This window comes from Pseudomonas amygdali (assembly GCF_002699855.1).
GTDB classification, from domain to species: domain Bacteria; phylum Pseudomonadota; class Gammaproteobacteria; order Pseudomonadales; family Pseudomonadaceae; genus Aquipseudomonas; species Aquipseudomonas amygdali.
Map to the genome: position 1 here is coordinate 1 of NZ_LKBW01000321.1, position 57,671 is coordinate 57,671.

General features: G+C 58.1%; 51 protein-coding genes and 2 pseudogenes (1 of these 53 running past the window's edge). 10 read left to right on the top strand and 43 right to left on the bottom strand.

Annotated elements, in window-relative coordinates; translation table 11 throughout:
* Positions 1–94 (top strand): annotated as a pseudogene (locus AO277_RS26485) (IS5/IS1182 family transposase); the annotation flags it as partial.
* Here the strand turns inward: AO277_RS26485 and AO277_RS26490 are convergent.
* The 26 genes and pseudogenes from AO277_RS26490 to AO277_RS26615 form a co-directional block, all read right to left on the bottom strand.
* Positions 89–1,476: pseudogene (locus AO277_RS26490) on the bottom strand (SpoIIE family protein phosphatase); the annotation flags it as partial. The pseudogenes AO277_RS26485 and AO277_RS26490 overlap by 6 nt on opposite strands.
* Positions 1,433–1,783, bottom strand: coding sequence for an STAS domain-containing protein (locus AO277_RS26495; protein ID WP_044317747.1), 351 nt, complete (start codon positions 1,781–1,783; stop codon positions 1,433–1,435). The gene AO277_RS26495 and the pseudogene AO277_RS26490, both read right to left, overlap by 44 nt.
* An 85-nt stretch (positions 1,784–1,868) precedes the next feature.
* Complete coding sequence (gene fliJ / locus AO277_RS26500; protein ID WP_044317748.1) at positions 1,869–2,318, bottom strand: flagellar export protein FliJ; 450 nt, start codon at positions 2,316–2,318, stop codon at positions 1,869–1,871.
* A gap of 6 nt (positions 2,319–2,324) precedes the next feature.
* Positions 2,325–3,683 (bottom strand): flagellar protein export ATPase FliI, encoded by a 1,359-nt coding sequence (gene fliI, locus AO277_RS26505; protein WP_031597204.1) that lies wholly within the window; start codon positions 3,681–3,683, stop codon positions 2,325–2,327.
* Entirely contained in the window at positions 3,673–4,491 is an 819-nt protein-coding gene (gene fliH, locus AO277_RS26510; RefSeq protein ID WP_002554290.1) for a flagellar assembly protein FliH, read from the bottom strand. The genes fliI and fliH overlap by 11 nt, the downstream gene beginning before the upstream one ends.
* Before the next feature lie 15 nt (positions 4,492–4,506).
* Positions 4,507–5,523 carry a flagellar motor switch protein FliG gene (gene fliG, locus AO277_RS26515; RefSeq protein WP_002554291.1) on the bottom strand — a complete coding sequence of 339 codons (1,017 nt, stop codon included), beginning with the start codon at positions 5,521–5,523 and terminating at the stop codon, positions 4,507–4,509.
* Complete coding sequence (fliF, locus tag AO277_RS26520) at positions 5,516–7,300, bottom strand: flagellar basal-body MS-ring/collar protein FliF (RefSeq protein ID WP_044317749.1); 1,785 nt, start codon at positions 7,298–7,300, stop codon at positions 5,516–5,518. Before fliF ends, fliG begins: the two co-directional genes overlap by 8 nt.
* Positions 7,301–7,315: 15 nt before the next feature.
* Positions 7,316–7,645: a flagellar hook-basal body complex protein FliE gene (fliE, locus tag AO277_RS26525; RefSeq protein ID WP_002554293.1), complete on the bottom strand. Its 330-nt coding sequence runs from the start codon at positions 7,643–7,645 to the stop codon at positions 7,316–7,318.
* Positions 7,646–7,887: 242 nt separating this feature from the next.
* Entirely contained in the window at positions 7,888–9,303 is a 1,416-nt protein-coding gene (locus tag AO277_RS26530; RefSeq protein ID WP_044317750.1) for a sigma-54-dependent transcriptional regulator, read from the bottom strand.
* Positions 9,303–10,517 carry a sensor histidine kinase gene (locus tag AO277_RS26535; protein ID WP_044317751.1) on the bottom strand — a complete coding sequence of 405 codons (1,215 nt, stop codon included), beginning with the start codon at positions 10,515–10,517 and terminating at the stop codon, positions 9,303–9,305. The genes AO277_RS26530 and AO277_RS26535 overlap by 1 nt, the downstream gene beginning before the upstream one ends.
* A 122-nt stretch (positions 10,518–10,639) precedes the next feature.
* Positions 10,640–12,115, bottom strand: a complete 1,476-nt coding sequence (gene fleQ, locus AO277_RS26540; protein ID WP_044317752.1) for a transcriptional regulator FleQ — start codon at positions 12,113–12,115, stop codon at positions 10,640–10,642.
* 177 nt (positions 12,116–12,292) lie between these two features.
* The gene (gene fliT, locus AO277_RS26545) at positions 12,293–12,589 is read right to left on the bottom strand and encodes a flagellar protein FliT (protein ID WP_002554297.1); all 297 of its coding nucleotides are present in this window, start codon (positions 12,587–12,589) and stop codon (positions 12,293–12,295) included.
* Positions 12,590–12,615: 26 nt separating this feature from the next.
* Positions 12,616–13,014, bottom strand: coding sequence for a flagellar export chaperone FliS (fliS, locus tag AO277_RS26550; protein ID WP_002554298.1), 399 nt, complete (start codon positions 13,012–13,014; stop codon positions 12,616–12,618).
* Positions 13,015–13,139: 125 nt separating this feature from the next.
* Positions 13,140–14,618 (bottom strand): flagellar filament capping protein FliD, encoded by a 1,479-nt coding sequence (gene fliD, locus AO277_RS26555; RefSeq protein WP_002554299.1) that lies wholly within the window; start codon positions 14,616–14,618, stop codon positions 13,140–13,142.
* 83 nt (positions 14,619–14,701) lie between these two features.
* Entirely contained in the window at positions 14,702–15,094 is a 393-nt protein-coding gene (locus tag AO277_RS26560; RefSeq protein WP_044317753.1) for a flagellar protein FlaG, read from the bottom strand.
* A 72-nt stretch (positions 15,095–15,166) separates the two neighbouring features.
* Positions 15,167–16,015 carry a flagellin domain-containing protein gene (locus AO277_RS26565; protein ID WP_002554301.1) on the bottom strand — a complete coding sequence of 283 codons (849 nt, stop codon included), beginning with the start codon at positions 16,013–16,015 and terminating at the stop codon, positions 15,167–15,169.
* Between the two features lie 327 nt (positions 16,016–16,342).
* On the bottom strand, positions 16,343–17,269 hold the full coding sequence (locus tag AO277_RS26570) for a ketoacyl-ACP synthase III (protein ID WP_002554302.1): 927 nt from the start codon (positions 17,267–17,269) through the stop codon (positions 16,343–16,345).
* Between the two features lie 285 nt (positions 17,270–17,554).
* Positions 17,555–20,461, bottom strand: coding sequence for a glycosyltransferase (locus tag AO277_RS26575; RefSeq protein ID WP_044317754.1), 2,907 nt, complete (start codon positions 20,459–20,461; stop codon positions 17,555–17,557).
* Between the two features lie 141 nt (positions 20,462–20,602).
* Complete coding sequence (locus tag AO277_RS26580) at positions 20,603–24,178, bottom strand: glycosyltransferase (RefSeq protein ID WP_044317755.1); 3,576 nt, start codon at positions 24,176–24,178, stop codon at positions 20,603–20,605.
* Between the two features lie 88 nt (positions 24,179–24,266).
* Entirely contained in the window at positions 24,267–25,859 is a 1,593-nt protein-coding gene (locus tag AO277_RS26585; protein ID WP_044317756.1) for a flagellar hook-associated protein 3, read from the bottom strand.
* 13 nt (positions 25,860–25,872) lie between these two features.
* Positions 25,873–27,933 carry a flagellar hook-associated protein FlgK gene (gene flgK / locus AO277_RS26590; protein WP_044317757.1) on the bottom strand — a complete coding sequence of 687 codons (2,061 nt, stop codon included), beginning with the start codon at positions 27,931–27,933 and terminating at the stop codon, positions 25,873–25,875.
* Between the two features lie 11 nt (positions 27,934–27,944).
* Positions 27,945–29,189: a flagellar assembly peptidoglycan hydrolase FlgJ gene (gene flgJ / locus AO277_RS26595; RefSeq protein ID WP_044317758.1), complete on the bottom strand. Its 1,245-nt coding sequence runs from the start codon at positions 29,187–29,189 to the stop codon at positions 27,945–27,947.
* A 10-nt stretch (positions 29,190–29,199) separates the two neighbouring features.
* Positions 29,200–30,309, bottom strand: coding sequence for a flagellar basal body P-ring protein FlgI (locus AO277_RS26600; protein WP_044317759.1), 1,110 nt, complete (start codon positions 30,307–30,309; stop codon positions 29,200–29,202).
* Positions 30,310–30,322: 13 nt separating this feature from the next.
* The gene (gene flgH, locus AO277_RS26605; protein WP_002554309.1) at positions 30,323–31,036 is read right to left on the bottom strand and encodes a flagellar basal body L-ring protein FlgH; all 714 of its coding nucleotides are present in this window, start codon (positions 31,034–31,036) and stop codon (positions 30,323–30,325) included.
* Between the two features lie 84 nt (positions 31,037–31,120).
* Positions 31,121–31,909, bottom strand: a complete 789-nt coding sequence (flgG, locus tag AO277_RS26610) for a flagellar basal-body rod protein FlgG (protein ID WP_002554310.1) — start codon at positions 31,907–31,909, stop codon at positions 31,121–31,123.
* Between the two features lie 46 nt (positions 31,910–31,955).
* Positions 31,956–32,696 (bottom strand): flagellar basal body rod protein FlgF, encoded by a 741-nt coding sequence (locus tag AO277_RS26615; protein WP_004658719.1) that lies wholly within the window; start codon positions 32,694–32,696, stop codon positions 31,956–31,958.
* Between the two features lie 283 nt (positions 32,697–32,979).
* Between AO277_RS26615 and AO277_RS28675 the strand changes: the two genes are divergently transcribed.
* Positions 32,980–33,171, top strand: a complete 192-nt coding sequence (locus AO277_RS28675) for a hypothetical protein (RefSeq protein ID WP_005754776.1) — start codon at positions 32,980–32,982, stop codon at positions 33,169–33,171.
* On the opposite strand, the gene AO277_RS26625 is transcribed toward AO277_RS28675, so the two are convergent.
* The 7 genes from AO277_RS26625 to cynS form a co-directional block, all read right to left on the bottom strand.
* On the bottom strand, positions 33,172–34,932 hold the full coding sequence (locus AO277_RS26625) for a flagellar hook protein FlgE (RefSeq protein WP_044317760.1): 1,761 nt from the start codon (positions 34,930–34,932) through the stop codon (positions 33,172–33,174).
* 190 nt (positions 34,933–35,122) lie between these two features.
* The gene (flgE, locus tag AO277_RS26630; RefSeq protein ID WP_002554314.1) at positions 35,123–36,448 is read right to left on the bottom strand and encodes a flagellar hook protein FlgE; all 1,326 of its coding nucleotides are present in this window, start codon (positions 36,446–36,448) and stop codon (positions 35,123–35,125) included.
* 25 nt (positions 36,449–36,473) lie between these two features.
* The gene (locus AO277_RS26635; protein ID WP_044317761.1) at positions 36,474–37,160 is read right to left on the bottom strand and encodes a flagellar hook assembly protein FlgD; all 687 of its coding nucleotides are present in this window, start codon (positions 37,158–37,160) and stop codon (positions 36,474–36,476) included.
* Between the two features lie 15 nt (positions 37,161–37,175).
* A complete protein-coding gene (flgC, locus tag AO277_RS26640; RefSeq protein ID WP_002554316.1) occupies positions 37,176–37,616 on the bottom strand; it encodes a flagellar basal body rod protein FlgC in 441 nt (146 codons plus the stop codon).
* 3 nt (positions 37,617–37,619) lie between these two features.
* On the bottom strand, positions 37,620–38,027 hold the full coding sequence (gene flgB / locus AO277_RS26645) for a flagellar basal body rod protein FlgB (RefSeq protein ID WP_002554317.1): 408 nt from the start codon (positions 38,025–38,027) through the stop codon (positions 37,620–37,622).
* A gap of 279 nt (positions 38,028–38,306) precedes the next feature.
* Entirely contained in the window at positions 38,307–38,780 is a 474-nt protein-coding gene (locus AO277_RS26650; protein WP_003370064.1) for a nuclear transport factor 2 family protein, read from the bottom strand.
* A 10-nt stretch (positions 38,781–38,790) separates the two neighbouring features.
* Positions 38,791–39,258, bottom strand: coding sequence for a cyanase (gene cynS, locus AO277_RS26655; protein WP_004658714.1), 468 nt, complete (start codon positions 39,256–39,258; stop codon positions 38,791–38,793).
* A gap of 73 nt (positions 39,259–39,331) precedes the next feature.
* On the opposite strand from cynS, the gene cynR reads away from it, so the two are divergent.
* Positions 39,332–40,243: a transcriptional regulator CynR gene (gene cynR / locus AO277_RS26660; RefSeq protein ID WP_044317762.1), complete on the top strand. Its 912-nt coding sequence runs from the start codon at positions 39,332–39,334 to the stop codon at positions 40,241–40,243.
* 92 nt (positions 40,244–40,335) lie between these two features.
* On the opposite strand, the gene cheR is transcribed toward cynR, so the two are convergent.
* Together cheR and AO277_RS26670 are read right to left on the bottom strand one after the other, a co-directional pair.
* Positions 40,336–41,163 carry a protein-glutamate O-methyltransferase CheR gene (cheR, locus tag AO277_RS26665; RefSeq protein WP_005744560.1) on the bottom strand — a complete coding sequence of 276 codons (828 nt, stop codon included), beginning with the start codon at positions 41,161–41,163 and terminating at the stop codon, positions 40,336–40,338.
* A gap of 51 nt (positions 41,164–41,214) precedes the next feature.
* The gene (locus tag AO277_RS26670) at positions 41,215–42,141 is read right to left on the bottom strand and encodes a chemotaxis protein CheV (protein WP_002554322.1); all 927 of its coding nucleotides are present in this window, start codon (positions 42,139–42,141) and stop codon (positions 41,215–41,217) included.
* A 78-nt stretch (positions 42,142–42,219) separates the two neighbouring features.
* Here AO277_RS26670 and flgA point away from each other — a divergent pair, with 78 nt between their 5' ends.
* The 4 genes from flgA to AO277_RS26690 all read left to right on the top strand — a co-directional run bounded on the left by flgA (position 42,220) and on the right by AO277_RS26690 (position 44,800).
* Complete coding sequence (gene flgA / locus AO277_RS26675) at positions 42,220–42,978, top strand: flagellar basal body P-ring formation chaperone FlgA (RefSeq protein ID WP_044317763.1); 759 nt, start codon at positions 42,220–42,222, stop codon at positions 42,976–42,978.
* A gap of 161 nt (positions 42,979–43,139) precedes the next feature.
* On the top strand, positions 43,140–43,454 hold the full coding sequence (gene flgM, locus AO277_RS26680) for a flagellar biosynthesis anti-sigma factor FlgM (RefSeq protein ID WP_002554324.1): 315 nt from the start codon (positions 43,140–43,142) through the stop codon (positions 43,452–43,454).
* Positions 43,455–43,503: 49 nt separating this feature from the next.
* Positions 43,504–43,971 carry a flagella synthesis protein FlgN gene (locus AO277_RS26685; RefSeq protein ID WP_002554325.1) on the top strand — a complete coding sequence of 156 codons (468 nt, stop codon included), beginning with the start codon at positions 43,504–43,506 and terminating at the stop codon, positions 43,969–43,971.
* Between the two features lie 82 nt (positions 43,972–44,053).
* Positions 44,054–44,800 (top strand): flagellar brake protein, encoded by a 747-nt coding sequence (locus AO277_RS26690; RefSeq protein WP_044317764.1) that lies wholly within the window; start codon positions 44,054–44,056, stop codon positions 44,798–44,800.
* Between the two features lie 78 nt (positions 44,801–44,878).
* On the opposite strand, the gene AO277_RS26695 is transcribed toward AO277_RS26690, so the two are convergent.
* Both AO277_RS26695 and AO277_RS26700 read right to left on the bottom strand, forming a co-directional pair.
* Positions 44,879–46,288: an MFS transporter gene (locus tag AO277_RS26695; RefSeq protein WP_044317765.1), complete on the bottom strand. Its 1,410-nt coding sequence runs from the start codon at positions 46,286–46,288 to the stop codon at positions 44,879–44,881.
* A gap of 54 nt (positions 46,289–46,342) precedes the next feature.
* Entirely contained in the window at positions 46,343–47,584 is a 1,242-nt protein-coding gene (locus AO277_RS26700) for a glutamine synthetase family protein (RefSeq protein ID WP_161795776.1), read from the bottom strand.
* Between the two features lie 384 nt (positions 47,585–47,968).
* On the opposite strand from AO277_RS26700, the gene vioA reads away from it, so the two are divergent.
* The 3 genes from vioA to AO277_RS26715 all read left to right on the top strand — a co-directional run bounded on the left by vioA (position 47,969) and on the right by AO277_RS26715 (position 53,408).
* Complete coding sequence (gene vioA, locus AO277_RS26705; RefSeq protein WP_002554329.1) at positions 47,969–49,087, top strand: dTDP-4-amino-4,6-dideoxy-D-glucose aminotransferase VioA; 1,119 nt, start codon at positions 47,969–47,971, stop codon at positions 49,085–49,087.
* Positions 49,087–49,812 (top strand): methyltransferase domain-containing protein, encoded by a 726-nt coding sequence (locus AO277_RS26710; protein ID WP_044317767.1) that lies wholly within the window; start codon positions 49,087–49,089, stop codon positions 49,810–49,812. The genes vioA and AO277_RS26710 overlap by 1 nt, the downstream gene beginning before the upstream one ends.
* A 74-nt stretch (positions 49,813–49,886) precedes the next feature.
* Positions 49,887–53,408 carry a glycosyltransferase gene (locus tag AO277_RS26715; RefSeq protein WP_044317768.1) on the top strand — a complete coding sequence of 1,174 codons (3,522 nt, stop codon included), beginning with the start codon at positions 49,887–49,889 and terminating at the stop codon, positions 53,406–53,408.
* Positions 53,409–53,470: 62 nt separating this feature from the next.
* Here AO277_RS26715 and AO277_RS26720 read toward each other — a convergent pair whose 3' ends face one another.
* The 6 genes from AO277_RS26720 to AO277_RS26745 all read right to left on the bottom strand — a co-directional run.
* Positions 53,471–54,487: a ketoacyl-ACP synthase III gene (locus AO277_RS26720; RefSeq protein WP_002554332.1), complete on the bottom strand. Its 1,017-nt coding sequence runs from the start codon at positions 54,485–54,487 to the stop codon at positions 53,471–53,473.
* Positions 54,488–54,492: 5 nt separating this feature from the next.
* Positions 54,493–55,134, bottom strand: coding sequence for a dTDP-4-amino-4,6-dideoxy-D-glucose acetyltransferase VioB (gene vioB, locus AO277_RS26725; RefSeq protein ID WP_044317769.1), 642 nt, complete (start codon positions 55,132–55,134; stop codon positions 54,493–54,495).
* Positions 55,131–55,892 carry an SDR family NAD(P)-dependent oxidoreductase gene (locus AO277_RS26730; protein WP_044317783.1) on the bottom strand — a complete coding sequence of 254 codons (762 nt, stop codon included), beginning with the start codon at positions 55,890–55,892 and terminating at the stop codon, positions 55,131–55,133. Before AO277_RS26730 ends, vioB begins: the two co-directional genes overlap by 4 nt.
* 52 nt (positions 55,893–55,944) lie before the next feature.
* Complete coding sequence (locus AO277_RS26735) at positions 55,945–56,154, bottom strand: hypothetical protein (protein ID WP_002554335.1); 210 nt, start codon at positions 56,152–56,154, stop codon at positions 55,945–55,947.
* Positions 56,155–56,429: 275 nt separating this feature from the next.
* Positions 56,430–57,125 (bottom strand): sensor histidine kinase, encoded by a 696-nt coding sequence (locus AO277_RS26740; protein WP_044317770.1) that lies wholly within the window; start codon positions 57,123–57,125, stop codon positions 56,430–56,432.
* Positions 57,122–57,671, bottom strand: the final stretch of a protein-coding gene (locus AO277_RS26745) for a tetratricopeptide repeat-containing response regulator (RefSeq protein ID WP_044317771.1). Its footprint extends 1,052 nt past the window's final position; the window shows 550 of its 1,602 coding nt (coding positions 1,053–1,602); its start codon lies off the right edge, out of view; it ends in the stop codon at positions 57,122–57,124. Before AO277_RS26745 ends, AO277_RS26740 begins: the two co-directional genes overlap by 4 nt.

Sequence of the window (57,671 nt, forward strand, 5' to 3'; positions counted from 1 at the left end):
GCGTTACGACAAGCTGGCAAGTAGCTTTAAAGCGATGGTCACACTGGCTTGCATCGAAAGATGCTTGCGGGCTGACTTTTCAGACAAACCCTAGTACACCATGTTCCAGTGCATTGCTATAAAGCTCGCCGAGCACCATGTGCAATGCAGCACCCTGATTGCGCAGGCCATGAACTTCAAGCAGCAACTGCAAGACGTACGGCAACGGGTTGAAGCGCCTCAGGGTCGAAGCGCGAAACTCGAAGCTGGCCGACCAGTCCAGTGGGCTGGAGGCACCGCTGTCCGAATAGGTCAGGGCAGGCAGACTCTGCAATGGCTCATCGACGGCGCTGATTTCCAGCAGACTGACATCGTCACGTGCCTTGCCACCAAAATCGTTGAGCGCTACGAGAATTTGCTCGATCAGCAAATGCGGCTCGCGGTTGGTAGAAAGCACCTGGCGCAAACGCTGCGCACCGAACAGTTCGTCATTGTTGTTGCTGGTGTCGAGCACCCCGTCGGACAGCAGGAAGATGCGATCGCCCGGCGCCAACGGATAGACCTCGGTGCGTGCATCGAAAGCATCGACACTCAGCACGCCCAATGGCAGGTGACTGGAAGCCAGCGGCACATGCTCACCCTGCGCGCCACGCAACAGGTAGCCGTCCGGCAAGCCCCCGCTCCAGACCTCGACCTGCCGTTGTGCAAGGTTGATACAAAGCAGCGTTGCACAACAGAACATGTCGACGGGGAGGATGCGTTTGAGCTTGGCGTTCATTTCACGAAGGATTTCAACCAGGCCGTAGCCCTTGGCGGTCATGCCGTAGAACACACCTCGGCAAGCGGCATCGCCCCGACGGCAGCCGGCAAGCCGTGCCCGGTGAAATCCCCAAGCAGGACCTGCATGTGCCCGGCCGGCGTGTAGGCGGCCAGCATCAGGTCGCCGTTGAACAAGGCATAAGGAGACTGCAAATAGCGGATATTGCCGGCCCCAAGGCAACCGGCGTGGGCAATCTGATCGAACACCGCCTTGGCGACACGCTGCTCGTTGAGCAGGTACTCGTGGTGCTTGCTGATCTGGTCACGTTGTTGACGGACGGTTTCGTGCAACACCCGCAAGCGGTTCATGGCATTGAGTTTGGCGGCCAGCACCAGCGGGTTGTAAGGCTTGGACATGAAGTCGTCGCCACCGGCATCCAGACAGCGTGCAAGCGCTTCGCCTTCACTCAGCGAGGTGAGGAAGATGATCGGCACCAGCGACTTACCACTCATCGCCTTGATCCGTCGCGCCGCTTCAAAACCATCCATGACCGGCATCATGGCGTCCATCAGGATCAAATGCGGGCTTTCGGCCTTGAAGATGGCCACGGCCTCGACACCATTGCCAGCACTGAGAACCCTGTGACCCTGCCGCGCAACGATGGTTGAAAGCAGCAACCGGTCACTGGCACTGTCATCGGCGATCAGAATGCACAGTTTTTTCGGGGATGACTGCACTGGGTATGCTCAGTTCGAACAACTTCGAGAAATTGGAAATAGCCAGAATCTTCAGTACATCAGGCGTGCAATTGACAAGGTGCACCACCGCTTTATCGCCACCGGCATGGTCGCGTAACAGCAACAGCATCCCCAACGCAGAACTGTCCAGGTAATGCGTGCCCCGCAGGTCGACCACATAGTTCAGCGTCAGCGGGTAATCCTCGTAGGCTGCGCGAAACGCCTGATGGGATTGAAAATCAAAGCGCCCCTCGATGTAAAGGGTCAGCGTCTGGCCATCGGCAGAGCGTTCGGAAGTGACTGTCATGAGGAACCTCGAGGTGTTTCATCACCGAGACATTGATAGCGTAGACCAGCCAGAGAAATCACCGCGGGTCTGATTGAGTCAAACGTCAGAATTGTTCGTGACGAGGCAGACGCTGCGACAACTCGTCGAGCAATTTCTGCTCCCGCTTGTCCTCCAGTCTGCGTGCTTCATCCATATAACGCTGCACCAGCTTGCGCAAGCCTTCAACCCGCACATAACAATCCTGCCAGGCGCTACGCGCCCTATCGAGATTGGCCTTGTGCCACTCAAGACTTTTGTATTGCTGGGCAACGGCGACATCGAGCTGACTGAGAAAACGCTGATAACCCAGCAACCACTGCCCGGAAACCCCGGCGCTGCCGCGTTGCAACCATTGCTGCTGATAATCCTGACGAAACTGGTCAAGTTCCTGCAGCTTGTTGTTGGCCAGATTGACCTGCCCCTGAAAATGCCCAAGCCGCTGAGCCGCCGTTCGCTCGGCGGCTTCCGCCATCTCGACCACTGGCGCCAGACGCGCCGCTCGACTCTGAGCCATAGGCTATCAGCCGCCAGGTGCCGGTGCGAATATAGACGCCAGCGCCTCGCCACTGCCTTGCATGCTTTCGTTGTCTCGCAGGCCCTGGCGCTGATAGCGCACCAACACCGGGTGCAACGCAATCGCCATGTCGGTCTCGCGATCGCCACCCGCGACATAGGCGCCCACGCTGATAAGGTCGCGAGTCTGCTGGTAACGCGACCACAACTGTTTGAAATGCTGCGCACGCGCCATGTGCTCGGGGCTGACCACCGCAGGCATGACCCGACTGATGGAAGCTTCGATATCGATGGCCGGGTAATGACCTTCTTCAGCCAAACGCCGGGACAGCACGATGTGACCGTCGAGCACACCCCGCGCGGAGTCGGCAATCGGGTCCTGCTGGTCATCGCCTTCCGACAGCACCGTGTAAAAGGCCGTGATGGAACCACCACCCGCCTCGGCATTGCCAGCGCGCTCCACCAGCTTGGGCAGCCGGGCGAACACAGAGGGCGGGTAGCCTTTGGTGGCTGGCGGCTCGCCGATGGCCAGGGCGATTTCCCGCTGAGCCTGAGCAAAACGGGTCAACGAGTCCATCAGCAGCAGGACATTCTTGCCCTTGTCACGAAAGTATTCGGCGATCCGCGTGCAATACATGGCAGCGCGCAGCCGCATCAGCGGCGCATCATCGGCTGGCGATGCAACCACCACCGAGCGCTTCAGACCCTCTTCGCCAAGAATATGCTCAATGAACTCCTTGACCTCACGACCCCGCTCACCGATCAGGCCGACGACGATGATGTCCGCCTCGGTGAAGCGCGTCATCATGCCCAGCAGCACACTCTTGCCCACACCAGTACCGGCAAACAACCCAAGACGCTGGCCGCGGCCAACCGTCAATAAACCGTTGATGCAGCGAATGCCGACATCCAGCGGCTGGCTGATGGGGTCACGCTTGAGCGGGTTGATGGTCGGGCCATCCATCGGCACCCAGTCTTCAGCCTTAATCGGCGAGCGGCCGTCCAGCGGCCGGCCCGCGCCGTCAAGCACGCGGCCCAGCATGCTCATGCCCATCGGCAGGCGACCGGTATCGGCCAGCGGCACCACCCGCGCGCCGGGCGCAATGCCCGCCACGCTGCCGACCGGCATCAGAAACACCTTGCTGCCAGAAAACCCCATCACTTCAGCCTCGACTTCGACCGGGTGATGACTGTCATCGTTGATGACCACGCAACGGCTACCCATCGCCGCACGCAGGCCCTCGGCCTCAAGCGTCAGGCCAACCATACGCAGCAGGCGACCCTCTACTACCGGCTGGGCAGGCAGACTGATCGACTCGGCATAGGAACCGAGGCGTTTGCCGAAACTGGTGCGATCAAGGCGCATCGAGCGTGTCCGCGTCAGATTCGGCTGCACTGGAAGCCTTGCCGGGCGCAGCCTCCAGCTCGACGCTGAGGTCCGCCGCAGCCGGATGCGTCACCTGCTCATGCAACTGGTCATGCATTTTGGAAATAGCCAGGGCGATTCGCGTTTCGACACTGGCATCAATACGACTGTGCTCAGTTTCGATACGGCAACCACCCGGCAGCAAGTCTTCGTCTTCGACTATTTTCCACGACTCTTCATGACGCTCGCGCATGGCCTTGACCAGCAGGAAGTCCTGAGGATTGATGAAAATTCGCAGGTTCTGCGCACCCATCGGCAATAGCTTGAGGGCATCGCGCAACACGCTGGCGATCTGCCCGGAATCAGTGACCAGTTCGCGCTGAATGACCTGCCGCGCGATGTGCTCGACCAGATGAATGACGGCCTTTTCGATCTGTGTGTCCTGCTCGGCGATAGGTGCCAACAGGTGGCCCATCAGTTGTTCCAGGCTGGCGACCTTGGCCGCAAGAACGACTTCCGCTTCCTGGCGCACTTTTAGCTGGGTGCTGTGAAAGCCTTCCTTTTCACCGGTGGCGAAGCCTTCGTTCCACGCCTCCTGGCGGATGCTTTCCAGCTCCTCCAGGGTCAACGGCTGAACTTCGTCCAGCGGTACTTCTTCCATCTCGGCCGGTTCATCGACCGGTTCCGGTTCGGGCTCAGGCTCGGGTTCCACATGTGGATCGAAGCTGGGCAACGACCAGATATCGAGTAACCCGGCGTCCTTGGCGCGAATGAGGTCGCTGGCCGATTCTTTATTGGAACTGGACATGAGTCGGCTGAATCCTTAGATCATTTCCTCGCCACCCTTGCCACCGAGTACGATCTCGCCGGCCTCGGCCATACGACGCGCAATAGTGAGGATTTCTTTCTGGGCGGTTTCCACATCGCTGACACGCACCGGACCTTTTGCTTCCAGGTCGTCGCGCAACAGTTCGGCGGCACGCTTGGACATGTTCTTGAAGATTTTTTCCTTGATCGCCTCGTCCGAGCCCTTGAGCGCCAGTACCAGCACGTCCGAGGATACTTCGCGCAACAGCGCCTGAATACCGCGGTCGTCCACGTCGGAGAGGTTGTTGAAGACAAACATGAGGTCTTCGATCTGTACCGAAAGGTCTTCGTCGACCTCGCGGATCGAATCCATGAGTGCGCCTTCGATAGAGCTGTCGAGGAAGTTCATGATGTCGGCTGCACGCTTGATACCACCCAGGGTAGTACGCGACGTGTTGGCGTTACCGGAGAACTGCTTCTCGAGAATCTGGTTAAGCTCTTTGAGCGCTGCTGGCTGCACCGTATTGAGCGAAGAAACGCGCAGGATGATATCCAGACGGACCTTGTGGTCGAAATGCCCAAGCACCTCGCCCGCCTGGTCGGCGTCAAGATAAGCCACCACGATGGCCTGAATCTGCGGGTGCTCGAAACGGATCACGTCGGCTACGGCACGCGGCTCCATCCACTTAAGGCTGTCCAGACCGCTGGTGTTGCCACCCAGCAGGATCCGGTCGATCAGGCCGTTGGCCTTGTCTTCACCGAGTGCCTGGGTCAGCATCTTGCGGATATAGCCATCGGAACCGACACCAAGGCTGGTCTGATCGCCGACGATGTCGACGAACTCGCTCATGACCTCTTCGACCTGCTCGCGATGCACGTTGCGCATCTGAGCCATCGCTACGCCCACTTTCTGGACTTCCTTGGGACCCATGTGCCGGAGCACCTGAGCCGCGTCGGTTTCGCCAAGGGAAAGCAGCAGCACTGCGGCTTTCTCGACTTTGGAGAGTTTGGCTACCATGGCTCGATCATTCATCAGTGTTAATCCACTCTTTCACGACCTGGGCCACACGACCCGGGTCTTCGGCCACCAAGCTCTTGATTGCGTTCAGCTGTGCGTCATAACCCTCGGTCGGGCTAGGCAGCAGAATACTTTGCGGGCCACCCAGGCTGACGCGGTCGTTGGACAACTCGCCATCCAGGCCGCCCATGCCACCCAGCTCGGCGTCGCCACCGAAACCGGCCAGTTCCTTGCTCTTGCCGGTGGTGATGTTGGTCAACACCGGACGCAACACGCCGAACACCAGGATCAGGATGAAGATCACACCCACCGCCTGTTTGACGATGTCCCAGAACCACGGCTGCGAGTAGAACGACGCCTCTGGCAACACTTCAGCGCGCTCGCTGGAGAATGGCACGTTGATCACGCTGACGCTGTCGCCGCGGCTGGCGTCGAAACCGACGGCATCCTGCACCAGACGGGTAAAGCGAGCCAGGTCCGCCGCGCTCCACGGAGCACGAGTGACTTCGCCGTTGGCGGCGTTGGTCTTGACCATGTCGTCGACTACCACCGCAACTGACAGACGAGTCAGACGGCCCTGCTGCTGCTTGGTGTGACTGATCGAACGGTCCAGCTCGAAATTCTTGGTCGACTGCACGCGTTTGTCGGCAGGGTAAGGAGCCAACGCCGGCTGACCGGTCGCCGGGTCCATGATCTGTTGACCATTGGCATCCAGCAGCGGTTGGCCTGGAGCGATAGGGCCGGCAGCATCGGCAGCACCGGCAGTTGCATTCTGCGGAGCCGTAGCAGGACCTGGCGGCTGGTTGCTCAACGCGCCCGGAACGCCGCCCGTGCTTGAACTGCTGGAGCGCTGTTCGTTGACCGACTGCTCGCTGCGCAAGGCAGGCTGGTCAGGGTTGAAGCTTTCGGCGGTCGATTCGACGGCGCTGAAATCGACCACTGCCGAGACCTCAGCCTTGTAGCGATCATTGCCCAGAATCGGCTGCAGAATGTTCTGCACGCGCTGGGTCAGCATGCCTTCCATGCGACGGCTGTAGTCGAACTGCTTGCCGGCCATGGTCAGTTCGGAGTTTTCCGCCTGATCGGACAGCAAAGCGCCCTTCTGGTCGACAACGGTGATCTGCGACTTGCTCAGCTCGGGAACACTGGTGGCCACCAGGTTGATAATGGCCATAACCTGGCTGGGCTCCAGCGAGCGGCCAGCATACAGCTCGACCAGTACCGAAGCGCTTGGCTTGCGGTCGTCACGGACAAACACCGAACTCTTCGGAATCGCCAGGTGCACACGGGCACCCTTGACGTTGTTCAGGGCGGAGATGGTACGTGCCAGTTCGCCTTCCAGACCACGACGATAACGCGTGGCTTCCATGAACTGACTGGTCCCCAGGCCCTGATCCTTGTCGAGGATTTCGAAACCGATGTTGGCGTCGTTCTGCACCACGCCTGCCTGCGCCAGCTGGATACGCGCACGCTGCACATCATCGGACTTGACCAGCAGCGCGCCGGAATTGGGTTCGACGGTGTAGTTGATATTCGCCGCAGTCAGGGTGTCCATGATCTGCTTGCTGTCCATGCCCGCCAGGCTGCCATAAAGCGGACGATAGTCAGGCTGCTGGGACCAGAGCACCACGGCAAAGCCGATGGCCACGCTGGCGGCAAGACCGACCATGAGGCCGATCTGACGCAGCATGGTCATTTCAGAAAGGTTTTCCAGAAAAGACAAACCGAACAACGGTTTCTTATCGGAAGCGCCCGCTCTTGCTGGAACGGGATCGGCAGTTGCTTCGGCCATGACTCAGTACGTCCCTTAAACCGGCATCTGCATGATGTCTTGATAAGCTTGAACCAGCTTGTTACGCACCTGGGTCAACGCCTGAAAAGACACGCTGGCTTTCTGCGACGAAATCATGACGTCGGTCAGATCCACGCCGCTCTTGCCGATTTCAAATGCATTGGCCAACTGGCTGGAGGCCTGCTGGGTCTGCGCGACCTTGTTGACGGCCTGGCCAAGCATGTCGGCAAAGCTGCTGGCGCCGGCTTCCTGCGCGCCGGACACGGGCTTGGGTGCAGACATCGCATCCATCTGCATGGCCCGCATATCCAACATCAAGCGATTAAATTCAACACCTTGGCTCATGGACGTTTCTCTCGTAAGGCCCGCAATTTTTTGACACTGATTCAGCGGGTACAGAAGACATAGCAACAACGGTGCCAGCTAGATGGCGGCTATTTGCCACACCAAATGGGAATGCCATGTTGCACGACATCAAATCACTCCAGACCTCCCGTATTCATGGGGGTATCCGGATATTTCCGGCTTGCGCCGTTTATACGATATTCACTGACCGGCGATCACAACCACCGATCAGCGCCACTAGCTCAGGTAGCGAACAGATAGGCTTCCACATCCATCCCGGCATCGCGCATCTGCGCCAGCTTGTAACGCAAGGTACGCGGGCTGATGCCCAGGCGCTCGGCAGCCTCTTTACGACGACCGCGCTCCGCACGCAGCGTGTCAATAATCATCTGAAACTCGCGACGCCTGAGGTCATCACCCAGTGCACCGACAGATTCCGCATTGGTACCGGCACCTGCATTATCAGGCGAGGATGTGACAGGCAAAGACGGCACCGCCTCCACCACCGCAGCGGCTGGAAGACTTGTCACCGGCCCGGACAGACAGAAATCCTGCGCCTGTATCACCCCGCCCTGCTGCAGAATCAAGGCCCGCTGCACGGCGTTGTCCAGCTCACGCACATTGCCAGGCCAAGGGTAGCTGACCAGACACTGCTGCGCCTCGGCAGAAAGACGAACCGGCGCGTGCTTCATTTTATTGACGTGCTTGGCCAAAAGCCGCTCGGCCAATGGCAGAATATCGGCAGTCCTTTGACGCAGCGCCTGCCAGGCCAGTGGAAACACCGACAGGCGATAAAACAGATCTTCACGAAAGCGCCCCGCCGCCACTTCACCCGCAAGATCGCGGTTGGTGGTGGCCACGACGCGAATATCCAGAATGATCGGCTTGCGCGCACCCACGCGCTCGACTTCCCGCTCCTGCAACACACGCAACAGTTTGGCCTGCAGCCCCAGTGGCATTTCGGAAATCTCGTCAAGCAGGATTGTCCCGCCGTCAGCCTGCTCGAACTTGCCGGCCTGCGCGGCAATGGCACCGGTAAACGAGCCCTTTTCATGACCGAACAGCGTCGCTTCCAGCATATTGTCCGGAATCGCAGCGCAGTTGATCGCAATAAAAGGCTTATCGGCACGCAGAGAATTTTGATGAATGAAACGCGCCAGCACTTCCTTGCCTGTGCCGGACTCACCGGAGATGAGCACAGTGGAGTCGCTCTTCGCCACACGGCTGGCCAGGTTCAATAACTGGATACTGGCGGGTTCAACAGCAATCGGCCCGTCGCGCTCGGCAGGCTCCAGACGACCCAGTGCATGTCTTGCAACCAATGCAATCAGGGCCTTGGGCTCGAAAGGCTTGACCAGATAATCGGCCGCGCCCTGACGCATGGCATCGACCGCGCGATCAACGGCACCGTGAGCAGTCATCAGCAATACCGGCAGTTGCGGATGCCGACTGCGCAACAGGCTCAGCAACTGATGACCGTCCATGCCCGGCATGTTGACGTCGCTGATCACCAGACTGAACGGTTGCGCCTCGGCTGCGACCAACGCCTCTTCAGCAGAGCCGACCGCCTGGTATCCATAGCCAGCCAATTCCAGGGTTTCCCCAAGTGCCTCGCGCAGCGAACGGTCGTCCTCGACCAACAGCACGTTGATCGACATCAGTTGTTACCCATCGAGCCGGAAGCCGGAATCAATGGCAGGCTGACAATTGCACAGGTGCCACGACCGACCCGCGACAGATAATGCACGCCGCCCTGATGCGCACGCGACACCGCCGTCACCACAGCCAGACCAAGCCCGGTGCCGGTGGTCTTGGTGGTGAAAAACGGTTCGCCGATACGCGCCAGCGCAGCCTTGTCCATGCCGCTGCCGTTATCGCTGAAACATACGCGCAGCACATTGCCGCGGCTGTACACATGAACTTTCAGCAGTGTCCGGCCAGCGCTGGCCTGGACGGCGTTTTCAATCAGGTTGAGCAACGAACCGACCAATGTGTCGCGATTGCACAGCAACTCGCCTTCAATACTGTCGCACTGCCAACGCACCGGTACGCCCTGCACATGGGTGGCCGCAGCGTTTTGCAAAGCCTGAAACAAGGCAACGGGCGTCAGGCGATCCGTCAGCGGCAACTCGCCACGGGCAAACACCAGCATGTCGCGAACCTGATGCTCGAGCTCATGCAGACGATCCTTGAGCCGTGCGGCAAAGCGCTGCTGGGTTTCCACCGGCAATTCCTGCTCGGTCAGATGACTGGCATAGATCATGGCGGCCGACAACGGCGTACGAATCTGATGCGCCAGAGAAGCGACCATCCGACCCAGCGATGACAGCCGCTCGTGACGCGCCAGCTGTTCCTGGAGACGGCGGGTTTCGGTCAGATCATTAAGCAGCACCAACTGCCCGGGTTCAGCGTCCAGCGAGCGGGTTGCAATGGAAAGCCTGCGGCCGTCCTTGAGCGAGACTTCGTGGCCATCGTCTTCACGCGGGGCAAAACACCGACTGATGACGTGACGCCAGAGCATGCCCAGCAAGGGCTGGCCCAGCAGATCGATTGCCGCAGGATTGGCTTCGCGCACCACGCCCATGCCATCAATAACGATTACGCCACCGGGAAGCAGATCAAGCAGGTTTTGCAGGCGGTTGGCCAGCCGCTCCTTTTCCGCCAGCTCTTGTAGACGCTGAGCACCGGCGTGGGCCAGTTCGCCCTTGAGTTCAGTGACACGCGCTTCGAGCAGACCATAGGAGTCGGTCAATTGCGCCGACATTTGATTGAACAGCGAGAACGCCTGCTCAAGCCCCTGACGACTTTCCAGCTCCGGGGAGTATCGAGCCTGAGCAGATAGGGCGGAAGTCAGTTGGGCGGCCTGGGACATAGTTCATCTCTCTCGTGGCGAACCGTCAGTAAACGGTGTGTTGAGAGGGACTTTGCAATCCTCGTGCCGAAAAAAAACCCCTGAAAATTCAGGGGCTTGATTTTTGGCGCCACAGACAGGCGTCAATCATCTGCCTGTTCATCACCTTCGCGACGGCTCATACCGTACTTGCGCATCTTCTCGACCAGCGTGGTGCGACGAATCCGTAAACGCTCTGCAGCACGGGCAACAATACCGTTGGCGTCGTCGAGCGCCTGCTGAATCAGACCCTGCTCCAGACCACCCAGATAGTCTTTCAGGTCCAGACCTTCAGGCGGCAGCATTGCGCCCGACGCGAAATTCGGCGTGTTGCTGTTGATGGCGACGCGCTCTTCGATATCGCTGCGCATGCTGTCGACCATATGCTCGTCTTCGTCGTCGACATAGCGGAATTTCTTCGGCAGCTCGGCCACGCCGATCACGCCGTACGGGTGCATGATCGCCATGCGCTCGACCAGGTTGGCCAGCTCGCGAACGTTGCCCGGCCAGGCATGACGACACAGCGACATGATGGCGGCGGAGTTGAAACGAATCGAGCCGCGCTTTTCGTGCTCCATGCGCGAAATCAGTTCGTTCATCAACAGCGGAATGTCTTCGACACGCTCGCGCAACGGTGCCATCTCGATGGGGAACACATTGAGACGGTAATAAAGGTCTTCGCGGAAGCTGCCAAGCTCGATCATGTTTTCGAGATTCTTGTGCGTCGCGGCAATGATGCGCACGTCGATGCTCTGCGTCTTGTTGCTGCCCACGCGCTCGAAAGTGCGCTCCTGCAACACGCGCAGCAACTTGACCTGCATGGGCAGCGGCATGTCACCAATTTCATCGAGGAACAGCGTACCGCCGTTGGCAAGCTCGAAACGGCCGGCACGACTGGTGATTGCCCCGGTAAACGCGCCCTTCTCATGCCCGAACAACTCGCTTTCGAGCAGCTCGGCCGGAATGGCACCGCAGTTGACCGGCACAAACGGCGCATCGCGGCGCTTGGAGTGATAGTGCAGGTTGCGCGCTACCACTTCCTTGCCAGTCCCCGACTCACCGAGAATCAAAACGCTGGCGTCAGTGTCAGCGACCTGCTGCATCATCTGCCGCACATGCTGAATCGCGCGACAGGTCCCCACCAGGCTGCGGAACAGGTTCGGCTCACGATGACGCCCACGCTCACGAGCCTGGTCGTACATCTCGCGATAGACCTGGGCACGGTGCAAGGAATCGAGCAGCTTGCTGTAGCTGGGCGGCATTTCAAGCGCGGAAAGAACCCGCCTGCGCAGATCCTCCGGCAGCTCGACAGAAGAATTTTCGCTCATAAGCAGCACAGGGAGGAACTCATCCCATGCTGCGATGGTCTTAAGAAGCCCTTTAAGGCTGCCCGGAGCACTTACGCTACCGACCAGCACACAAAGGACTTCTCGCGGAGATGCCAGAGAGCCGACCACCTGCTGCCAGTCCTGGCTTGAACAGGAGAGGTTTTCTTCGCCAAGAAAATTCAGGATAACCGCCAGATCCCGGCGGCGCTGGCTATCGTCATCGATTAGCAGAATCTTGATTTCACGCCACATGCAATAGCAACTTCCCTAGTCAACTCAATGCCCATGATTGGGGGGCAGCTTGGCATCTCAGCCGTATAAACCTTGAGACGCCAGAAAATAGTAAACATCACTAGTTAAGTCAAAAAAACGAACACAGTCAAATTTATGGCGAAATTCTTGTCGAACAATAAAAATGACAATTAAACATTAACCGAACAGATGGTATACCTTCGTCGCGTTCTTCGCATTCTGGATTTGAGTCATTTCATCGACGACTGCTTGACGCTCCCCGGTTGCAACATCAATCAGTTGCCTGTAGACCCCCAACAACTCCTCGAGATTGCTGCGCAGAGCCGGCTCGTCAGCAGGTGCTTCGCTGACCACCGCATCGACACATTCGCGACACGCCAGGTCAAGTTTGACGATAGCCTCCCAGTCGCGTTCGGCAAGCGCCCCCACCAGGGCTTCCCGGGTTTCCTCGATACGCTTGAGCGCAGCACTCATCTTGTTGTTCTCCTCAGGGCAGCAACTTATTGTTGTGCTTGTGCGGTACCGATAGCGTCCCAGCCTTCCTTGACTGTAATCAGCAGCCCGGCAACCTCGTCGAGCATCTTCTGATCGTTGCGTGCGTTGGCTTCGGCCAGACGCGTCATCATGTAGTGATAAAGGCTGTCCTGCCTGACCAGCGCTTCGCTGGGGGCGTTGTCCAGGTCAAGCCCTTCACGCAGACCACCTACAATACCGATAGCCTTGCTGATGAACACGCCTTTGCTGGCGACGTCCTTGCGTGCCATGGCACCCTTGGCTTGAGCGATACGGTCGAGGCCACCCTCCATCAACATTTGAACCAGACGGTGAGGACTGGCTTCCGAGGTCTGAGCCTGGGAGCCGATCTTCTGATACTGCCGCAACGCTAACATCGGATTCATAAAGGGGACCTCGTCGCAAATCCATAATACTGATACTCAAGCTATCGACGCATGGCGCAGAAACTTTAGCCCAAAAGCAGAAACCCGACACGGAGTCGGGTTCTTGATACGTCTGTAAAACGAATTTACGAAGCGTTTTTCTGCGCGTTCATCGCTTCGAAGATCGAAGTAATACTGGTAGCGGTCGCCTTGAGCTGCCCGACCACCAGGTCCATGGCGTTGTATTTACTGGTCAGACTGGTCGTCAAGCTGGCAATACGACGATCAAGTGCGTCCTGATCGCTGGCAATACGGGTCTGTATTTTATTGAGACTGCTCGTTTTACTGGCCAGAACACCGTCAGACTTTGTGTAGGGCAGAAGCGCTTTGGTCATACGCGAGACGAGGCCACCATCAACCGTACCGTCGGCATTTGTTGCCCCCGTACCGGTGAACATCGTCTGAATCTGACTGCCCAGTTTTTTATCGTTCAGCGCTGCTGTGAATGTAGCAGTGTCCAGTGACAGCGTACCGTTGGACTGCTCGGTCTTGATGCCCAACTGCGAAAGAGCACTGAGGCCGGCACTTGAAGAGGCACTCGCCAGCTGATCACGGATAGTCGCCAACAGCGCGCGCGGCGTAGCATCACCAGTAAGGGCAGCCGCCGTGTAAACACCCTTGTCGCTGATCGAGCCCTTGGTCAGGGAAGTCACCAGGGTGGCCAGCGTGTTGTAGGAGTCCACAAAGGACTGCAGCGACGCCTTCAACCCATCGGTATTGGTCGCCACCGTGACGGTAGTGGTTGCTCCAGCAGCACTTGGCGCGACCAGATCGAACGTCAGCCCGGAAATCGCGGTACTGATTGTATTCGTCTTACTGGTCAGGCTCAGGCCGTCAACAGTGAAAGCAGCGTCCTTGGCGGTCGCAGTAATCGCGCCAGCACCGGGAATCGCCTTGCCGTTGGCATCGGTCCCCGTACTGGTATCGCTCATCAGCTTGGTGCCATCGATATTCAGCGCTTCCTGACCGGAAGCACCCACGACCGAAATGTCACTGCCCTTGCCGGTGGTGGTAGAACTGAAAACGAGACGGGCACCATTGTCATCGTTGATGATGTTGGCAGTAATGCCTTTACCCTGCAGCGACGAGTTGATCTTGTCGCGCACTTCCTGCAACGTCGAAGTACTGTCAATCTTGACATCGTAGTCAGTGCCATTCTGAGTGATTTTCAGGGTACCACTCGGAATAGCACTCGCCTGCGTGGAATTCAGCGCGGCTGTGGCCACCTTTGAAGGCGTTGCCAGCTGGGTGACACCGATCGCGTAAGTACCGTTGACGGCCGTATTGCCAGCAGTTGCCTTTACCACTGCTTCGTTGGCAGATGTCGCAGCAAAGCCCTGAAACGCAGGCGTCGTGGAACTGCCCAGAGTATCAAGAGTTTTCTGGAACGCAGCCAGTGCCGACGTCAGCTGACTCACACCCGACAGCGATGCGGTTGTCGCGGCGGTCTGCTTGTCGATCTGGTTTTGCTTGGGCGCTTTCTCTGCGCCCACCAGACCTTCGACAATGGACGTGATTGCCAGACCCGAACCCAGGCCTGTTGTAGATGTAATTGGACTAGCCATTTTGCTTCTCCCTTCAAGAATGTCACCGGTTTTACCGCCTTTTCACAGGTCTCGCAAAACGGCAACAAATACCGTACTGACAATCAGGCCTTGGCGCGGAACAACAAACTGTTCGCATCACTCAGGCTATCGGCCAGCTTCAGGATTTCTGCATTGGGAATTTGTCTTACCACTTCACCCGAGTCACTGGCAATGACCTTGACGATCACTTTGCCAGAAGCTTCATCGATCGAAAACTCGAGATTGCGCTTCACCGAATGAAAAAATTTCTGGATGTCTTCTGCCGCGGCTTTGACTTTCGCCTCGTCGTGGGAGTCATCCTTGTGCAGATCTGAGCCTTTACTTTCCGCTGTGGCGGCAACACGCTCGACTGACGGCGTATCGGCAGGCTTGTCAAAAGACTTGTCCGGCACTGGAGCCTGACTCGCCGGTTGGGCGGCCGGATAAGAAACGTTCAGCTTTACACTCATATCCATAACCATCACCTCCGAAAGTAAAAAAGCGAGAGAGCGCTATTACGCACTCCCCCGCTAAAACTCATGTCGCTATTACTGAAGCAGTTTCAGTACAGCGGATGGCAGCTGGTTAGCCTGAGCCAGAACAGAGGTGGAAGCCTGTTGCAGGGTCTGTTGCTTGGTCAGCTGTGCAGTTTCAGCAGCGAAGTCGGTATCTTGTACGCGACCCAGTGCAGCACTGGCGTTTTCGTTGATGTTCTGCAGGTTGGAGATGGTGCTGGTCAGACGGTTTTGTGCAGCACCGAGGTCAGCACGGGTGGAGTTGATGGTCTGCAGAGCCGAGTCGATGGCGGCGATAGCGGCAGAGAAGTTGGTCTCTGCAGTGGTGCTATCGGAACCAGCGATGGTCACAGCTGAACCGACACCCAGGGTGTTGGCGTCGAAGCTTGCGCTCAGAGTCAGAGTGATCTGGTTCGAAGCGCCAGAGTTGGAACCGACCTGGAAAGTCATGGTGCTGGCGGAACCGTCGAGCAGGTTCTTGCCGTTCAGGTTGGTACTTTGAGCGATACGGGTCAGCTCGGAACTCATCGCGGTGAATTCTTTGTTCAGCGCGTCACGGTCAGTGGAGCTGTTGCTGTCGTTTCGCGACTGAACAGCCAGTTCACGCATACGCTGCAGAATGTTGGTCGACTCTTGCAGAGCGCCTTCAGCGGTCTGCGCCAGGGACATACCGTCGTTGGCGTTTTTGATCGCCATAGTCTGGCCGCGGATCTGCGAAGTGATCTTGGTAGCGATTTGCAGGCCGGCAGCGTCATCTTTGGCGCTGTTGATTTTCAGACCGGAAGACAGACGAGTCATCGAGGTCGAAAGTGCGTCGGAAGCGCGACCCAGGTTCTTCTGGACGTTCAACGATGCTACGTTGGTGTTTACTGTTAAAGCCATGATGAATTCCTCGTTGGTTTGGTACTACGTGGCTTCCGGCCCCTGCAAGCGCCGGGTGTGCCTAGAGAACCTTCGTAATAGTTATCGTCGCGATGGCAGGTTGCTTGAGTGTTTTTTTTGAATATTTTGCCATCATGCCTGTACCCCTTATAAAACAAGGGTTTGAGACGAAACCAAACCAACATGACGCGAGAAAACCCGTTGTCTGAACTTCACGTTCCAGAAGGAGCAGGCCACTGTAGAAGTTCAAAAATGTGACCAGAATCGATTATTCAAAAAAAGCGCCCGGTGAACTAGTCACGGGCGCTGTTTTTAGCCTGCGGCGATTCAGGCTTTATAGATAATCGCAGAACCCCAGGAAAGCCCCACGCCAAAACCGCTCAGTGCTACTCGATGCCACGAAGAGTTGAGTACGTGCTTTTCAATCAGCAATGGAATGCTCGACGACACGGTGTTACCCGTTTCAACCATGTCCTTGAGAAATTTCTCGGGTTTGTCTTCAAAGCGGCGTGCCACGGCATCGACAATAGCAGCGCTGCCCTGATGAATGCAGAATGCATCGATATCGTCAGGCGTCAGGTCTGACTCTCCCAACAGTTCGTGCAGGTGCGCCGGTACTTTCAGCAGCGCAAAATTGAACACCTGACGACCGTTCATGAAAAACACGCCGTTGCTGACCTTCAAGTGCGGCGCACCCGAACCATCGGTGCCGAATTTTGCCTTGCCCAGTTGCCAGGCAGCGTCCTCGCCCATCCAGGTTGCTGTGGCTGCATCGCCAAACAACATGGTGGTGTTGCGGTCCTGCGGGTCGACGATTTTCGAATACGGGTCAGCGGTTATAAGCAGGCCGTTTTTGAGCCCTGCTGCCTCCATGAACCCCTTGATCGCGTAGATGCCATAGACATAGCCGGAACAGCCCAGTGAAATGTCGAACGCAGCGACATTGGTCGACAGACCCAGCTTGTCCTGAACGATGGCTGCGGTATGCGGCAGCCCCTCTTCGTCACCGTTCTGGGTGACGACGATCAAAACGTCAATACTTTCGCGCTTGAGCTGCGGGTTGTTGGCAAACAGGGTATTGGCCGCTTCAACGCACAGGTCCGAGGTTTCCTGGCCAGCGTCTTTACGCGGCAGGAACGTGGAACCGATTTTCCCGAGGATGAAATCTTCATCCTTGCCGAAACTGGCACCTTGAGCGTAGTTATCCACGCCAGCAGTGGGCACGTAACTCGCTATGCTTTTAATGCCAATCATCATGGCCTCCCGATGAGTAAACAGGTCATTTTTCGTCCCGATAAGAATCAGGGCGCTACCGAATAAGGGTGATTGCAGACATTTTCAGGGCGCAAGGCGTGTGAAAGCAAGCCAGGCGCGTGTCGCTCCCTGTAACACAATACAGTGAAGATGCACGTTATGACCCGCAGGTCACGCCGGTTTGCACGCTTTGCGATTATTGGCGGAGGGAAAAAACAAAATGCTGCCGCAGCAGGAGGGCGACGATCCGGCCGTAAAACAGCCGGATCGCGTGATGCATGCAGCTTAAACCACCAGTGTGAACCCCTTGCCGTCGAGATCGAGATTGGCGTTATAGGCTTCGTCCTGGGCAAAATGCGCCGCCCACTTTCCGGCCAGCGCGCCAAGCGCTGGTTCGGGAGCATTTACCACGCCTGAATGCACCACCTGAACATGCGGGGTCCAGACCGTCAGATAGCCCGCCTGCGCCGCCTTCAGGCACAGGTCGACATCGCCCAGAGACTCGGCAAAAGCCTCTTCGTCCAGCCCGCCCAGTGAGTCGTACAACGCTTTGGCAATCATCAGGCAGGCCGATGACACCGCGGAGTAGTTCTGCTCGACCACCAGCCGCTGCATATAACCGCGCGACGTCTTTGGCTCGCCAACGAAACCGGAACCGACACCGCCATTAAGTCCCAGAACAAGACCTGCCTGAGTAATGGTTCCTTCACGATCAACCAGACGGACCCCGACCACGCCCACTTCCGGACGTTGTGCCTGGTTGAGCAGCGACTCGATCCAGCCGACATTGACGATCTGGCTTTCGGCATCCAGCAGAATCAGGTACTCGCCCCTGGCTTCCTGGCTGACCAGATTGCGCAAGGCGGCCGTGCTGACACGCTGCTCGGCGCGGAATACGCGTACCCGGCTGGACAGCTGTTGCTGCTGATCAAGCCACGTCGATAATTCGGCAGAGGTGCTGGCGTTATCACCGATCAACACTTCATAGCGCTGATAGCGGGTGCGTTGCAGGATACTGTGCAGGCAACGTTGCAGTTCCGGCAGATTGTCCTGACTGTGGAGCAGAATCGAGACCACCGGCCGATGGGCATGGCGATAATCGATCTTGTAGGTGCCGGGCAACGCCGAGCTAACCTCAGCCTGATAACCCCGCTGCCCCAGATGACGCGTCAGCGCCTTTTGTTCGTCCTGATTCTCTTCAAGCTCGGGGGCATCGCAGATCAGTACCGGCTCGCTCAAATGCGCCAGACCGCTCATGCCGCCTTGCTCGATCAGGCGCAGCAGCAGGTCGAATTCCAGCGCCTTGGGAAACTCTCGCGAATAGCCGCCCGCCTCGACCAGCAGTTCGCGGCGAATCAGCCAGTGCCGAGCGGCCAGCGTCGGCACACTTTGCAGCAGATCGAGGTTGAAGCCGGGACGGAACAACGGCGCCAGGGTGCCGTTGGCTTGACGGTGAATTTCATCCACAGCAACGGCTCGGCACTGCCCGGCGTCAATCAGCTCGGCGCTGGCCAGCAGCAGACCGCTGCGGGTGAACTCTTCACCCGCCTGCGCCAGCATCAGCCAGTCGCTGGAAGCCTGTTTGACGACCTGATTGATCTTGTCGACATAGTTGCTTTCGGTGACTTTGACGAAGTGCAGTGTGTCGTTCAGGCTGGTGGTTGCCGGCAGATCACCGGTGGTGAATACCACGACCTTGAACGCTCGATAATGGCTGTTGATAAGGCTGTCGAAGGTTGCCTGCAGCTTGAACACGTCGGCGTCCAGATCAAGCAGCAAAATACCGATTTGCGAACCTGCTGGCCGACGCGTCAGCTGCGTGGTGAGCTTTTTCAGTTGTGCCGGTGCCGGATCACGCGCATCGAGCCAGTCGAGCAACTTGCCGGAAGGCATGCCACGCAACAGCTGGCTGTTATCGAAAGCGGAATCAGCCTGCAGACGCTGGCCCCAAGCAACGATGCGCTCGGCGCGCTCGATGTCGTCCTCGTCCTCTGACTTGCCCAACTCATCGGCCAGACGTTGCACGACGCTGTGACTGAAGGAGTAGTGTGCATAGGCTTGCCACAGACGGCTCAAAAGCGACTCGGCGTCCGGATTGCTCTGTACACGCAACAGCTCGGCCTGCTTCACCAGCACGGACTCCAGCCCTTCCATCTGCACCTGCCCTGACGGCAAGAGATGGATCAGAAACTCGATTTGCGCCAGTTCGTCGAACAACGGCTGGTTGTAGAACGGCAGTTCAACGAACTGGCGAGGCTCGAACTGCGCATCTGCCTGCGTCAGGGCAACGTTCCACGCTGAACTGATGATTTTTTCGCCGCCCTGATACGGCTGGGTTTCGAGGCATTCAGCCATGGCTGCCAGGCCGGCCAGTACAGCATGCTCGCCCTGCTCACCTTGCAGATCGCGGCTATTGCCGAGCGACGAAACAATCAGGCGCGCAAGCGTTTCGCGCTCGGCTTTGGCCTTGGGGTCGATATGCTTGACTGCGCCTGCAATGGCAGCGCCATAGCGATGCTCTGCCTCCTTGCCGGCGTTGACGTGCAACGCATAGGGAATGGGCAGGATGCGCAAGGCAGCAGCCGCAACCAGAAAGGCCATATGGCCGATTTCCTGCCAGTGCAGCTCGGTGCCCTCAGGCACTGACGTGAACCACTGACGCGCCAGCCCGGTCCGGGTCACGGCGTTGAGCAGTGACACGCTCTGACCCATGAAGCTCAGAAGCCGCTCGTCGGCCTGATCAGACGCGTAGTCCTCATGAACCTTGCGGTCGCGGCGGAAATAATCCACGTGATCGACGTAAGCCTGATAACCCAGGCTATAGCCCTGGCAAGCACCGTAACGCTCGTTGCTTTCAAGGAAACTCACGGCCTCGGTCAGTGCGTCAGGCAGCAGGAAACTGTCGACCTGCGCGTACACCACAAAGGGCGTGGACACCTGCTTGAGGCCTTCTGCAATTCTGGCGCTGAGCCCGGTTTCACTGAGGGCGGCGCTGTGGATGTACTGCAGCCCGGCACGCTCCGCAAACTGCGCGTCGGGCGCAGGCGAGGCATCGACCACAATCACATTGCACGGATAACTGCCGTAGTACTTCAGCGCACGACGCAGGAAATCCGGCTGATTCTCGGCGAGCAACAGCAGGGTCAAACGCTGGCTCAACGGGGTGGTTTCATTTCCAGAATGGCTTTGCATGAGCTTTCCTTGATAGCGTGCCGATCGCGTCTCTAATCCTGGTGACCAGAAGAAACCCTGATAACCAAAAGACCCGGTCAACGCAAGAGCAAACAACACAGCTCCAGCAATCAGTGACTGGAGCGCATTAAACAGGTCGGGTCAGTCGGGCAACCAGCCGTTAGCCCAATATTGCAGGTTTTCTCCACGCAACATGAAATCGCGCAAGACGGTTTCGCGCAATTCGTCGCCCATACGATAGCTCGCATTGGGGTCTGACAGGTGCATGCGAATCGCCTGCAACCATTCTTCGGAGCTGTTGGTGTAGACCCGCGTAGCCGGCAAATGGCCCCGGTACGCCTCGGTGTCCGAACAGATGACCGGGTAGCCGCACGCACCGTACTCCAGCAGCCGCAGATTGCTCTTGCAGTCATTGAAGATATGAAATTCCAGCGGTGCCAGGGCCAGATCGAGGTTCAGGCTGGCCAGTTTGGCCGGGTAGGTTTGCAGGCTTACAGCTGTGTGATACTCATGAATGTAAGGCTTGAGCAAATCCGGGCACATGCCGAAGAACACCCACTCGACCTCATCGGCCAGTTCACGCACGACATCGACAATCAATTCCAGGTCGCCCCGATGACTGGTCCCGCCGCCCCAGCCGATGCGCGGCTTGCCGGAAGTGCGACGCTGGCTTTTGAGGCTGCTCCACAAGTGCGTCGCCAACATGTTCGGTACGACACGAATATCGCTGTGCATGCTCGACAGCACCTGAGCCAGTGGCTGGGTAGACACCACCACTCGGTCGCACAGGCCTATGCCCTTGCGCAGCATCTCGGCAATGTTGTCGGGCATGCTGCGCCGGTGCTCGTTGCGCTCGGGCACATCGATGATGTAGTCATCCAGTTCAAAAATGCGCATGGCACTGGAGTAGTTTTTGGCCAGAACGATGTCTTTGATCTTGGGTTCGGAATAACGCCCTTGAAAAACGATGACGTCCGGACGCTGGCGCTCGATCTCGACGGGCGTAATCGACTCATAGGACATTCGGCCTACCACTCGCCCGGCTGTCATCAACTCAAGCAAGGGTTGGCTGACACGGTAGTGGCCTACCGCCGACGAGTTGACCAGCATGCCCAGAATCGAAGGCAGATGGCGGGTGCAGAACGGTTCCCAGCCCATTTGCAGACCTGGGTCAAGATCGAACGCCTGCACTTCACTGAGCTGAAGATTGGGGTTATAGGCCGGGTCCCGGGCCATTTTCGGCAGCCATTTTTCAAAGAACGATTGCTGCTCTTTATCCAGCGCCTGACGAGACGTTTCAGAGCGCTCGGCGGCGGCAGGCTCGGCCAATACCAGTGACGAATCGGGTGTGCCGACAATCAGGTAGCCGTCACGCCCGACCCGCATGCACAGGTCCAGATCCTGCAGCCCCTGAGTGAAGGTTGCTGCTTGCATGCCGCCTGCGTGGTCGAACACTTCCTTGCGGACCATCAGGCAATTGCCACTGACCGCGCTCCAGTTCTGTGTCAACTGCAAGCGCTGCATGTAGCTGCTTGAGCCTGTCGGATAATTGATGAAGGGCCGACCCGCCAGCCCGTCCATGCCCATCACCATCCCTGCATAGAGAATATTGCCCTGAGGGGTAAGGATTCGTGGACCGACGATACCGACTTCGGGGCGCTGAGCATGATTGAGCAGGCCTTGCAGCCAGTCAGCCTGATGCAGCACGGCATGTGGGCTGAGCATGAGCAGATAATCGCCGTTGGCGTGCCGGGCGGCGAGGTTCTGGGCGCTGGCTTCGCTGCCGGGCTCGGTCAGCGCATAAATGCGCAGCTTGTCGCTGCCCAGCTCACTCATCGCGGCAAACCAGGCGCGGGTATCGGCGCTCTCGCTGGCGTTGTCGACGATCAGCACTTCAAAATAAGGGTAAGTCGTGTTGCTGAGCAGGCTTTCTACACAGCGCTCCAGGGCTGCCAGTTGATCCCGGGTGGTAATGATCACCGATACCAGCGGGCTTGTAGCATGCCGGTACTCGATCCGGTTCAGCAGTGGCAACTGATCATGGTGGATGACGTGCTCTCGGCCAATGCGCGAAAGATGGGCCGATACGACCGACTCGTTATGCTCGATCACCTGAGGCAGCGAAAGCCATTCAGCGTAGGTCAGGGTCGATTCAACCTGAACCTCGGCGATGTGTTCGACAGACTGAGGCCCGACGCCTTCCACCAGACGCCAGATGAAATCGTGCGGTGCCAGTTCGCCGTGCACAGGGTCGAAGCCGCCTGTGTCCAGCAGATTGCGGCGCTGGAACGCCAGCGTGCGGCCAACGTAAGGATAGGCCCGCATCAGGTCCAGGTTGAAATCAGGCTTGAAGATCGGCTCGCTGGATTTCCCATCGACCAGCGCGCCTTCGTCGCTGTAAATGCACAATAGGCCCTCGCTTTGCGCGACTCGCTCTGCCAGCACCAGCAGTGACGGCCGAGTCAGCCGGTCACCGGCACGCAGCAGATAAACCCAATCGGCGTTCTCCAGCAGCGGCAGCACTTCGTTCAGTTGGCGCGCCCAATCCGGCTGCAACGAGAAACGCAGCACCTGCGGATCGTCAACATCGGCATTGGTCAACACAACCACTGAATCAGCGGCGTAATCCTGCTCGGCAATGCTGCGCAGGGTGATATCCAGCCCTTCGGCATCGCCAAACGGGTCAACGACCACCGGAACGATGCGCGGCTGCCACGTCCAGTGTCCGATGCGTTTCTCGATCAGTTTTCTCTGCGGGGCGGTAAATTGCCGACACGACAGCCATTCAGTGTAGAGCTCGGCGTAGGTTTCGCTCTTGCTGCCCACCCTGCTGTGCATGACACCCTGACGACTGGCCATTATCCCGTAAATGCCGACCTCGTCCCACTCGCGGGGCTGCTCCAGCGCCTTGCGCAAGGGCAAAAAGCGCACCCAGCCCTGGGCAGGGGCCTGCTCACCGCTACGTGCCTTGAGCATTTCGCTCAGCCAGCCCCATTCAGTGGCGGCCTTTTGAATCACGTCGGGCTGGCCGCTGAAACGATCCGGGTGCCGGCGCTCGACGTTTTGAATAGTATGCAGCGCCACCAGGTTGCCACGGCGCAACAGGCATATGAACAGGGCAAAATCCAGCAGTGCGATAAACCCCTGTCCCGACTGGGCAATCGAAGGCAGGTACTCCATAACATCGGCCCGGCGCATCAGAGCAGCACTGAACCCACCCAGATAATTGCGTGGCGTACGCTCGAAAATCGCCAGCATGTCCTCGCCTTTGAACACGGCGTCGTAGGGCACAAGCCCGACGTTTTCCAGACGGGGTGGCAATACATAGTCATCGATGTCGACCAGATATCGTCGGCCAACCACCAGACTCACGTCTTCATAGGCATCCAGAACGCCTGCCTGATTAGCGATGAAGTACGGAAAGAGGCGGTCGTCGTCACACAGAAACTTGATGTATTCGCCGCGCGATTCTTCAAGGCACTTCAGCAGATTGGCCTGGAACCCCAGCCGCTGCGGATTGCGCACGTAACGCGCAAGGTTGCTGGATGCAGGCACCAGTTCGTCGAAAACGGCCTTGATTTCATCGGTGCGGCAATCGTCGCAGACAATGATTTCCAGGTTGTCGTAAACCTGATTCAAGGCACTTTGTAGCGCGGCACGGAAGAACCGGGGATTGAGGGCGGGAATGACGATACTGACGAGGGGGACTGAATTCACTATTGCAGACTCGCGAGCGGCGGGAAGTTACCGGTCAAGTAACCTCCCTCACCGCTGAAATAAAGACGGCGGATGCTCAATGCCAAGGTTACAGCTGGCTGAACAGGTTCAGCTTGGACAACTGGACAAATACCTGCTGAGAGGCATCCAGCATAGTCTTCTGCAACGTCAATCGGGTGGTGGCCTCAACGATATCGGCGTTGACGTAGGTGCCTTGCTCAACTGTGTTGTTACCCTTGAGCAAATCGTTGGTCGTGCCCTGCGCCGTCGCCGCCAATTGCCGTGCGCCGCCGGCGGAGCGCGCTGTGGACGCCTGGTCGATGCTGCTGGCAATGTTGCCAAGCGCCGAGCCCAATGCGGCATCAAGCTTTTGCGAGGCAACCAGATTGCCGTCAGTCGGTGTCGACAACGCCTTGATCGCTGCGGTCAGCGTATTGAGGATGTTCTCGGTCTGGTGCGTGCCGGACTCCACGACAAACTGGTCACCGGCTGCTGGCGTACCGCTGACCGTAAAATTGACGCCCGACGCATTGGCCGTCGAACCGGTCAACGTGCCACTCGACACGGGTTTGCTGCTGCTGGTCACGGGCGACGCATACAGGTCGTAGGCAGTGGCACTGGTGAACTTGAGAATCGCACCATTGGGCGGAAAGGTGTTGTTGAACGCCGTGCGGTCAGCCGTTGTGTTGCCCACTGCCGAACTGCTGATAGTAGCGGCCGACGTGTTGCCCGGGCTGCGCGACGCCGAAACCGTGTCCGGCGTCGAGGCCAGTTCATAGCTGCGATTGGTCAGTGCAGTAGCGGCCGTTGCAGGCGTGGCAGATTCGGCAGCTGACAGGTTGATGTTCATGGTCAGCTCGACACCGCGGAAGGTGAAGGTCTGATCAGCGAACGAGCCATAGCTGAATTTACCGGCAGTTGACGCATCGGTCGTGACGTCGGTGCCGCTGGCATCGGTAATCTTGAACTGCGTACCGCTGAGGAACGTCATGGTGTACGGTTCGCCAGCCTGATAGCCCGAGTTGTAGGCGCTGGTGGACGTCACCTGACCGCCAGTCAGACCAACCTTGCCGTCGTCGGTCGCAGGCGAAAGCAGGGTCGAGGACGTACGGGTAGTGTTGACGGCTTGCTCGAACGCTTCATAGCCTGTGGTGTTGCTCGGTAAAGCCAGGCCATCACCAATCGCCAGATTGACGCTGGTCTGGTCCCCGCTATAGCTGTAAGTACCATCGGCATTCTGCGCGTACGGCGGAGCCGAAGACTTGGACCCGGCAAAAATATACTGGCCGTTGGAGTCCTGGCTGTTCATCAAGCCGAGAAGCTGGCTCTGATACTGCTTGAGTTCAGCAGCCTTGGCCAGACGGTCGGAATCGGTGTAGGCACCGTTGCCTGCCGACACGATCACTTCACGGGCTGTCTGCATCGTATCAACGATGCTGGTCAGGGCGGTCTCGGAATTGACGATGTTGGTATTGATCGTGCCGATGTTCGACGCGTACTGGGTCAGCATGGAGTTCTGCTGAGCCAGTTGCAGGACACGTGCAGCGCCTACCGGATCATCGCTGGCGGTATTGAGTTTGATGCCGCTGGAGACCTCTTCACTGGTCTTGAGCACATTCGAATAAGTACGCTGATAGTTGGTGTTGGTGGATTCGTAGAACTGGGTAGTTGAGATCCGCATGGTTCACGACTCCTTAAAGGCTGTTGATCAGCGTGCTAAAAATGGTTTGGGCCGCCTTGATGATCTGCGAAGAGGCGGTGTAGTACTGCTGATACTTGATCAGGTTGGCCGCTTCTTCATCGAGCGACACGCCGGAGACCGAATCACGCGCCGATTTGGCCTGTGCAACGACGGCAGCGCTGGCGGTGACATCGCTCTTGCCCTGCCCTGCCAGCGTACCGACCACCGAGACCAGATCGGCGTATGCGCCGGACAGGCTGGTGCCCACGCCGCCGTTGGTGACGCCGACAGTCTTGGCCGTCTGCAACCCTACTACTGCCAGCGCGTTGCGGTTGTCCGAAGAGCCGGCACCCGTCAGGCCGATGCTGAACGTGTCATTGACCAACGGCGAACCGGAGAGGGTCATCTGCACCTCGAATGCCGTCTTGCCGGCTGGCGTGGTGGTGTTGTCGGTGTAACCGATGCTCAGCTTTACAGCGTTGCTCTGACCCTGAATGATCGTGCCACTTACCGCGCTGCCATTCTGGTCGAGCACGGGCGCACCACTGGCATTGATCAGCGTGTAGCTCTGCACACCGGTACTGCTGACCGCACCCATCACCAGCTTCATCGGCGCGGAGTCTTTGATCGCGTTACGCAGGTCAGAGGTCTGAACGCTGTTATAGATGTCCGATTTGGTATTGAGCACTGGCTGCGTGAAGCCACCTGTACCCGAGTTGCTGGCCCCGGCAGTAGCGGTCAATGGCGCGGCGGCTGCAATGTCCTTGGGATCGGTCAACACCACCGAGATACCCGAGGCGCCGTTGCGTGTCGGAGTGACCTTGAAAACGTCGCCAGCAGCCAGCGCATTGCCATTGAGGCTGACACTGAAGCCATCGAACTGTTTGGGCGGGTTGTCAGTCAGCGCACCGGTGCCGACGCTTTCGCCGTTGGGTAGGCGACGAACCGTGAAGTTGGAGGCGTCGCTGAAGGTGACTTCATAATCGTCGGCGGTCAGTTTGCTGGTATCGCCAATGGTCACGTCCAGGTTGCCGGAACCGGCACTGTTGGTGGTCTTGCCGGTACTGCGCTGCGAAATGGCGTCGGCACTGTTGATGTTGGAATACAGGCTGGAACCGAAGTTGCCTTTGCTGTCGATGCCCTGGCTCATCTGGCTGTTGACCTGATCGGCCAGCACCATCGCGGCACGGCCAAGCTCATTGGTCGCAGGCACCAGCACATCGGAGCGATAGCGCAGCAGACCGCCAATCGAGCCACCGCTGATCACCGAGGTGACGTCAGTCTTGGTCTGGCCGTAAGCGATTTGTACGTTGTACTGCAGAGGATCGGCAGGGCTCGGGGTCGCCGACATGGTGTACGACGTGCCACCGCTGACCAGCGATTGGCCGGTGCCGGTGTAGATATCGTAGTTGCCGTTGTTCTCGATTACCTTGACACCCACCAGCCCGTTGAGCTGGCGCACAGTCTCATTGCGCGAATCGAGCAGCGAATTGGGCGTAGTGTTACCAGCCCCTGCCTGAGTGATCTGCTTGTTCAGGCTTGCCACGGTCGTGGTCAGCTCGTTGACCTGTTTGGTGAAGGTGGTGAGCTGGGCATTGACGTTGTCATTCTGCGACGACAACTGTGAAGCGACCGAATTGAAGCGTGAGCTCAACGCAGAAGCCTGAGTCAGAAATGCCGAACGGTCCGACGACTGGGTAGCGTTGGTGGCAATGCCCTGCATCTTGGTGAAAAAGTCGGCCAACTGCGTGGACACGCCAGTGGCGCTATCGGACAGCAGCGTATCGGTCTTGCTGGCCTGGCCGGAGTACGCAACCGCGTCGGCGCTCAGGGCAGTACTGGTTTGCAATTGGGCATCAAGGTAGCTGTTGTAGATACGACGCACGTCGGACAGAGTCGTACCGGTGCCTATGTAACCGACACCCAGGCCGATATTGATCTGTGCCGAAGCCGTGGTCATTACCTGCTGACGCGAGTAACCGGCGGTATCCACGTTGGCCGTGTTGTTACCGATGGTGTTGATCGCGGCACTGCTGGCATTGATACCTGAGAGCCCAATTGAAATCAGCGACATGATTCAAAACCTTATAAAGTCGTGGAAGAGCCCGATGCAGCAGCGTAAGTCTGGTAACTCTTCATCTGCTTCGCGATCTGCGAAATCTTGCTGGCATAGTCCGGGTCAGTGGCGTAACCGGCCTTCTGCAATTCTTTTACAAACTGTTCCGGTTTATCGGCCGAATTGACCACTTCTTTATACCGATTGTTGTTCTGCAGCAGGCTGACCAAGTCATGGAAGCTGTCGGCGTAGGAGTCGTAGGAACGGAAATCCGCGGTTTCCTTGACCATCTTGCCGTCACGGAACTCGCTGGTAATGGCGCGCGCTTCAGCGCCTTTCCAGCTACCCGCTGCCTTGATACCGAACAGGTTGTGACTGCTGCTGCCATCCTGCTGACGCATGATCGACTTGCCCCAGCCGGTTTCCAGCGCAGCCTGCGCCACCAGCATCACTGGATCGACGCCGATGCGTGCGGCTGCTTCCTTGGCCAGCGGCAGCATGGTCTCGACAAACTGATCGGCGTTGCTGAATGCGCGCTTGGCCGGTGCCAGCGGTGGCTGGGCCATGGAACGCACGTACTCAGGCGCGGGCGCCAGGTTGGGGTCGAGCGTCCAGTCACCGTTGTTGCCGTTGCTGCTGGCGGTTGCGCGAGCAGGCACCGGGCTATTGCTGACGGCGGCTGTAGCGGAAGGCACGATGCCGGCCAGCAATCGGTCGGTGAGTTTGGTTGGCAACGACAGACGACGCGAGTTGAGCGCCGCCATGTCATTGCGTCCATCACCGGATGCCGAAACTGCCGCAGCCGCCTGATCTGCCGCCGCCGAGCGCGTGGCCCACAGCGGACGCTGATAGACACTGGTCGCCAGCCCGGTTTTGGCCGGGGTTGCATCGGTGGTCGTTACAGGCGTAGCCGTCGTATCGGTCGGTGCTGCGTGCTGAATACCCTTGTCCTTGGACAGTTGACGCATCAACACGTCCTGCAAACCGATGCCGTTGCCACGGGTGGACAGGGTGACCGCCAATTGCTGGTCATACATGTCCTGATACTGGCGCGTCGCCGGGGTGTTCATCGGGTTGTCCTTGGCCAGCACTTCGTTGGCCGAGCGCATGGCCTTGAGCATCTGGCTGACGAACAGCGACTCGAACTCGCGGGCCACCTTCTTCTGGTTTTCCACACTGTCCTTGTCGCCATGCTTCAGCGACGCCAGACGGTTGACGTCGGTGTAGGCACCGGAGTCGACCGCTGACGAAATTCCGCTCTTGGGCATATCCATGCTCGAGTCCTCAGATAACTATCAGATCGGCTTGCAACGCGCCGACCTGCTTAAGGGCTTCGAGGATGGCCATCAGGTCGCCGGGCGCAGCGCCCACCTGATTGACCGCACGAACAATCTCATCCAGCGTGGTGCCTGGACCGAACTTGAACATCGGGTGTAGCTCCTGCTGGGCATTGACCCGCGAACGCGGCACGACCGCCGTCTGACCACCGGACAATGCGCCCGGCTGGCTGACAATCGGGTCTTCGGTAATGGTCACGGTCAGGCTGCCGTGCGTTACCGCAGCGGGCGAAACCTTGACGTTCTGACCGATCACGATAGTGCCGGTCCGCGAATTGATGATGACCTTGGCAGCCGTCTGGCCCGGATCGACTTCCAGGTTTTCCAGAATCGACAGGTAGTCGACACGCTGGCCCGGATCAAGCGGCGCGGTCACACGTACCGAGCCACCGTCCAGCGCCTGAGCAACACCAGGACCAAGCAGCTCATTGAGCTTGTCCACAATCCGCTTGGCAGTGGTGAAGTCGGACCGGTTCAGGTTAAGGGTCAGGGTATTACCCTGATTGAAGCCGCTCGGCACCGAGCGCTCGACCGACGCACCACCGGGAATACGGCCCGACGACGGAACGTTGACAGTGATTTTCGAACCGTCACGGCCTTCCGCGTCAAAACCGCCGACCACCAGGTTGCCCTGTGCGATGGCGTAGACATTGCCATCGACACCCTTCATCGGCGTCATCAACAGCGCACCACCGCGCAGGCTCTTGGAGTTACCGATCGAGGAAACGGTGATATCGACCGTCTGACCCGGCTTGGCGAACGCTGGCAGATCCGCGTACACAGCAACTGCTGCAACGTTTTTCAACTGCACAGTGCCGGAACCGGACGGCACCTTGATGCCGAACTGCGACAGCATGTTATTGAACGTCTGCAGGGTGAACGGGGTCTGGGTGGTCTGGTCGCCCGTACCATTGAGACCCACGACCAGACCGTAACCGATCAACTGGTTGGCCCGCACGCCGGAGATGCTTGCGATGTCCTTCAGACGCTCGGCGTGAACGCCGAACGCTGTGGACAACAACAAGGTCGCCGCTATCAGTTGCTTGAGCTTGATCATGTTTATCCCGCTATCAGAAAGGGAACAACGGGCTGAGGAAGAACCGGTCGAACCAGCCTGGCTGGCTGGTATCGGCAAAGGCTCCAGTCCCCGAATAGGTAATACGTGCATCGGCAATACGGGTGGACGACACGGTGTTGTCGGTGGCGATGTCATCAGCCCGAACCAGCCCGGCAATCCGCACCAGCTCGTCACCGGTATTGAGAGTCATCCACTTCTCGCCACGCACAGCAAGAATGCCGTTGGGCAACACATCCGCCACGGTCACAGTGACCGAACCGGTCAGGCTGTTGCTCTGTGCGGCCTTGCCATCACCCTTGGTGGTCCGCGCGCCGGTGTAACCGGCGTTCAGGCTCAGGTCGTTGCCACCAATCGGGTTGTTGGTGGTCAGCCCCGAACCGAACAGCGAGGTAAGACCAATACTGTTGGTGCTGTCCTTGGTCATGGCCGAAGTGGCCGCCTTGCTGGCTGCCATACGCTCGGAAAGCGTGATGGTGATGATGTCGCCGATACGGAAAGCCTTGCGGTCGCCATACAGGTTCTGCTCGAAACCGGCTTGATAGATGGCACCATTGTTGGCAGCGGCCGACATGGGTGTACGCGGCAACACCGGAGCGTAATAAGGGTCATTGGGCTTGGCCGTCGGCGCAACGCAGCCAGACAGCAGGGTGATCCCGCACAATGAAGCGATCAACACTGAAAAACGCGGAACACTAAGGCGGTTCATGACACTTGAAACCTCGCGGTGTAACAGGCGCTTATCAGGCGCCCCATCGGATTGAGCAGTTTTACGAGCGACAACATCAAACACTTACAGGTTCTGAGTCAGGTTCTGCAGCATCTGGTCGGCGGTCGAGATCACTTTGGAGTTCATCTCGTAAGCACGCTGGGTGGTGATCATGTTGACCAGTTCCTCAACGGTGCTGACGTTGGAGTTTTCCAGGGTGTTCTGCAGGGTCGGACCCAGGCCGTTGAGGCCAGGCGTGCCGATCTGCGGCGCGCCGCTTGAACCGGTTTCCAGATAAAGGTTGCCGCCGATGGCCTGCAGGCCGGCCGGGTTGATGAAGTCAGCGGTCTGGATGTTGCCGATGATCTGCGGTGTGGCGGTTGCACCGGCCAGCGTGACGGAAACAGTACCGTCCTGACCGACTGTGAAGGTCTGGGCGTTCTGTGGAACGACAATCGCAGGCTCAAGAGCGTAGCCGTTGGCAGTCACGATCTGGCCGTTGGCGTCCAGGTGAAAAGTACCGTCGCGGCTGTAGGCAACAGTGCCGTCCGGCTGGGTCACCTGAAAGAAACCACGACCGTTGACCGCCAGGTCCAGCGGGTTGTTGGTGGTCTGCAGGCTACCGGCTGTGAAGTTCTTCTGCGTACCGACAATGCGCACACCGGTACCCAATTGCAGACCGGATGGCAGCTCGCTGTCCTGAGTGGACTGGGCACCCGGCTGGCGTTTGATCTGGTACAGCAGGTCCTGAAACTCGGCACGGTCACTCTTGAAACCTGTGGTCGAAACGTTCGCCAGGTTGTTGGAGATAGTGGTCAGGTTGGTGTCCTGAGCGGCAAGGCCGGTTTTAGCGACGTATAGTGCAGGAAGCATGTGTGTTCTCCTCAAGCGCCGGTTTGTCGGCGCAAGCTGTCATTGATTAGCCAAGTTGCAAGACGCGAGCCATAGACTGATCGTCTTCTTCGGCGGTCTTCATCATCTTGACGTGCAATTCGAATTGACGGGACAAGGCCAGTACCGAGGTCATTTCCTCGACCGCATTGACGTTGCTCGCCTGCAGAAAGCCGGACTCGACCTGAACGGTGGCATCTGCGTCGGCAGGCCGACCGGTCTTGGTGTGGATCAGGCCATCGGGGCCTTTTTCCATGGTCTTGAGGTCAGGCTTGACCAGCTTGATACGGTCGACCTGCGCCATCACCTGTGGGCTTTCGCCGAGTGAGCGAATGCTGATTGTGCCGTCGGCACCGATCTCGATCTGCTGCTGAGGCGGCACGGCAATCGGACCGCCATTGCCCATTACCGGCAAACCGCTGCCGTCGCGCAACACACCCAGGGCATCGATGTTCATGCCGGAGCTGCGGGTGTAGGCTTCGCCACCATCGGGGGTCTGCACTGCAATCCAGCCATCACCTTTGACGGCGATGTCCAGTTCACGGCCGGTCTCAACCATGGCACCGGCGGAAAAGTCGGTCCCCGGACGTTCGCTCATCGCATAGGCACGCGACGGCATGACCTCGCCAAACACCGGCATCGAGCGGGCCTGTTCAAGGTCACGCATGAAACCGTTTGTTGATACGTTTGCCAGGTTGTTGGCGTGAGCCTTCTGCGCGATCGCGTTTTCGGATGCACCGCTCATTGCGACGTAAAGCAACTTGTCCACAGTCTTCCTCCTCCGACAGACGCTTGCCGCCTGTAGCTGTTCTGAAAGGGTTAAAGCAATTTTTGAACCAACTTGTCAGGCTCGATACAAATGCCTGATTAACCAGCAAAAACCGGCATTCGATGATGCCCTTCGGGCAAAGCGCCACCCAATAGCGGCGGAGGACTGCCGCCTGCCGATCATCAAGCAGCGAGCACCGCCAAAAAAACTTCATTGGTATGGGCTGACAAGCGGATCGACAGTGATAATCTTGCCGACACCGCAGCCCTGAACGGGAACCCTCATGCTTTTTCGTGCATGCATTGCCGGCATCGCCAGCGCGAGCCTGATGACCCTCGCCCTCCTCGCCCAGGCCGCCCCCGCTCACTATTACAAATGGCAGGGCGACAGCCGGATTGTCTGCGCCCAGACCAGCCCCGGGCCTGGCTGGACAAGGCTGAAAGGTCACTTCATCAAATCCGACTGCTCAATCTGATCAGGTCGACTGAATCAGCGTCTGCATCACGGTCGCCTCTGTCGATATGGCTTTGGAGTTGGCCTGATAAGCCGTCTGCGCCTGGATGAGAGCAATCAGCTCATCAGCCAGGACGACATTGGACCCCTCCAGCCCGTCGCCAATGAGGCTGCCCAGCGTGCCGACGCCCGGCACATCGTAATCGGCAACGCCAGAGTCGGCGGATTCGGTCCAGCGCGTATCACTGCGCGCCTGCAACCCCTGCGGATTGGAGAAGCTGGCGAGTATCACCTGACCGATATTCTTGTTCATGCCATTGGTAAACCCGGCACACAGGATGCCATCGCGCCCCACGCTCAAGCTGCTCAACTGCCCCGCCGCATGGCCATCAACATGCGTGGAAGAACGCGAACTGGCGGCGTTGTGCTGCAGCAGGTTGGTGAAGTCGATCGTAATGCCCTTCGCACTGCCAGCCGCACCGTTGGGTACCCATTTTTCTGGCCCTGTGACCCGCTCGGCAGGCATGGCCGGTGTCCAGCCGGTCAGTTGCAGACCGTTGCTATGGGTACTCGCAAAACCAGGGCCGCCGGTCAATGACTGTACCCAGCCGCCAGAATCAAACACGATGTTTGCAGTCAGCGGGTCGGTGGAATCAGGCATCTGCGGGTTGCGGCCATCAATCAGCGCATGAATGCGCCAGCTGTTGGTGCCGTCCTTCACGAAATACTGCTTCAGCTCGTGCTGATTGCCCTGGCTGTCGAAAATCGCATTGGCAAACATATCGCTGTACGTCTTCAGGTCCGATGGATCGAACGCCGGAACCGGGCGATCCATCAACGCATCACCAGGATCAAGCATGCTGATCGATCCATTATTCAACGGCAGCGACACTGTGCCGCCATTGGCAGCGCCGTCACTGACCCAGGCACCATTGACCTCTTCAGCCGGCCGCCAGCCTTGCAGGGCAAATTCGGTATCCGAGATTTTACGAAGGTGCTGGCTATTGCCGCTGTATGACAGCGATCCGTTCGGTCTTTGCTCAAGGGTTACTTGCAACGGTGCCACGCTGTTCGGGTCCACCGGATTACGCCCATCGATCAGCACATACATGGACCACTGACTGTCGCCGGTCTTGACGAAATACTGCTTCAGCTCATGATCCGCCGCAGGCACCGCAGTGGCTCCTGCTCCAGACCCCGCATCCTGAATGGTACGGCCAACGACCCGCGTGTAGGTCGCAGGATCGGCCGGGTCGAAGACCGGCAAGCGCGCGAGCGAAGGCAGCGAGGCGTCCAGGTTGATGTTCTCGGCAACCCGCGTGGTGGCTCTGGCCGATACATTCGATGTATCAATCTGCAAGTCGGTACGCAACCCGCGCTTGATCTCGCCCTGCTCGTTTGCCGCATAGCCTTGCAATCGTCCACCCTCGCTGTCCACAACGAAGTTCGCCGCGTCCTTGAGGAACGCTCCGGCACGGGTATAGGCAAGAGACCCACCGTCACTCACCACAAAAAAGCCGTTGCCCTGAATACGCATGTCGAGCGGATTACCCGACGTGGTCATGCTTTCGCCCTGATTGAAGTTTTGCTGCATTGAAGCAAGACGTACGCCATCACCTACAGCATTGCGACCACTGCCCAACTGGCTGGCTGAATACAGCGCCGAGAACTGCGCACGCGACGACTTGAACCCGATAGTGCCGGAGTTGGCAATATTGTTACCGGCCACCTCCAGCCTTTTGTTCGCGGCATGAATGCCGCTGATCGCGGTATTGAACGACATGAAAACTCCTTTACCCCAAAGGGCAACTCATAGAGGAGTTTTGATTCTCACATCATCGCGCGTAGGAGATTTCCAAGTACATTGACTGAACTTTCTGCAAGTTTAATTAAACTTGAGCGTGCATCACTTTGTAAAAAACAACCAAAAAAAAGCCCCTTCGAAAAGGGGCTTTATTTAACGCTCTACACTATCAAGTCATCTGAATAGTGGTTTGCATGATGGTGCTTTGAGTGGAGATAGTTTTGGCGTTCGCCTGGTAGTTGCTCTGCGCCTTGATCAGGTTGACCAGCTCCATGGTCAGATCGACGTTGGACTCTTCCAGCGCCTGACCAGTGATGTAGCCGAGGGTGCCCGATTGCGGCGTGCCGCTGACCGGTACGCCCGAAGCGAAGGTTTCACGCCAGTTGGTGCCACCTGCCTGCGCCAGGCCTTGCACGTTGGCAAAGTTGGTCAGCGAGGTCTGCCCGATCACTTGGGATTTGCCGTTGGTGTAGGTCGCGAACAGGTTGCCGGTTGCATCAACGCTCATCGCACTGAGCTGGCCAGTGGCGTAACCGTCCTGGTCCTGAGTGATCAGGCCCGACACCGACGCGGTCTGGGTAATACCGGCCATGTTCAGTTTGATGGAGGCACCCGTAGCACCGTTCGCGCCCCAGCTGGCGGTCGTGCCGGTGCCGGATTGCACACCTGGTACCCAGTTGGCGACAGTAAAGGTGCCATCAGTGTTGAACTTGATGTTCGCACTGTCGGTCGGTACGGTGCCCGGCGCTGCGACGACCAGATTACCCGAGGAGTCGAATGTCAGGTCGTTCTTGTCGGCCGTAGTAGTGGTCGGGTCGGAAATGCTGCGACCGTCCATCAGCGAGTACATGGACCAGGTGTTGGTGCCGGTCTTGACGAAATACTGATCCAGCGTATGCGCGTTACCCTGAGTGTCATAGGTCGGCGTGCTGTACTTCATGTTGTACGACTTGGTGTCAGTCGCGTCGAACGTAGTGAGCGACGGCAAGGCAGTGGTCGAATTCAGGTTGGCAACGTTGGTAATGGCGGTGGTTGCCTTGGGCTGAAGGTTGGACGAATCCACCCGCAGGTCGCTCAATGCACCGGTTACCACACTGCCGTTGGCATCAACGTTGTAACCCTGCAACTTCATACCGCCGCTGTTGACGACGTAGCCTTCCTTGTCGGTGTGGAATGCACCGGCACGGGTGTACAGCTTCTCGCCGTTATTGCTGAGCATGAAGAAACCGTTGCCGTTGATGGCAAGGTCGAGGCTGTTGGCAGTACCGGTAGTCAGGTTGCCCTGCGAGAACTGCTGGGAAACCGCTGCGGTTGTTACGCCACTGCCCACATTGGTCTGGCCGGAAGTGCCGCGAATCGATTGAGCGTATTGATCGGCAAACTCCGCGCGCGACGATTTGAAGCCAGTGGTCGCAACGTTGGCAATGTTGTTGCCGGTAACGTCGAGACTTTTGTTTGCAGCATAGAGCCCACTAAGGCCGATATTGAAAGACATGTTTCACTCCTGCGCCTGGTAGGCTCTACAATCCGATGGTTTGAACTTTGGACAGGGCAACACTGCCGCTGGCCAGATTGAGCATTGTTTCTGCACCATTCACACCCAACGTGACGCTGTTGACCGTGGCAGGCAGGTAAGTCGAAAGCTGTGTGTTCTTGCCGTCAACCGAGCCTTCAGCCTTGAAGGTGTAGTTGCCCGACGCAAGCGCTGTACCGTCGCTGTCCGTACCGTCCCAGGAAAAGCTGGTGGTGCCGACTTTCTGCGCGCCCAGCTCGACGGTGTCGACCAGATTCGATTGCGAATCGTAAACCTTGATACTTGTCGCCGTAGTGGCGCTCGGAATAACGATCGAACCGGTCATACCCTTGGTGGTATCCACGGTGGTGGAGCTCCAATCGATGATCACCGAGCGACCTACCAGCGACGATGCCTGCAACGCCTGGGACGACTTGTAACTGGTTGCAATCGTGTCAACCGTCGACGTCAGGTTCTGCATGCTTTCAAGGCTGCTGAACTGTGCCAGCTGGGCCACGAACTGCGTGTTGTCCTGTGGGTCCAGCGGGTTCTGGTTCTTCATCTGCGTCACGAGCAGCTGCAGGAACGCGTCCTTGCCCAGCGTACCGGTGGAATTCGTCGCGGTCGGCGTCGGATTCTGCAGTGTGTTCAAGAACGTCGATGAGACGCTGCTTGCTGTGGTGTTATCGGCCATAACGTTCGCCTTCTATCACTGACCGAGGGTCAGAACCTTCTGCATCATGGATTTAGCGGTGTTCATGATTTCGGCGTTGGTCTGGAAAGACCGGCTGGCAGAAATCATGTCGGCCATTTCTTCCACGACATTGACGTTGGGGTAGTAGACATACCCGTCCTTGTCAGCGGAAGGATGATTGGGCTCGTAACGTGCTTCCAGGTTCGAGCTGTCTTCGATGATGCCGTTGACCTGAACGCCCTGCCCGGCTTCGCCCTGATCCTGGAACAGCGAACCGCCTGTGGACTGCTGACCCTGCATCACGGTGGCAAACACCGGGTGACGGGCGCGGTAGGTCTGGTCCATGCTCGAAGACACGGTCTCGGCGTTGGCGATGTTACTGGCCGTAGTGTTCAGACGCGTGGTCTGGGCACTCATGGCGCTACCGGCAATGTTGAACACATTGGCTAGTGACATGAATTATTCTCCGCGAAGGGCTGCAACCAGCCCCTTGAACTTGCTGTTGAGCAATGTGAAGCTGGCCTGAAAGCCCATGGCGTTCTCGGTGTAGCTGGCCTGCTCGACCTGGGAATCGACGGTGTTCTGGTCCAGCGAAGGCTGCGACGGGGTGCGATACAGCAGCGTCCCGTCATCATTGCCCATGCCTTCGGCTTCGATATGGCGGCTGTTGGTCTTGTTCAGCGCGAAATGACCGTTCTGCACCTTGTCGTTTTCGGCAGCCAGCACCGACGAGAAGTCCAGATCGCGAGCCTTGAAGTTCGGGGTATCGGCGTTGGAGATGTTGTTGGCCAACACCTCTGCACGCTGAGCCCGGAAGTTCAGAGCCTTTTCATGTATGCCTAGCGCTTTATCGAAGCTGATGCTCATTTCGGGAAACCTTTGCCGGTTGACCTGATTCTGTTGTTACTGACAAAGCAATCGGCGTGCCATGTTGCAAAAGCCAATGATTGCGGGGGCCGCAGGCGGCGGCGAGGCGGCAATACCAGAAAAGCGGCAAGGCATTTCCGCTGTGGGAGGAGAAAGCGGCAAGCGGGGTGCCGTTTTTTTGCCAGTGTCGACTTGCCGCCTGACAATGGCGGCACTTCATCATTGCCTCATTCGGACGCCCAATAAAAAAGAGACCCGAAGGTCTCTTTGACGACTGAATCAGAGGCCAAGCTCACTTAACCCAGGGTGGTCATCAGGTCGCCGCCCCAATGGCCAATGGTATTTGCGCTCGGACTCGGCGATCGGCAAATCGTTGATGCAGGCAAAGCGCCGCTGCATGAGGCCGTTTGCAGCGAACTCCCAGTTTTCGTTGCCATACGAACGGAACCAGTTGCCAGAGTCGTCATGCCATTCATAGGCATAGCGCACGGCTATGCGGTTATCGGTAAATGCCCAGAGCTCCTTGATCAGCCGGTAGTCCAGTTCCTTGCGCCACTTGCGTTCCAGAAAGGCCTGAGCCTCTGCGCGGCCATTGATGAACTCACTGCGGTTACGCCAGTAGGTGTCTTCGGTGTAGGCCAGCGCAACTTTCGCCGCATCGCGAGAGTTCCAGCCATCCTCGGCGCCACGGACTTTCTGGACAGCCGTCTCCAGGGTAAAGGGTGGAAATGGCGGTCTTCCTTTATCACTCATCTCAGCGTCCTCAGAACGGTTTATAGGGCAGAAATTTTCCATCAAGGGTGATCACGGCTCGCTCGCCCCCTTCCGGATCTTCGACTTTCTTGATGTCGAGCTTGAAGTTGATTGCGCTGATGATGCCGTCGCCGAACTGCTCATGCACCAATGCCTTCAGCGTTGTGCCGTAGACCTGAACCATTTCGTGGAAGCGATAGATCGTCGGGTCACTGGAGACGTCTTCGACATTGCCGCGCAACGGGATGGTTTGCAGTTCGGCGACCGCGTCCCTGTCCAGCCCGAGACGCTCGGCGACTACCTCGGCCACCGCTTCCGGCAATGGGTGCTGACCGAGCAATGCAGCCGTGACATACACCACGCTCAACCCCGTACCTTCTGCAAGCCCTGCCCACGTCAGGTTCTTTGCGGTCTTGGCCTGCAGCACACGTTCAGTCAGATTCTGGCGCGGTGCTCTGGAAATGTTGCTGTGCGGCATAGGTAACCCTCCGGAATGAAATCACGTCAATCACAGCATCGGTAACTATCACCATAAGATCCAAGACTGATTTATGATCATCGCCATAATCCTGCCTTATGGTGATGCCGTGCTGTTACGCCATATACGTTATTTGCTGGCGGTCGCCGACCATGGCAATTTCACCCGGGCGGCCGAGGCCCTGCATGTCTCGCAACCGGCGTTGTCGCAACAGATCAGGCAGCTGGAAAGCAGCCTGGGTGTGCAACTGTTCGACCGCACCCGCCGCAGCGTCGTGCCGACCGATGGCGGCCGCGTGTATCTGGACCACGCGCGTCGTTGCCTGCTTGAGCTGGAGGCCGGGAAGCGTGCGCTCAACGATGTCAGCGACCTGTCACGCGGACAATTGCGCCTCGGCGTCACGCCAACCTTCAGTGAATACCTGATAGCGCCGTTGATCGACCGCTTCAGCGCGCTGTATCCCGGCGTAACAATCATCCTCACGGAGCTGCCTCTGGAGCAGATCACCGAGGCATTGATCAATGACGCGCTCGATCTGGCCATTGGTTTTGCCGGCAGTCATGCTGTCGAGATAGACAGCCAGCCTCTGTTCGATGAACAACTGTGCCTGGTCATGGCAAAACCTGCCCCCGATAAGCAGACCGCGCTGACACTTGAGGACCTGCAAACGCTTCGCTTTGCCTTGCTCGCCCCCGGATTCGCCACTCGCCAGCTGCTGGATGCCTGGTGCCAGACGCAGAATTTCAAGCCTACGGTCGGCCTGGAGGCGAACTCGATCGCCATTTTGCTCAAGGTTGTTGCCCAGGGGCGTATGGCAACCATTCTTCCCGATGCCATCGTTCGCGAGCAGCCCGGGTTGCGCGAAGTTCAGACGACCCCTGCCCTGCCTGGGCGGACGGTTGCGCTGCTGCGGCGTAAAAACGGCTACCAGAGCGCCGCCGCCAACGCTTTTGCCGAACTGGTGAGTAACAGTACGCAAACATGAACCGATGGGCAGACGATCGAAGCTGTTTTCAGCCGCGCACAAAAAAAGAGACCCGAAGGTCTCTTTTTTCATTGCAGGCAACTGGCAGACCGTCACTTGGCCTTATAGATGATCCCGGGGCTGCACTGAACCATCTGATAGTGATCCGGCAAACCATTGAGCGCTTCAGAAGCCCCCAGAAACAGGTAACCGCCTGGCTTGAGCGTACCGTGGATGCGCAGCAGGATGTCCTTCTTCACTTCAGCGGAGAAGTAGATCAATACGTTGCGGCAGAACACGATGTCGAACTTGCCCAGCGAGGCGTAGCTGTCGAGCAGGTTGAACGAGCGGAACTCCACACGGCTCTTGATCGGCGTCTTGACGACCCAGCGACCTGGACTTTTTACATCAAAGAAACGCTGCAGACGATCCGGCGACAAGCCGCGGCCGATAGCCAGACTGTCGTACTCGCCGGTCTTGCAGTTGTTGAGCATTGCGCCAGACAAATCGGTGGCAACAATCTGCACGCCCGATTTGAGCTGGCCCTGATTGGCGCGCTCGAACTCATCAATCGACATCGACAGCGAGTAAGGTTCCTGGCCCGATGAACAGGCCGCCGACCAGATGCGCAGTCGCTGACCAGGGCTGGCCTTGATCTGCTCGGGCAGCACTTTGTTCTTCAGCACTTCGAACGGATAGGTGTCGCGAAACCACAGGGTTTCGTTGGTGGTCATCGCATCGACAACCTGTTCGCGCAACCCGCTGCGCGGCTGGGTCTGGATGCGCTGAACCAACTCGCCAAGCGACTTGATGCTTTGCTGCTCCATCAGTTTGTTGAGGCGGCTGGACACCAGATACTGCTTGTTTTCCCCAAGCAAGATGCCACAGGCTTTTTCCAGAAATACCCGGAACTGATCAAAATCCAAATTACCCGTAGACAAGGTGCCGCCTCTCAAATCATGTGAATCACCGGGGACGGCGCCCCCGGCTGGTTATTCTGCTGCCTTGATCCGCGCAACAACCCTGGCCGCAAGATCATCAGGCCGGAATTTCGCGAGAAAATCATCAGCGCCGACTTTCTTGACCATCGCCTGGTTGAATACCCCGGACAGAGAGGTATGCAAGGTGATGTGCATCTTCTGCATACGCGGGTCATTACGTATCGCAGCTGTAAGGGTATAGCCATCCATCTCCGGCATTTCAATGTCGGAGATCATCATCAGGAACTCTTCTTCCGGTTTTTTACCCTCTTCGACCATTTTGCGCAGGTAATCCAGCGCTTGACGGCCATCGTTAAGGGCAACCACCTCCACACCGACGGTTTCCAGGCAGCGGCTGACCTGCTTGCGGGCCACCGACGAGTCATCGACCGTCAGCACACGCAGCGAAATCGCCTTGTGCTGAACCTCGGCATCGATCACACCGACCGACACTTCTTCGGAAATAGGTGCGACTTCGGCAAGAATCTTCTCGACGTCGATAATTTCCACCAACTGATTATCAACCCGGGTAACTGCGGTCAGGTAATGATCGCGCCCGGTACCTTTGGGTGGTGGATGAATCTCTTCCCAGTTCATGTTGACGATGCGTTCTACAGAATGCACCAGAAAACCCTGAACCTTGGTGTTGTACTCGGTAATGATGACGAAGGAGTTGACCAGCGAAATCATGCCCGTGGAACCCGTCGCCATCGCCAGATCCATGATCGGGATCGTGCCGCCACGAATATTGGCCACACCCCGGACGATCTTGCTCGACTTGGGCATGATGGTGAGTTTCGGGCATTGCAGTACTTCTTTTACCTTAAAGACGTTGATCCCGTAGAGCTGCTTGCCGTCGAGACGGAACAAGAGCAGCTCCAGGCGATTCTGACCCACCAGCTGAGTTCGCTGGTTTACCGAATCCATTACACCTGCCATGCCGAACCCCCTTACCAAAATGACCGCCGCCCAGACACCAGATCAAAAAGCGGCACGGGCTTTGCTATTTATTACCTCATGAACGCAAAGACGACAATTTCTCGACACCTCGCATTAGAAACCCGCAGGCTTCTGTGCGCAATCGCTCTGCTGTGCCTTTGTGGCACGGTGAGCCTCGCTCGCGCAGAGAATTTCACACTGCCTGAACAGCTTATCGGCGTCACCCAAGGGTTTCTTGAGTTCACAGTAGAAGACTATTTGGCAACCAACCAGATTGACGGGCGTCATGACATACAGGTCAAGCAGCTCGACCCGCGTTTAAGGATGGGTGCCTGTGACAAGGATTTGACAGCCACACTGGAAAGCCCGCGCCCGGTCGGCCGGGTTACTGTGCGGGTACGCTGCGAAGGCTCTTCGCCCTGGACAGTATTTGTGCCGGCCCAGGTGCTGCTGTATCGCAACGTCGTGACCGTGATGCGCCCGCTGAAACGCGACGCCATCGTTACTGAAGAAGACGTTGCGCTGCGTGAGCGCGACGTGAGCAGCCTGGGCCAGGGATTTCTGGCCTTTCTTGATCAGGCCGTCGGTCAAAAGGTTGTCCGACAAATGGTCATCGACCAGGTCGTTACCCCGGTGGCGCTGGAACAGCCACAAATGATTCACAAGGGCGACCAGGTGGTCATCATCGCCCGCAGCGGTTCGCTGGCGGTGCGCATGCCCGGCGAAGCGATGTCCGACGGCGGTTTCAACGAACAGATACGGGTGAAAAACCTTAATTCCCAGCGGGTGATCAAAGCGAATGTCACCGGCCCAGGGCAGGTGGAAGTGGCCATGTAATGCATTGATGCTGGCGCACAGGGTGTGTTTTTTTTAGACTGCGGGGAATATCCGACGGTGAAAAGCGTCTATTGGGAAGCTTTCTCACAATCGGCCTAAAGTTTGATAGGGGTTGGCCGAAAACAAGGCAAGCGTCCAAACACCCAGAGGTTTTTTCAATCATGGTCATAGATTTCAGTCGCCTTAACAATTCACAGTCTGTTGCCGGTACAACACGTACCAGTGCCAGTAAAGACACCGTCAAAACCGATGCACCAGCCCCTGCAGCCACCGCAGGTGTCAAAAGCACCGGGGAAACTTTTTCTTTGAGCAGTGAGGCTCAACAGTTGCAGAAAATCACGGACAAGCTGACCGATCTGCCAACCGTCAATAGTGCTCGCGTTGCCGAGCTCAAACAGGCCATCGCCGACGGTAGTTACACAGTGGACAGCAACCGTGTCGCCAGCAAGCTGTTGAATTTCGAAACCCAACGCTAAGCCAAGGCTGGCGCTGGATATTCTGGACGCTTAAAAACCAGAGCATGCGATGCAAGACACTACTTTGTTGCAGATGATCACTGACGACATGGTTTCGGCCCGACAGCTTCTAGAGCTGCTGCAGGCCGAATCCCTGATTCTTCACGGCCGCGACATGGGCGAGATGGAGCAGGTACTGGCGCAGAAACAGGCGCTGGTCATTCTTCTCGATCAACATGGGCGCAAACGTAGCCAGGTGCTTGCGGGCATGGGGCTGCCAGCCAATCGCAGTGGTCTCCAGCAACTGGCCAGCCAGTCGGATGTCGGCGAGCAATTGCTGATGGCCGGTGACGAACTGAATGCGTTGATCAATGAATGCCAGACGCTGAACGAGCAGAATGGTAGTCTGATCCAGCTGCAACAGATCAGCACGGCTCATCAGCTTCGCATACTGAACGGCGGTGAGACGCCCACGCTCTATGACAGTCGCGGGTCAACTGCGCTTAGAGCAAAACCACGCCCTCTGAGTCAGGCGTAACTTCCTGTATCAAGGTTTCGTGCGTAGTGGCAGAATGCCTGTTGTTGCGTTGCCGTAGTATTTTGCCTGGAGATTCAAGAACGTGAATGGCTCAAGCGCGGACGATGCTCCGCAGCCCCCGAAGGTCCTCAACACACCTTTGGAAATTGCCGCTAACCTGCGGTTGCTACTCGAGAGTCATGATCCTCTGATCATTACCTTCCATGAGCGTGCCCAACGCTTTCAGAGCTACCTGCTTGAAGTCGACCGTGACAGCAACGTCATGGCGCTCGACGAAATGATCCCCCGCGATGGCGAACGCTTCTTAAGTAATGGCGAGTCTTTCCGCGTCGAAGGTTTTCACGACGGCGTGCGTATCGCCTGGGAAAGCTCATCGCAGATGGAGATTGTCGATACCAACGGGCAGCGCCTGTGCCGCGGGCCGATGCCTGAAGAGGTGATTTACCACCAGCGGCGCAACGCATTTCGTGCAGCGCTGAAGCTGGCGCAGCTGGTCGACATCGAGATCGGTGGAGACCGTTTGAAATCCCCTCTGACCGGCAAACTGCTGGACATCTCTGCAACCGGTTGCAAACTGCGCTTTGAAGGCGATGTGTCCGAGCGCATGCAGTTGGGCCAGGTATACGAACGCTTTATTGCGAAGTTGCCATTCGGAGCAATGACAGCCCCCGTAGAGCTGCGTTATCTGCACTTCGAAGAAAGATTTCACACCACCTTTGCCGGCGTGCGCTTCCACAACATGAGTGGGCTTGTGCAGCGTCAGGTTGAGCGTTTCGTCTACCAGTTGCAGCGTGAAGCTCGCCGCTTCGACAAAGACGACGACTTCTGACCCCCGCTTCTGCTTGCTGGTGATTGCGGCAACCTGCCGCAATCACACCGTAATCCCCTGCTCTGCCCCCCGCTACACTCAAGCCTTCCAGGTCTCGCTTTCACGCTCGCGTTCGTGCTCTTCAGCTTCGGCTGTTTCCGTGCCCGCGACCGGCTCGACCTGTGCCTCGGTTTCTGCGTCGGCGTCGACCACCACTTCAGACTCGGGTTCCGGCTCCGGCTCGACGGTGGTCTGCATCTGTTCCTGAACCACCTGCTCATTGACACGCGGGTCCAGTGCAACCACCAGAGGCGAACTGGACATGCTGTCCGGCATGGCGACGTGATGCAGCGGTGCGTTTTCGACCTGGTGCAAATGGGTAACGGCCTTGGGTCTGATCAGCAGCACCAGAATCACCCCGGCGCCACAGACGAATGCATACAGCATGTGGCCGCCAAACAGCTTCATTACCACACCAGCAGCCAACGGGCCGATACTCGCACCGATGCCATAGGTCATCAGCAACATGGCCGTCAGCGACACCCGGCGTTCGGCCTCGACGTGGTCATTGGCAAATGCCACCGCCAGTGGATAGAGGCAGAACTGCATCAGCGAGGCGAGAAAGCCGACGCCGAACAGGACTTCGACCGGCACACTCGGAAACACCGCCAGCGGCAATGACGCCACCACCAGTGCAGCGGCAAAGATGCGCATCAGTACGGATCGGTCATAGCGGTCGGAAAGCAGACCCAATGGCCACTGCACCAGGAACCCGGCCAGAATGCAGCAGCCCATGAACAGACCGACCTGCTCGGTGGACAGCCCCTGTTTGGCGGCGTAAACCGGTGCCAGACCGTAGAACGAACCGATGATTAGCCCGGCACCCAACACCGCCGTCAGCGACTGCGGCACACGCCTCATGAAGAAGAGCGGCTCCAGCGGTGCCGGGTGCAACGGTGCGGGGTGAATCGCCCGGGTCATGGCGACCGGCACAAGACACAGCGCGAAGCACAACGCCACCAGCATCAGCAGCTCAGGGCCCAGTTGCGGGTGGACCACCAGTACCAGTTGCCCCAGCACCAGGCCCAGATAGGACGCAATCATGTAACCGCTGAACACCATGCCGCGCTGTTTGGCGGCGGCCTGCTCGTTCAGCCAGCTCTCGATGACCATGTATTGGCACATCATGCCCAGACCGACAATCACCCGCAGTACCAGCCAGGCGGGCAGCCAGCTGATCAGACCATGCCCGAGCACCGCCGCACCGACGATACCGGCGCAAGTGGCATAGGCCCGAATATGACCGACACGGCCGATCAGGCGGTGACCGATCTTGCCCCCCAGGACCAGACCGAAATAGTTGGCGGCCATCAGTGCACCGACCCACAGGCTGTCGACCTGATCGGCCGCCAGGCGCAGGGCCAGATAAGTGCTCAGCAGACCTGAGCCGATCAACATCATCAACGAGGCAAAATAAAGCGCTCGAAAGGACTTCCAGATTTGGCGCATCAACTTTCCAAAAATAGGGAGTCGCCCGACCGGGCGAGCCCAACACTGCGATTCTTAAACCTGAGCAGCCAGAACGCGCCGTTCCCAGGGGGTTATCTCGTCAAAAAAACTGGTCAGTTCCAGGGTCTTCGACGCGATGTAGCCTTCGATGAATTCATGACCAAACAGTTCCTTGGCCAACTGACTGCTTTTCAGACGCTCCAGAGCGGCGTGCAGGGTACACGGCAATGACAATTCTTCCGGCACCTCAATCGCGCCTTGCATGGGCGGGGTGGGTTCCAGCTTTTGCTCGATGCCATGCAGCCCGGCTGCCAGGCTTGCGGCAATGGCCAGATAAGGATTGGCATCGGCGCCTGGCAAACGGTTCTCCACCCTTCGAGCCGCTGCTGCACTCGACGGGATGCGCAGGCCGGCTGCGCGATTGTCGTAGGACCAGCAGGCGTTATTGGGCGAAGCATAGGGTTGGCACAGGCGCTGATAGGAATTCACATTGGGCGCGAACAGCGCTGTGAAATCAGCCATGCAGGCTTGCTGACCCGCAATAAAGTGACGAAACGTGTCAGTCGGTTGGCCATCTGCACCACTGAAGACGTTTACCCCGGAGTCTGTTGCTACAACGCTCTGATGAAGATGCATCGAACTGCCCGCCGTGTGAGCGAGCGGCTTGGCCATGCAGACCACAATAAGCCCGTGCTTGAGCGCGACCTCCTTGAGCAGGTGCTTGAACAGAAAGGTCTGGTCGGCGAGCAGCAGCGGGTCGCCATGCAGCAGGTTGATCTCGAACTGGCTGACGCCCATCTCGTGCATCACCGTGTCCCGCGGCAGTCCCAACGCCGCCATGCAGGCGTATACCTCGGCGAAAAAAGGCCGTAAGCCATTGTTGGAGCTGATACTGAACGCTGAATGCCCCTGCTCGCGTCGTCCGTCCAGCCCTCTCGGCGGCACGAACGGATACAGCGGCTCGGGGTTGGGCGCAAAGACAAAGAACTCCAGTTCGGTGGCCACAACCGGTGCCAACCCCCGTGCGGCGTAGCGGGCGATGACGGCCTTTAGCTGGCTGCGCGTCGAGAGCATGCAAAGCTCGCCGCTCAACTCCTCGGCATCGCAAATCGCCAGGGCGCGCGGTTGCTCGCTCCAGGGCAGACGATGGACCTGCTGCGGATCGCTGAGCAGCGCGAGGTCGCCATCATCGCTACCGTAAAACCGTGACGGCGGGTACCCGCCCATGATGCATTGCAGCAACACACCCCGCGCAAGCTGCAATCGCCTGCCCTGAAGAAAACCGGCAGCGGTCATCACCTTGCCGCGAGGCACGCCGTTCAGGTCCGGGGTCACACACTCCACTTCATCAATGCCCATCAGCAGCTGTGCCAGCGGATGGGGGTCATTGCGTGTCATGGTTCAATCCTTTGTCATGGGCCAGGCCGCTTGGCGGCAACCCGTACAAAATACGCAGCGGGCGTTCGGGATATCAAGCACTGAAACGACTTAGTGAGAAGGATTACAACCCGGCCTCGACCTGATCCGACGAAAGCGGTCTTGGCCGGGTTCTTGCTGTGTACCCCGGTCACAACAGTTCGACTGTCATTTTTATGTCAATGGCAACGCCTTTGCCGGAAGCCCTTGAAGCAGATGCCCTTTCGAACAGCAATCGGATAAAACACGAGCAGAGAACCCTCCATGAGCGCACCGATTCCAGTAACTCGTCCTCTGTTACCGCCTCTGGAGGAGTTCATTCCCTACCTCGAACACATATGGGAAAGCCGCCAGCTCACCAATGGCGGTCCGTTTCACCAGCAGCTTGAAAAGGAGCTGGCCGAGTACCTGGGCGTGCAGCATCTCTCGCTGTTTTCCAATGGCACGCTGGCGCTGATGACCGCCATTCAGGCGCTGCGCATCAAGGGCGAAGTCATCACCACGCCCTACTCGTTCGTGGCAACCGCCCATTCGCTGCTCTGGAACAGCCTGACGCCGGTGTTTGTCGACATCGACCCGGGTACTTATAACCTGGACCCGGAGCGCATCGAAGAAGCCATCACTCCGGCTACCACGGCGATCATGCCCGTACACTGCTACGGCATCCCGTGTGACGTCGACCGCATTCAGCAGATCGCCGATCGCTATGGCCTGAAGGTCATCTACGATGCCGCCCATGCGTTCGGTGTCCAGCATCGCGGGCAAAGCCTGTTGAATCACGGGGATCTGTCGGTGCTGAGCTTTCACGCCACCAAGGTGTTCAACACCTTCGAAGGCGGGGCCATCATCAGTCCGGATGCCAAGACCAAGCAACGTATCGATTACCTGAAGAACTTCGGCTTTGCTGACGAAGTGACCGTGGTCGCGCCGGGAATCAACGGCAAGATGAGTGAAATCAACGCTGCGTTCGGTCTGCTTCAGTTGAAGTACATCGATGAAGCGCTCTTGAAACGGCAACGTATCGATGAACGCTATCGCGATGCGCTGGCAACGGTACCGGGGCTGAAAATTCTCTGGAAAAGCACCGAAAAACACAATTACTCGTACTTCCCGGTGCTGGTCACCGAAGACTTCGCGATTTCTCGCGATGACCTTTATCAGCGGTTCCGCGACCACAACATCCTGGCGCGCCGTTACTTTTACCCGCTCATTTCCACATTCCCGATGTACCGGGGCCTTGACTCGGCAAAACCTGATCGCCTGCGTGTCGCGACCGGTCTGTCCAGTCAGATCCTGTGCCTGCCGATCTACGACAGCCTGACGGATGAAGCCTTCGACAGCATCATTGATGTGATCGTCACAGCCAGTAAAGAGAACTGCTAATGCGAACGTGCCCGGTCTGCTCCTGTCGTTTTCTGAACTTCTATCCGCTGGGTAGAAGCCATCTGGAAATCCTCCACCGCCTGAACGTCCACTACTGCATCGAAGACTTCGAGACCCTTAACGTCGGGCAATACAGCTGCCCCGAATGCATGGCGTCGGACCGTGACCGGCTTTACGCGTTGTTTGCCATGAACATGCTCGACAACCCGCCGGGCAAACCGCTGCGCATTCTCGATATCGCACCGGCAGTGGTGCTCTCGAAGTTTCTGCGCAGCCTGCCCAACGCCCGATATCGCTCGGCCGACCTGTTCTCGCCGCTGGCTGATGACGTGGTCGACATCATGGACATGCACATGTATGCCGACGAGTCCTTCGATTTCATCGTGTGCTCGCACGTACTTGAGCACGTACCTGATGACCGCAAGGCCATGTCCGAGCTGTTTCGGGTACTGGCCAAAGGCGGCTCTGCCATCCTGATGGTGCCGATTCTGCTGACCGCCACCGAAACCGAAGAAGACCCGGACGAGGCCAGCGTCGATGAGCGCTGGGCGCGCTTCGGCCAGGACGATCATGTGCGGATGTACGCCAGACAAGACTTCCAGTCCCGTTTGACGCAGGCCGGTTTCGACGTGAAGGCCCTCGGCTCGCAGGCATTTGGTGAAGGCGTCTTCAAGCAGCACGGCATTACGGAGCAGTCGGTTTTGTATATAGGCCAAAAAAGCTGACGACAACTGCAGATCATGGACGCCGACTGCGTTGCCCGGTTGGTTTTTAAAACTTTTTCAAAAGTGGTATTGCGATGAGTTCTTCACGCCTGGTCAGTATTGTCATCCCCGCTTACAAACCGGCTTTCTTCGAAGCAGCGCTTGCCAGCGCGCTGCGCCAGAACCACGACGACATCGAGATCATCATCACCGACGACTGCCGTGACGATGGCATCAAGGCTATTGTCGAAAAGCTCAGCCCGAACAGCCGCTGGCCCATTCACTATTTCAAAAATGCAACGCCGCTGGGCGAACCTCACAACATCGCACACGCCATAGCGCGTGCGCAGGGTGAGTACATCAAGTTTCTCTACGACGATGACATCCTTCTCCCGGACTGCGTGCGCCTGATGTTCGATGTCATGCACGACAGCCCGGACATCAAAGTCGTGTCAGCGACCAGAAAGAGGATCGACGCCAACGGCGCTCTGCTGGCAGACAACCTCTACACGGCCTACCCATTCGGCAAAAACGTCGTTCTGAACGGTCCCGAGCTGGTGTCCTTTCTGGCCAGTCACCCGATCAACTTCGTCGGCGAGCCCAGTGCAGTCATGTGTCGTCGCGAAGACCTGCTGGTATTCGGGCAGGACATCATGTCTCTGCAACAGGTGCTGATCTGGGGGCTGGGTGATTTGGCCATGTACGTAAAGCTCTTGCGTCATGGCAACCTGGCGATGCTCGCCCGTCCCCTTTCCTATTTCCGGGTGTCGGATCAGCAGAGCAGCGAGGCATTCAGAAAAGACCCGACCCTGCCTCGCGAAGGTCACGCCAACTTCAGGCGCATTCCCACAGAGCTGGGCTGGGTAAGGCCTGACGAGTTCAATGGCAAGGTCAAGGTTGCTCCGCTGTCACAACGCGACAATATTCAGGAAATGGACCTGCTGGCCTACTTCGACAGAAGGCCCGAAGCCACTGTTCGGAATACCCGTGTCGCCGGCTGGCTGGCTCAGCGTCGACCTACGCCAGCCCAGCATGTGTTGCTTGAAGAGTACCTGCAACAACACAACGGCGGCCCTGCGGTTGCGATTGTCGTGTCGGACTTCAATCAGCAGCCCGAGAGCGTGCTGAGCACGCTGCAAAGCCTGGCGTCCGATGCGCCTCTGCTCGACAAGCTCAAGGTGTTTGTCCTTGCCGACTACGACCGGGAACAGCAGACGCCGCTGCAAGCGCAACTGCCCTGGCGGGATGCCAGCATGGAAAACCGCGCAACAGTCATCAACGCGTTGATGCAGGAAAACGACCAAGCGTGGTGGATCCTGGTTGACGCCGGCACGACGTTCACCTTGAGCGGCCTGCTGTGCGCCGTCATGAAAATGATCGAAACACCCGAAGCCTGTGCAGTGTTCGGCGACGAAGTGACCCTGCATGCGCAGGCAGGTGCTCATCTGGCCTTTCGCCCGGACTTCAGCCTGGATTACCTGCTGACCTGCCCGGCGGCAACCAGCCGCAATTGGCTGTTCAATCGTGAAAAAGCTCTGGAAGTGGGCGGCTTCGACCCAGTCCACGCGCAGGCCATTGAACTCGACCTGATCCTGCGCATGATTGAGGGTTCGGGCTATACCGAATTTGCGCACTCTTGCGAGCCGATGATCATCTCGCCCTTATGGCAGGCGCAGGAGAACTACGATCAGGCGCGCACCGTGCAACGGCATCTGCACGTGCGTGGCTACCCAGGCAGTAAGGTGCATGCGCTGGAATCGGGACTTTACCGGATCAATTACGGCCATGCCGAACATCCTCTGGTCTCCATTCTCGTCACCTCGCAGGATCAGCTCGAAACGCTGCTGCCCTGCGTAGAGAGCATTCTGGAAAACACGACATATCCGCACTATGAAATTCTGATCTGCGACAACAACAGCCAGTCGGCACAGACCACGCAATGGCTGGCGACCATCGATTCGATGCAGTCGGAGCGGATTCGCATCGTTCGCCACGAACAGGCACTGAGCCCGTCGGCGCTGCTCAACTCCGCAGCCGAACACGCGCTGGGCGACTATCTTGTGATGCTCGACAGCCACGCCCTGATCATTCAGCAGGACTGGCTCAACCACCTGCTCAACCACGCACTGCGCCCTGAAGTAGGTGTTGTCGGCGCGAAACTCATTTCGACGGATGGCAATGTCGTGCAGGCCGGCATCATCATGGGCCTCAATGGCACCGCGGCCACCGTCACTGCCAGCGACATCGCAGGATCTGCGAGCGATGCGCAACGTCTGGAAACAGATCAGAACTACAGCGCTGTCAGCGGCTCCTGCCTGATGATTCGCAAGTCCGTGCATGAAGAGGTGCAAGGCCTGGACGAGCACTTGTTCCCCCTGCACTTCAATGACGTGGACCTGTGCTTAAAGACACGCAGCACCGGGCATCTGGTCGTCTGGACACCGCACGCCATCGTCGCGCTGCGCCCGGACGACGCACAGAGCGACGCTGAAGCACTGGACTTCGCGACGCGCGCGCTCTACCACCGCTGGCTGCACTACATGGCCTGGGACCCTGCATACAACAAGAATCTGACGCTGACTGACAGTTTCGTTGCCCAGAGCAACCCGCAACTGAGCTGGCGGCCATTGACCCACCGTCCACTGCCGGTGGTCCTTGCTCTGCCCTGCAATCATGCGGCTGCCGGCAATCGCATCAGCACCGCGCTGCAAAGCCTGAGCGCCGAGCGCGAGACAGACGGCATCATCAGCCATGCGCCGCTTCCATTCGTGGAAATTTCCAGACTCAGCCCGGATACGGTGGTTATCCAGGGGCCAGTAAACGAAAGCCTGATTGCCAGCATCAACGCGATCAAGGACCACACCAATGCCTGGGTGGCCTACGACCTGCCGCACTACCCGGCGTACGCTGAAATCGACAAGAGCGCTGTGCCACTCGCAACAGTGCAGGCCTCCCTGCGCCACGGGCTGGCGCGGGCAGATCTGATCACAGTCCCCACAACAGCGCTGGTGGAGCTGCTGGAGGGCTCACACCCCAACGTTCAGGTGATTGAAACCCGACTTGCGCCTGAGCCATGGCGCAATCTGCAAAGCCAGCGCCAGACTCGCCCCAGACCTCGTGTAGGTTGGGTAGGCACGGCGGCAGAAACGGGCGACCTGCTGATTCTGTCAGAAGTCATCAAGGCGCTGGCAGACCGTGTGGAGTGGGTCATCATGGGACCCTGCACGCGCTGGCTACGCCCTTATATTCATGAACTGCGTTCGCCCGTGGAGGGCACTTTGTTCCCCGGGACGCTGGCCAGTCTGAACCTGGATCTGGTGTTGGCGCCTGCAGAATCCAACCTGATCAATACGAGCAAAAGCCCGGTGGCCCTGCTGGAGTTCGGTGCCTGCGGTTTTCCAGTCATTTGCAGTGATGTGCTCAGCGTGCCTGAAGACCTGCCCGTCACTCGGGTGGAAAACGAGACGAATGCCTGGGTCAGTACCATCGAGCAACACATTGAGCAGTTGGATGAGTGCGCACGCAAGGGCGATGCCTTGAGACAGGCTGTCGTTGATAACTGGATGCTTGAGGCCGATCACTTGCAAGCCTGGCGCGATGCATGGCTGAAGGGCTGATCAGAAAGGATTAAAACCAACAACAAGCTCTGCGTCCGGGCGGTGACGCAGAGCGATGATGTTTACCAGTGTATGACGCACGCCCCCCACGAATACCCCACCCCGAACCCGACCGCAGCAACCCGGTCGCCCGGTTTCAGCGTACCGCGGTTCAAGGATTCCTTCAGCGCAATGGGAATGGTGCACGACACCGTATTGCCACAGTGCTGGAAGGCAGAAACGAACTTCTCGACCGGCAACTTCAGACGCCGACGCAGGGCATCCAGCATGAAGTGGTTGGCCTGATGAAACACGAACAGATCGACATCGGCCACACCCAGTTCGTCATCGAACAACGACGCGAACAACTGCGGTACGCGGGTCATGGAAAACTCGAAAATCGCCGGGCCATTCATGTACAGGTGTGCATCGGTACGCACGCTGCCACCGTCATCCTGATACTCGGCAGGCTGAAGGTTTTCCGCCGAGGGCCTTCGCGCACCACCAATCGGGACCATCAGGTTTTCCGCCCCGGAGCCGTCACTGCCATAACGAAAACGTTCCAGGAAAGGCCCGCCCTCAGTCGCGCTGAGCAGGGTCACGGCCGCGGCATCACCGAACAGGGTACGAACACTTTTGTCCTGCGGATGAATGTAGCGGCTGTAGGTTTCCGCCGTCACCAGTAACACATTCCGGCATTGCCCTGACTCGATCAACCCTTTGGCGATGCCAAGTCCGTAAATGTAGCCTGAACAGCCCTGATTGAAATCGAAGGCGGCGCAGTGGGTGGGGAGCTGCAAGCGGTGCTGCAGAATGCAGGCGGTGGCGGGCAATACATAATCCGGGCTTTGCGTGCAGTAAATCAACGCGTCTACTTCGCTGCGCTGAATATCTCCGTTGAGAAACAACTTCTCGCAGGCGCGGTACGCAAGGTCGGACGCAGTTTCATCCTTGTCGATGATGCGCCGCTCGCCAATACCGGTCTTCGAGAAGATTTTCTCGACATCCCATTCGGGAAATTCGCGCGCCAGTGTTTCATTGTCCAGCGAATGAGCAGGCAGTTCATATTCTATGTTCACGATCCTGGCATGAGCGCCCATGAGCGTTACCCCGATATGCGTGTGGCAGGTACACCGAATACTGTAGTGCCAGCGGCGACATTGCGTATTGCAACGCTACCCGCTCCGACCACAGCCTGTTTGCCGATCCTTACCTTTGGCAGGACGCTGGCATACGTCCCCATGAAAACACCCTCCTCCAGCACGACACCGCCAGTGATATCGCAATGCCCGCTCAAGGTGGAGAAGTCGCCGATGTCTGCGTCATGCCCCACCAGACAGCCAATATTGAGGGTTACAAATGCGCCGATGCGAAGATCGACCGTGAGCACCGTTGAAGGACAGATCACCGCACCCTGGCCAATGGAAACATTTTCGCCAATGATGACCGAGGGGTGAATGAGGGTGAAAAATTGCGCGCCCCTGGCAAGGAGTTTTTCCACGACCAGGCGCTTGCCGCTCGGGTCGCCGATCGCACAGACCAGATACTCTTCGGGCTTTGGCTGGTAGCCGTCCACCGTCGAAACGACAGGCGGATAATGGTCGAAGCGCTCGGTTGAGCCCGGGCCGTCATTGATGAATCCGGCGATGAGCCATCCCGGATTGTTCTCCACCCAATCCGTCAGCCAAGCATGCACTTCACGGCCGAAAGCGCCGGCACCTACGATGAGCAATCTATTGGCATTCATTGCGCCAGGTATCCTCCATCCACAACCATCGCTGTTCCGGTCACCCAGCGAGCCGCCGGAGACAACAGGTAATTGACCGCATAGGCTATGTCCAGCGGCTCACCAAACCCCAGCGGGTGTTTCTGCTCAACCACGGCCATGGAATCGATACCGACCAGATCTTCAAGCTTGCGGGTCATTTCGGTTCGCACTATGCCCGGCGCAATGGCATTGACCCTTATTCCGTCTCTGGCCAGTTCAAGTGCCGCAGCGCGGACCATCGATTCCACTGCGCCTTTACTGGCGCAGTAGGCCATCAGGGAAGGCTGGGCGGCCTGAGCCATCACCGATGAAAGCAGAACAATACTGGTCCCTTGAACGAAGACGCCTTTCTGCCTGAATGACTTTATCAGCGAAAAGCCAGAGGTCACGTTGGTGGCAAACACCATTTCCCATTGCTCGATTGCCAGGGCTCGAATCGGTAGCGGCATCTGTACACCGGCAGCATGCACCAGCCCGTCGAAAGGCCCGTAGGTGCTGGCCAGGGTTTTCATCCAGGCCGGGACTGCGTGCCCGTCAAGCAAGTCAAAAGGCTCGACCCCGTGACTCTCACCGTGAAGCTGGCGCCTTGTTGCTTCAAGCCGTTCGGTGTTCCTGGCAACCAGTACCACCCGGGCGCCCTGCTGGCTCAGCCATATCGCAACCTGGCTGCCGATGCCGGAAGAGGCACCTGTGACCATGATCAATTTGCCGCTTAATGAAAACGGATTACTCACCACCCAACGTTCCTCTTCAGGGCTGACCGGCACCGCCTGGAAAACCCCTGATCGCTTATGACTCTGTAACGAGACCGATGACGTCATCCACACTCTTACAAGCGTTGAGACGGTTGGCCGACAGGTTCTTATCCAGCCGTTCATTCGCAAGCGACATGAAGGTCAGGACCGCAATGGAGTCCCAATCCAGACTTTGTCCTTTGCTCAAGGTGCCTTCGCCTGCTTCCATCGCTTCTTCGATCAGCTTAAGTACTTTGTCTTCCATCTCGATGCTCCCGGACAGCCTACTATTGGATTAAAACGCGCGCCGACCAAAGCCTGCGCCTGACAGGACGTTAGCAATAATCGAACCAAGCCATTGAGCACACGGGGAAGCCCCTGTTATCGGGCTGGACAGGGGCAAAAGGCAGGCATTGAGGACACGAAAGTCAAAAACATGACAGGCTTATCGACAACGGGATAACGCAAGTGCGCGGCACCGCGTCAATATAATGCTGGTGCGCGGCTGTCTCATATTTCGCAGCAATTGCAGTTCGGGTTTCAGGGCAGATAAATGCTGAACATTCCCCCGCCCAGCACGCCGCCGTTGGCGATTTCGATTCGCCCGCGCATGCCGTTGCGCACATGCAGCCGGGCAATGTGCGCAGCAAAGTACAAGCCCAGGCCGGTACTGCCACTGCCCTGATTGATGCCCTGCACGTAATCGGTCTGCTGATCGATCAGATAGGCCGGATAGCCTGGGCCGTCATCGTTGATGGTGATTTTCAGTTGACCGCCTTCTTCACCGATGCTGATCACGATCTGCTCGCGGGCAAAGCCGATGGCATTGACGATGATATTGCCGACCACCGAGCCCACTAGTTCACGGTCAAAAAAGCCCAAGGGGCTCATGTCATCGATTTCATAGCGCGCGGCGATACCGCGGCTGGCCAGCACGTCCTGATGGTGCGCCAGCTGCGCTTCGATGAAATCGTCCAATTCGTGGTAATCCGGACGCAACGGCAGTTGGTTGACGCCGAGTTTGTATAGGCCCAGCAGCTGCACGAGCATGCCGTTGAGGTTGGCGAACTCATAGTCGATGACGCCCTGTTCCGGCATGTCACGCTGATGGCCGGAAAGCTTCGCCAGCCACTCGCTGTGCGCCTGTGTCAGGGTCGCCAGCGAGTTTTTCATGTCGTGCACGGTGGAGGCGATCACCATGGAAAAGTCGAGGCCCTGCTCTGTCTCTTCACTCATGCGCCAAACGCCCTCTCCCTGAGTTTCTGGTAACGCTCATAACGCGGATCACTTTCCGGAATCTTGCCCAGCACGGTCAGGCTGGCACGGCACTCGTCAATGCCGGCCTGCCCGAGGCTCTGCCCCGGATGAAGCAGCGACTGCACCATGTTCAGCACAATACTGATGTTCTTCGGCTGCAAGCCCAGGGCGCTGCGGAAAAACGCCTGTGCCTCGGTGAGGTTTCCGGCCTTGTAACTGCGCACGCCTTGCAGGTTGAAATCGACGGCAGCCTTGCTGGCTCCCAGAATCGCGGGATCGTCGGTCATGCTGGCGACGCTTTTCATCACCGCCGGATCATCGCCATAGGCTTCAGCACAGCTCTTCAGAACACTGGCGCCCGCTTCTTCCTGCCCCAGCTTCTTGAGCTGCGCAGCCACCATCAGGGCGGCATCGGCACTGAGCACCTGCTCCATGCCATCGAGCCTGGCCATCGCCTGTTCGGTGAGCTTGGCTGCGGTTTCCGGGTCCGAGTGCTGCAGGCTGGCAGCCTTCATCAGGCGGGTG

Excerpts from the sequence above, each read along its gene's own strand:
- AO277_RS26570 (WP_002554302.1), bottom strand. The coding sequence starts at position 17,269 with ATGATTGGCATTAAAAGCATAGCGAGTTACGTGCCCACTGCTGGCGTG.
- fliG (WP_002554291.1), bottom strand. The coding sequence starts at position 5,523 with ATGAATGATCGAGCCATGGTAGCCAAACTCTCCAAAGTCGAGAAAGCC.
- flgJ (WP_044317758.1), bottom strand. The coding sequence starts at position 29,189 with ATGGATATGCCCAAGAGCGGAATTTCGTCAGCGGTCGACTCCGGTGCC.
- AO277_RS26700 (WP_161795776.1), bottom strand. The coding sequence starts at position 47,584 with ATGACCGCTGCCGGTTTTCTTCAGGGCAGGCGATTGCAGCTTGCGCGG.
- AO277_RS26650 (WP_003370064.1), bottom strand. The coding sequence starts at position 38,780 with ATGAGTGATAAAGGAAGACCGCCATTTCCACCCTTTACCCTGGAGACG.
- AO277_RS26710 (WP_044317767.1), top strand. The coding sequence starts at position 49,087 with ATGCGAACGTGCCCGGTCTGCTCCTGTCGTTTTCTGAACTTCTATCCG.
- flgB (WP_002554317.1), bottom strand. The coding sequence starts at position 38,027 with ATGAGCATCAGCTTCGATAAAGCGCTAGGCATACATGAAAAGGCTCTG.
- AO277_RS26535 (WP_044317751.1), bottom strand. The coding sequence starts at position 10,517 with ATGTCCCAGGCCGCCCAACTGACTTCCGCCCTATCTGCTCAGGCTCGA.
- flgC (WP_002554316.1), bottom strand. The coding sequence starts at position 37,616 with ATGTCACTAGCCAATGTGTTCAACATTGCCGGTAGCGCCATGAGTGCC.
- vioA (WP_002554329.1), top strand. The coding sequence starts at position 47,969 with ATGAGCGCACCGATTCCAGTAACTCGTCCTCTGTTACCGCCTCTGGAG.
- fleQ (WP_044317752.1), bottom strand. The coding sequence starts at position 12,115 with ATGTGGCGTGAAATCAAGATTCTGCTAATCGATGACGATAGCCAGCGC.
- AO277_RS26575 (WP_044317754.1), bottom strand. The coding sequence starts at position 20,461 with ATGCAAAGCCATTCTGGAAATGAAACCACCCCGTTGAGCCAGCGTTTG.
- fliE (WP_002554293.1), bottom strand. The coding sequence starts at position 7,645 with ATGAGCCAAGGTGTTGAATTTAATCGCTTGATGTTGGATATGCGGGCC.
- flgH (WP_002554309.1), bottom strand. The coding sequence starts at position 31,036 with ATGAACCGCCTTAGTGTTCCGCGTTTTTCAGTGTTGATCGCTTCATTG.
- fliF (WP_044317749.1), bottom strand. The coding sequence starts at position 7,300 with ATGGCCGAAGCAACTGCCGATCCCGTTCCAGCAAGAGCGGGCGCTTCC.
- cynR (WP_044317762.1), top strand. The coding sequence starts at position 39,332 with ATGATCATCGCCATAATCCTGCCTTATGGTGATGCCGTGCTGTTACGC.
- AO277_RS26625 (WP_044317760.1), bottom strand. The coding sequence starts at position 34,932 with ATGTCGTTCAATACCGCGATCAGCGGCATTCATGCCGCGAACAAAAGG.
- cynS (WP_004658714.1), bottom strand. The coding sequence starts at position 39,258 with ATGCCGCACAGCAACATTTCCAGAGCACCGCGCCAGAATCTGACTGAA.
- fliI (WP_031597204.1), bottom strand. The coding sequence starts at position 3,683 with ATGCGCCTTGATCGCACCAGTTTCGGCAAACGCCTCGGTTCCTATGCC.
- fliT (WP_002554297.1), bottom strand. The coding sequence starts at position 12,589 with ATGAGTGCTGCGCTCAAGCGTATCGAGGAAACCCGGGAAGCCCTGGTG.
- flgK (WP_044317757.1), bottom strand. The coding sequence starts at position 27,933 with ATGTCGCTGATTTCAATTGGGCTCTCAGGTATCAATGCCAGCAGTGCC.
- flgA (WP_044317763.1), top strand. The coding sequence starts at position 42,220 with ATGAACGCAAAGACGACAATTTCTCGACACCTCGCATTAGAAACCCGC.
- AO277_RS26565 (WP_002554301.1), bottom strand. The coding sequence starts at position 16,015 with ATGGCTTTAACAGTAAACACCAACGTAGCATCGTTGAACGTCCAGAAG.
- fliJ (WP_044317748.1), bottom strand. The coding sequence starts at position 2,318 with ATGGCTCAGAGTCGAGCGGCGCGTCTGGCGCCAGTGGTCGAGATGGCG.
- fliD (WP_002554299.1), bottom strand. The coding sequence starts at position 14,618 with ATGGCTAGTCCAATTACATCTACAACAGGCCTGGGTTCGGGTCTGGCA.
- AO277_RS26585 (WP_044317756.1), bottom strand. The coding sequence starts at position 25,859 with ATGCGGATCTCAACTACCCAGTTCTACGAATCCACCAACACCAACTAT.
- AO277_RS26740 (WP_044317770.1), bottom strand. The coding sequence starts at position 57,125 with ATGAGTGAAGAGACAGAGCAGGGCCTCGACTTTTCCATGGTGATCGCC.
- AO277_RS26560 (WP_044317753.1), bottom strand. The coding sequence starts at position 15,094 with ATGGATATGAGTGTAAAGCTGAACGTTTCTTATCCGGCCGCCCAACCG.
- AO277_RS26685 (WP_002554325.1), top strand. The coding sequence starts at position 43,504 with ATGCAAGACACTACTTTGTTGCAGATGATCACTGACGACATGGTTTCG.
- fliH (WP_002554290.1), bottom strand. The coding sequence starts at position 4,491 with ATGTCCAGTTCCAATAAAGAATCGGCCAGCGACCTCATTCGCGCCAAG.
- AO277_RS26670 (WP_002554322.1), bottom strand. The coding sequence starts at position 42,141 with ATGGCAGGTGTAATGGATTCGGTAAACCAGCGAACTCAGCTGGTGGGT.
- AO277_RS28675 (WP_005754776.1), top strand. The coding sequence starts at position 32,980 with ATGCTTTTTCGTGCATGCATTGCCGGCATCGCCAGCGCGAGCCTGATG.
- AO277_RS26600 (WP_044317759.1), bottom strand. The coding sequence starts at position 30,309 with ATGATCAAGCTCAAGCAACTGATAGCGGCGACCTTGTTGTTGTCCACA.
- flgM (WP_002554324.1), top strand. The coding sequence starts at position 43,140 with ATGGTCATAGATTTCAGTCGCCTTAACAATTCACAGTCTGTTGCCGGT.
- fliS (WP_002554298.1), bottom strand. The coding sequence starts at position 13,014 with ATGAATCCGATGTTAGCGTTGCGGCAGTATCAGAAGATCGGCTCCCAG.
- AO277_RS26530 (WP_044317750.1), bottom strand. The coding sequence starts at position 9,303 with ATGTCGATCAACGTGCTGTTGGTCGAGGACGACCGTTCGCTGCGCGAG.
- AO277_RS26695 (WP_044317765.1), bottom strand. The coding sequence starts at position 46,288 with ATGCGCCAAATCTGGAAGTCCTTTCGAGCGCTTTATTTTGCCTCGTTG.
- vioB (WP_044317769.1), bottom strand. The coding sequence starts at position 55,134 with ATGAATGCCAATAGATTGCTCATCGTAGGTGCCGGCGCTTTCGGCCGT.
- flgE (WP_002554314.1), bottom strand. The coding sequence starts at position 36,448 with ATGTCTTTCAATATCGGCCTTAGTGGGCTCTATGCTGCAAACAAAAGT.
- AO277_RS26495 (WP_044317747.1), bottom strand. The coding sequence starts at position 1,783 with ATGACAGTCACTTCCGAACGCTCTGCCGATGGCCAGACGCTGACCCTT.
- AO277_RS26635 (WP_044317761.1), bottom strand. The coding sequence starts at position 37,160 with ATGGCCGATAACACCACAGCAAGCAGCGTCTCATCGACGTTCTTGAAC.
- AO277_RS26720 (WP_002554332.1), bottom strand. The coding sequence starts at position 54,487 with ATGGGCGCTCATGCCAGGATCGTGAACATAGAATATGAACTGCCTGCT.
- AO277_RS26735 (WP_002554335.1), bottom strand. The coding sequence starts at position 56,154 with ATGGAAGACAAAGTACTTAAGCTGATCGAAGAAGCGATGGAAGCAGGC.
- AO277_RS26715 (WP_044317768.1), top strand. The coding sequence starts at position 49,887 with ATGAGTTCTTCACGCCTGGTCAGTATTGTCATCCCCGCTTACAAACCG.
- flgG (WP_002554310.1), bottom strand. The coding sequence starts at position 31,909 with ATGCTTCCTGCACTATACGTCGCTAAAACCGGCCTTGCCGCTCAGGAC.